The 53825-nt window shown below is 45.5% G+C and carries 48 protein-coding genes, 1 pseudogene and 1 riboswitch; of the genes and pseudogenes, 35 read left to right on the top strand and 14 right to left on the bottom strand.

The features are described from left to right. Positions 1-207 precede the first annotated feature (207 nt). The 31 genes and pseudogenes from ftsH to BUB28_RS15130 all read left to right on the top strand — a co-directional run bounded on the left by ftsH (position 208) and on the right by BUB28_RS15130 (position 29756). Complete coding sequence (ftsH, locus tag BUB28_RS15280; RefSeq protein WP_242940011.1) at positions 208-1650, top strand: ATP-dependent zinc metalloprotease FtsH; 1443 nt, start codon at positions 208-210, stop codon at positions 1648-1650. A gap of 40 nt (positions 1651-1690) precedes the next feature. Then, complete coding sequence (locus tag BUB28_RS15275) at positions 1691-2341, top strand: stage II sporulation protein R (protein ID WP_072952387.1); 651 nt, start codon at positions 1691-1693, stop codon at positions 2339-2341. Between the two features lie 238 nt (positions 2342-2579). Further along, positions 2580-3104, top strand: a complete 525-nt coding sequence (gene infC / locus BUB28_RS15270) for a translation initiation factor IF-3 (protein WP_028518730.1) — start codon at positions 2580-2582, stop codon at positions 3102-3104. Between the two features lie 13 nt (positions 3105-3117). Further along, positions 3118-3321 carry a 50S ribosomal protein L35 gene (gene rpmI, locus BUB28_RS15265; protein WP_019678115.1) on the top strand — a complete coding sequence of 68 codons (204 nt, stop codon included), beginning with the start codon at positions 3118-3120 and terminating at the stop codon, positions 3319-3321. A 70-nt stretch (positions 3322-3391) separates the two neighbouring features. Next, positions 3392-3745, top strand: coding sequence for a 50S ribosomal protein L20 (gene rplT, locus BUB28_RS15260; protein ID WP_072952386.1), 354 nt, complete (start codon positions 3392-3394; stop codon positions 3743-3745). Positions 3746-3884: 139 nt separating this feature from the next. Beyond that, positions 3885-4673 (top strand): TrmH family RNA methyltransferase, encoded by a 789-nt coding sequence (locus BUB28_RS15255; RefSeq protein WP_081373563.1) that lies wholly within the window; start codon positions 3885-3887, stop codon positions 4671-4673. A 46-nt stretch (positions 4674-4719) separates the two neighbouring features. Continuing rightward, positions 4720-5937, top strand: a complete 1218-nt coding sequence (gene dprA / locus BUB28_RS15250) for a DNA-processing protein DprA (protein WP_072952385.1) — start codon at positions 4720-4722, stop codon at positions 5935-5937. Positions 5938-5949: 12 nt separating this feature from the next. Beyond that, complete coding sequence (topA, locus tag BUB28_RS15245) at positions 5950-8031, top strand: type I DNA topoisomerase (RefSeq protein WP_072952384.1); 2082 nt, start codon at positions 5950-5952, stop codon at positions 8029-8031. Next, positions 8028-9356 (top strand): methylenetetrahydrofolate--tRNA-(uracil(54)-C(5))-methyltransferase (FADH(2)-oxidizing) TrmFO, encoded by a 1329-nt coding sequence (trmFO, locus tag BUB28_RS15240; RefSeq protein ID WP_072952383.1) that lies wholly within the window; start codon positions 8028-8030, stop codon positions 9354-9356. Before topA ends, trmFO begins: the two co-directional genes overlap by 4 nt. Beyond that, the gene (gene plsX, locus BUB28_RS15235) at positions 9334-10341 is read left to right on the top strand and encodes a phosphate acyltransferase PlsX (protein WP_072952382.1); all 1008 of its coding nucleotides are present in this window, start codon (positions 9334-9336) and stop codon (positions 10339-10341) included. Before trmFO ends, plsX begins: the two co-directional genes overlap by 23 nt. Before the next feature lie 4 nt (positions 10342-10345). After that, positions 10346-11035 carry a ribonuclease III gene (rnc, locus tag BUB28_RS15230; protein WP_072952381.1) on the top strand — a complete coding sequence of 230 codons (690 nt, stop codon included), beginning with the start codon at positions 10346-10348 and terminating at the stop codon, positions 11033-11035. After that, a complete protein-coding gene (locus BUB28_RS15225; RefSeq protein WP_072952380.1) occupies positions 11022-12005 on the top strand; it encodes an elongator complex protein 3 in 984 nt (327 codons plus the stop codon). The genes rnc and BUB28_RS15225 overlap by 14 nt, the downstream gene beginning before the upstream one ends. A gap of 4 nt (positions 12006-12009) precedes the next feature. After that, on the top strand, positions 12010-15582 hold the full coding sequence (gene smc, locus BUB28_RS15220) for a chromosome segregation protein SMC (RefSeq protein ID WP_072952379.1): 3573 nt from the start codon (positions 12010-12012) through the stop codon (positions 15580-15582). A 59-nt stretch (positions 15583-15641) separates the two neighbouring features. Continuing rightward, positions 15642-16541, top strand: a pseudogene (ftsY, locus tag BUB28_RS17470) (signal recognition particle-docking protein FtsY); the annotation flags it as partial. A gap of 490 nt (positions 16542-17031) precedes the next feature. Continuing rightward, the gene (gene rdgB, locus BUB28_RS15210) at positions 17032-17613 is read left to right on the top strand and encodes an RdgB/HAM1 family non-canonical purine NTP pyrophosphatase (RefSeq protein WP_072952378.1); all 582 of its coding nucleotides are present in this window, start codon (positions 17032-17034) and stop codon (positions 17611-17613) included. Further along, on the top strand, positions 17614-17916 hold the full coding sequence (gene yhbY, locus BUB28_RS15205) for a ribosome assembly RNA-binding protein YhbY (RefSeq protein ID WP_072952377.1): 303 nt from the start codon (positions 17614-17616) through the stop codon (positions 17914-17916). Between the two features lie 3 nt (positions 17917-17919). Then, positions 17920-18615, top strand: a complete 696-nt coding sequence (locus tag BUB28_RS15200; protein ID WP_072952376.1) for an NAD(P)H-dependent oxidoreductase — start codon at positions 17920-17922, stop codon at positions 18613-18615. Between the two features lie 27 nt (positions 18616-18642). After that, on the top strand, positions 18643-19863 hold the full coding sequence (locus BUB28_RS15195) for a nicotinate-nucleotide adenylyltransferase (RefSeq protein WP_072952375.1): 1221 nt from the start codon (positions 18643-18645) through the stop codon (positions 19861-19863). Then, positions 19860-21383 (top strand): LCP family protein, encoded by a 1524-nt coding sequence (locus BUB28_RS15190; RefSeq protein WP_072952374.1) that lies wholly within the window; start codon positions 19860-19862, stop codon positions 21381-21383. Before BUB28_RS15195 ends, BUB28_RS15190 begins: the two co-directional genes overlap by 4 nt. Beyond that, a complete protein-coding gene (gene rsfS, locus BUB28_RS15185) occupies positions 21376-21735 on the top strand; it encodes a ribosome silencing factor (RefSeq protein WP_072952373.1) in 360 nt (119 codons plus the stop codon). The genes BUB28_RS15190 and rsfS overlap by 8 nt, the downstream gene beginning before the upstream one ends. 4 nt (positions 21736-21739) lie before the next feature. After that, a complete protein-coding gene (locus BUB28_RS15180; protein ID WP_072952372.1) occupies positions 21740-22087 on the top strand; it encodes a hypothetical protein in 348 nt (115 codons plus the stop codon). A 19-nt stretch (positions 22088-22106) separates the two neighbouring features. Then, positions 22107-24539 (top strand): leucine--tRNA ligase, encoded by a 2433-nt coding sequence (gene leuS, locus BUB28_RS15175; RefSeq protein ID WP_072952371.1) that lies wholly within the window; start codon positions 22107-22109, stop codon positions 24537-24539. A gap of 195 nt (positions 24540-24734) precedes the next feature. Next, positions 24735-24908, top strand: a complete 174-nt coding sequence (gene rpsU, locus BUB28_RS15170; RefSeq protein ID WP_009984057.1) for a 30S ribosomal protein S21 — start codon at positions 24735-24737, stop codon at positions 24906-24908. A gap of 78 nt (positions 24909-24986) precedes the next feature. Continuing rightward, positions 24987-25514, top strand: coding sequence for a YqeG family HAD IIIA-type phosphatase (locus BUB28_RS15165; RefSeq protein WP_081373561.1), 528 nt, complete (start codon positions 24987-24989; stop codon positions 25512-25514). A 2-nt stretch (positions 25515-25516) separates the two neighbouring features. Next, positions 25517-25948, top strand: a complete 432-nt coding sequence (gene aroQ, locus BUB28_RS15160; protein WP_037272550.1) for a type II 3-dehydroquinate dehydratase — start codon at positions 25517-25519, stop codon at positions 25946-25948. 10 nt (positions 25949-25958) lie between these two features. Then, the gene (locus tag BUB28_RS15155) at positions 25959-27023 is read left to right on the top strand and encodes an aminopeptidase P family protein (protein ID WP_081373560.1); all 1065 of its coding nucleotides are present in this window, start codon (positions 25959-25961) and stop codon (positions 27021-27023) included. An 87-nt stretch (positions 27024-27110) separates the two neighbouring features. Next, the gene (gene efp / locus BUB28_RS15150) at positions 27111-27668 is read left to right on the top strand and encodes an elongation factor P (RefSeq protein WP_072952370.1); all 558 of its coding nucleotides are present in this window, start codon (positions 27111-27113) and stop codon (positions 27666-27668) included. Between the two features lie 45 nt (positions 27669-27713). Further along, positions 27714-28208, top strand: a complete 495-nt coding sequence (locus tag BUB28_RS15145; protein ID WP_072952369.1) for a CD1247 N-terminal domain-containing protein — start codon at positions 27714-27716, stop codon at positions 28206-28208. 129 nt (positions 28209-28337) lie between these two features. Further along, a complete protein-coding gene (locus BUB28_RS15140) occupies positions 28338-28826 on the top strand; it encodes an RNA polymerase sigma factor (protein WP_072952368.1) in 489 nt (162 codons plus the stop codon). Next, positions 28823-29473, top strand: a complete 651-nt coding sequence (locus tag BUB28_RS15135) for a zf-HC2 domain-containing protein (protein WP_072952367.1) — start codon at positions 28823-28825, stop codon at positions 29471-29473. The genes BUB28_RS15140 and BUB28_RS15135 overlap by 4 nt, the downstream gene beginning before the upstream one ends. Before the next feature lies 1 nt (position 29474). Further along, positions 29475-29756, top strand: a complete 282-nt coding sequence (locus tag BUB28_RS15130; RefSeq protein WP_072952366.1) for a hypothetical protein — start codon at positions 29475-29477, stop codon at positions 29754-29756. Positions 29757-29800: 44 nt separating this feature from the next. Here the strand turns inward: BUB28_RS15130 and BUB28_RS15125 are convergent, their stop codons facing one another. From BUB28_RS15125 to BUB28_RS15060, 14 genes are all read right to left on the bottom strand, one after another. Continuing rightward, a complete protein-coding gene (locus BUB28_RS15125) occupies positions 29801-30370 on the bottom strand; it encodes an ANTAR domain-containing response regulator (RefSeq protein WP_072952365.1) in 570 nt (189 codons plus the stop codon). An 8-nt stretch (positions 30371-30378) separates the two neighbouring features. Beyond that, positions 30379-31671, bottom strand: coding sequence for a glutamine synthetase family protein (locus BUB28_RS15120; RefSeq protein ID WP_072952364.1), 1293 nt, complete (start codon positions 31669-31671; stop codon positions 30379-30381). A gap of 383 nt (positions 31672-32054) precedes the next feature. After that, positions 32055-32480, bottom strand: a complete 426-nt coding sequence (locus tag BUB28_RS15115) for an SMI1/KNR4 family protein (RefSeq protein WP_072952363.1) — start codon at positions 32478-32480, stop codon at positions 32055-32057. 3 nt (positions 32481-32483) lie between these two features. Next, positions 32484-33578 (bottom strand): redox-regulated ATPase YchF, encoded by a 1095-nt coding sequence (gene ychF / locus BUB28_RS15110; RefSeq protein ID WP_072952362.1) that lies wholly within the window; start codon positions 33576-33578, stop codon positions 32484-32486. 61 nt (positions 33579-33639) lie between these two features. After that, complete coding sequence (locus BUB28_RS15105) at positions 33640-36429, bottom strand: bifunctional diguanylate cyclase/phosphodiesterase (RefSeq protein ID WP_081373559.1); 2790 nt, start codon at positions 36427-36429, stop codon at positions 33640-33642. A gap of 293 nt (positions 36430-36722) precedes the next feature. Beyond that, positions 36723-37802 (bottom strand): RNA polymerase sigma factor RpoD, encoded by a 1080-nt coding sequence (gene rpoD / locus BUB28_RS15100; protein ID WP_072952360.1) that lies wholly within the window; start codon positions 37800-37802, stop codon positions 36723-36725. 13 nt (positions 37803-37815) lie between these two features. Then, positions 37816-39567: a DNA primase gene (dnaG, locus tag BUB28_RS15095; RefSeq protein WP_242940010.1), complete on the bottom strand. Its 1752-nt coding sequence runs from the start codon at positions 39565-39567 to the stop codon at positions 37816-37818. Further along, positions 39564-40559 carry a deoxyguanosinetriphosphate triphosphohydrolase gene (locus BUB28_RS15090; RefSeq protein ID WP_072952358.1) on the bottom strand — a complete coding sequence of 332 codons (996 nt, stop codon included), beginning with the start codon at positions 40557-40559 and terminating at the stop codon, positions 39564-39566. Before BUB28_RS15090 ends, dnaG begins: the two co-directional genes overlap by 4 nt. A gap of 160 nt (positions 40560-40719) precedes the next feature. After that, the gene (locus BUB28_RS15085; RefSeq protein WP_072952357.1) at positions 40720-41358 is read right to left on the bottom strand and encodes a YigZ family protein; all 639 of its coding nucleotides are present in this window, start codon (positions 41356-41358) and stop codon (positions 40720-40722) included. 51 nt (positions 41359-41409) lie between these two features. After that, a complete protein-coding gene (gene rpmE, locus BUB28_RS15080) occupies positions 41410-41613 on the bottom strand; it encodes a 50S ribosomal protein L31 (RefSeq protein ID WP_019678077.1) in 204 nt (67 codons plus the stop codon). 136 nt (positions 41614-41749) lie between these two features. Beyond that, positions 41750-43414 carry a DUF6311 domain-containing protein gene (locus BUB28_RS15075; RefSeq protein WP_072952356.1) on the bottom strand — a complete coding sequence of 555 codons (1665 nt, stop codon included), beginning with the start codon at positions 43412-43414 and terminating at the stop codon, positions 41750-41752. A gap of 86 nt (positions 43415-43500) precedes the next feature. Then, complete coding sequence (locus tag BUB28_RS15070) at positions 43501-45216, bottom strand: phospho-sugar mutase (RefSeq protein ID WP_072952355.1); 1716 nt, start codon at positions 45214-45216, stop codon at positions 43501-43503. Positions 45217-45455: 239 nt separating this feature from the next. Then, positions 45456-46538: a 6-phosphofructokinase gene (locus tag BUB28_RS15065; protein ID WP_072952354.1), complete on the bottom strand. Its 1083-nt coding sequence runs from the start codon at positions 46536-46538 to the stop codon at positions 45456-45458. A gap of 62 nt (positions 46539-46600) precedes the next feature. Beyond that, positions 46601-48862: a putative bifunctional diguanylate cyclase/phosphodiesterase gene (locus BUB28_RS15060; protein WP_072952353.1), complete on the bottom strand. Its 2262-nt coding sequence runs from the start codon at positions 48860-48862 to the stop codon at positions 46601-46603. 236 nt (positions 48863-49098) lie between these two features. On the opposite strand from BUB28_RS15060, the gene BUB28_RS15055 reads away from it, so the two are divergent. The 4 genes from BUB28_RS15055 (at position 49099) to BUB28_RS15040 (ending at position 53503) form a co-directional block, all read left to right on the top strand. Then, a complete protein-coding gene (locus BUB28_RS15055; protein WP_072952352.1) occupies positions 49099-49776 on the top strand; it encodes a response regulator transcription factor in 678 nt (225 codons plus the stop codon). After that, positions 49763-51205 (top strand): sensor histidine kinase, encoded by a 1443-nt coding sequence (locus BUB28_RS15050; protein WP_242940009.1) that lies wholly within the window; start codon positions 49763-49765, stop codon positions 51203-51205. Before BUB28_RS15055 ends, BUB28_RS15050 begins: the two co-directional genes overlap by 14 nt. Before the next feature lie 500 nt (positions 51206-51705). Next, positions 51706-51810: riboswitch (SAM riboswitch) on the top strand. A gap of 65 nt (positions 51811-51875) precedes the next feature. Beyond that, entirely contained in the window at positions 51876-53060 is a 1185-nt protein-coding gene (metK, locus tag BUB28_RS15045; RefSeq protein WP_072952351.1) for a methionine adenosyltransferase, read from the top strand. A gap of 11 nt (positions 53061-53071) precedes the next feature. Next, the gene (locus BUB28_RS15040) at positions 53072-53503 is read left to right on the top strand and encodes a hypothetical protein (RefSeq protein WP_072952350.1); all 432 of its coding nucleotides are present in this window, start codon (positions 53072-53074) and stop codon (positions 53501-53503) included. Positions 53504-53825 lie beyond the last annotated feature (322 nt).

The following is a 53825-nucleotide window of genomic DNA, read 5'->3' as shown; positions in this document are numbered from 1 at the left end:
AACTGAAAGTTTTAGGGAGAGAGTTTGAGAGAAGCCCCTTTTTCAAAAGGGGTTCTCTCAATAAATACTACAAAACTGCTATATGGGTATCGAGGTTATGAGCCGCTTTTTGTCGTTATATAGGCATTTTTACAGAATTTACCTGTTGCTTTCCAAATGGCGGTGTGTTATAATTCTGTCAGAAATGATATTAGGAGATGAGCTTTCATGGGAAATAAAGGTTTCGGCTTGTTTGGCGGCTTCGGAAAGGCTATGTCCTTCGGCAGGAGCAGTGCAAAGGTCTATGTTAAGGCTCAGACAGGCAAGACCTTTGCTGATGTGGCAGGACAGGACGAGGCAAAGGAAGCACTTGCAGAGATAGTGGATTTTCTTCATTGTCCCGATAAATATGCTGAGATAGGCGCGAAGCTCCCAAAGGGCGCACTTCTTGTAGGGCCTCCGGGTACGGGTAAAACGCTGCTTGCAAAAGCTGTGGCAGGTGAGGCAGATGTGCCGTTCTTCTCGATATCGGGCGCGGAGTTTGTGGAAATGTTTGTTGGAGTCGGTGCGGCAAAGGTCAGGGACTTGTTCAGACAGGCGAATGAAAAAGCTCCCTGCATAGTTTTTATTGACGAGATCGACACCATAGGCAAGAAGCGTGACGGTCAGACAGGCGGCAGCGATGAGCGGGAGCAGACTCTTAATCAGCTCCTTACCGAAATGGACGGCTTTGACGGCAAAAAAGGTGTAGTGATACTGGGCGCGACCAACCGCCCTGAGTCTCTTGATCCTGCATTGCTTCGTCCCGGGCGCTTTGACAGGCGGATACCCGTTGAGCTACCCGATATTGCAGGCAGAGAAGCGGTGCTGCGTGTCCATGCTGAAAAGGTAAAACTTGCAGATGATATAGACCTCAATGCAGTTGCAAGAGCGACCGCAGGAGCTTCGGGAGCAGAGCTTGCAAATATAGTGAACGAAGCCGCATTGAGAGCAGTACGCAGCGGAAGAAAGGCAGTTTCACAGTCTGACCTTGAAGAGAGTGTAGAGGTTGTAATAGCAGGCTATCAGCGGAAAAATGCCGTGATATCACAGTCGGAAAAGGAGATAATAGCCTATCACGAAATAGGGCATGCCCTTGTTGCGGCTAAGCAGAAAAATTCCGCTCCCGTACATAAGATAACCATAATCCCGCGTACATCGGGTGCGCTGGGGTATACCATGCAGATAGACGAGAACGAGAAATTCCTGCTTTCAAAGGAGGAGGTGTTTTCGAGGATAGCGGTTCTGACAGGGGGACGTTCGGCAGAGGAGCTTGTTTTCGGTACCTTTACAACAGGAGCTTCAAACGATATCGAAAAGGCTACGAAGCTTGCAAGAACAATGGTGACGCGCTATGGAATGAGCAGCAGCTTCGATATGATGGCGCTTGAAACCACTGATAATAAGTACCTCGGAGGCAATACATCGCTGAATTGTTCGCCTGAAACTGCGGCTGAGATAGATAAGGAGGTCAATTCTGTAATCAAAAAAGCGCACGAAAAGGCTTTAAGTATACTGTCGGAAAATATGGGTAAGCTGAAGGAGCTTTCAGGCTTTTTGCTGGAAAAGGAAACAATAACGGGGGAAGAATTCATGCGGATACTTGACGATAATGCTGTTTCTGCTGTATAATTGATGTAATGGCAGTCAATGCTTTCTGTGAGGTGATCTTATGAAAAAGCCATCATGGAAGCTGATGTCGGCAGGACTTATACTTACTATACTTATCTCGAATGTCAGCATCTTTATAAGCGACGGACTAAGGCTTGAAAAGCTGCGCGGAAGTGTGTTGAGACTCCATATACTTGCGAATTCCGACAGCGAAAAGGATCAGCAGCTTAAGCTTATGGTGCGGGACGAGCTTCTCGTAAGCGGTATTTTCAACGCTGCAAGCGACATAGGTGAAGCCGAAAGGATCGCGGAGGGGAAAATGCCCGAGATAGTGCGGACTGCGGAGAGCGTGCTGCGAAGGTACGGCTGTACGGACAGAGTATCGGCGGAGCTTGAAAATGTGGATTTTGATGAAAGAGTTTACGGCGATATCACCATGCCTGCGGGACGGTACAGAGCGCTCCGTATTAAAATAGGCGAAGCCTGCGGACATAACTGGTGGTGCGTTATGTATCCGCCACTTTGCCTGCCTGCTGCCTGTGAAAAGACTGACGAAAAGGAAAAATCAGAAAGCGAAGATAACAGCGTTGCTGAGGATAAGGACGCGGAGCAGGAAAGCTTTGACGAAAAAGAGCTTGATATACTGAAAAAGCCTAAGAAATACAGAGTGAAATTTGCTGTATGGGATAAAATCAAGAGCATATTCGACTGAGACTTTGTGCAATGCTACAAAAAACAGACGACTGCTTGACATATCGGACGGTATGTTGTATAATATTTGAGTAAACAAAGCAGAACTATGCGTTCTCACCGTCGGGCTATGCTGAAACGGTCAATATATAACGGTAAAACAGACCGCGTAAAGAAGGTCTGGATTTTCAGTGTGTATTGGTGAGTGCGGATAATTTCTGCACTCATTTTTGTTTTTAAATTATATTGCTTGGAGGTGCTTGACTATTAGCAAACAGGAACTGCAGATCAACGAAGAGATAAGAGATAAAGAAGTTCTCGTAATCGACGCTGAAGGAAAAAAGCTCGGCGTTTTATCCGCCAAAGAAGCACAGCAGATGGCTTTCGACCAGGATCTTGATCTCGTAAAGATCGCTCCGCAGGCAACACCGCCCGTATGCCGTATCATGGATTACGGAAAGTATTGCTTCGAGCAGGCTAAGCGTGAGAAGGAAGCAAGAAAAAATCAGAAGGTTGTATCTATCAAGGAGATCAGAATGTTCTCGACAATAGACACCCATGACTTTGAAACGAAGGTAAATCAGGCTGTCAAATTTTTAGAGGGCGGCGACAAGCTCAAGGTATCAGTAAGATTCCGTAAGAGAGCTATTGCACATCCCGAACTTGGAAACGAACTGCTTGATCGTTTCAAGGAAGCAGTTTCTGCGGCAGGCACTGTGGATAAGCCGGCTAAAATGGAGGGACGCAGCATAGTAATGTTCGTTTCCCCAAAGGCCGCTAAGTAAGGAGGATCATATAATGGCAAAGGTAAAGGTTAAAACTCACTCGGGCGCAAAGAAGCGTTTTAAGATTACAGGAAGCGGTAAGGTAAAGTACCAGCACACAAACAAGAGACACAGACTTACTCAGAAGGATACTAAGCGCAAGAGAATCGCTCGTAACGCAGGTGTAGCTGATTGCACAAATGCACCTACAATCAAGAAGCTCGTTCCTTATATGTAATTGGAAGCGGATATCGTATCCGCATGGTACTGGGCTATTCCCGTAATTTTAATTTTGGAGGTAAAAGACTATGGCACGTATTAAAGGTGCAATGATGACTCGTAAGAGAAGAAACAAGACTTTAAAGCTTGCTAAGGGCTACTGGGGTTCAAAGAGCAAGCACTTCAAGATGGCTAAGCAGGCCGTAATGAAGTCAGGCAACTATGCATACATCGGAAGAAAGCAGAAGAAGAGACAGTTCAGACAGATCTGGATCACAAGAATTTCAGCTGCTGCTAAGCTCAACGGCATGAACTACTCTACATTCATGAACGGCTGCAAGAAGGCTGGTATCTCTCTCAACAGAAAGATGCTCTCTGAGATCGCTATCAACGATGCAGCAGGTTTCACAGCAATTGCTGACAAGGCAAAGGCTGCTCTTTAATTGATATAATAAACACGCTTCTTATTAATTTAAGAGCGTGTTTTTGTTAATTAAGAATTCATTCTACACTGTTCATGACGGCGGCTGAGTTCTGTTCGTCATGCAGTGTATATGTATTCTGTAAGGCGGTGTTGTACTATTGGAAAACATCATCACTTCAAAAGATAATCCTACTGTCAAGCTGTATCAGAAGCTTTCTTCTGCAAAAAAAGAAAGACTTCAGTACGGCTTATTCGTGTTAGAGGGACTAAGGATAGTTGAGGACGCTCTCAGAGAGGATAGCGGTATTACTCAACTGATACTTACTCAGAAGGCGTATGAACGCTTCGGCGAGGAGCTTTTACAGGCTGATTTGAGAAACACAAAGACAATTGTCATTTCAAATGAGCTTGGAAACAGGATAGCCTCTACTGACAGTACACAGGGTGTCTTTGCAATGTGCAGGATACCTGCTTCGCGCAGTGTCAGCAGTATTATAAAGGATAACGGGAAGCATCTCGTGCTCTTTGGATTGCAGGACCCCGGTAATGTTGGCATGATGATAAGAACAGCCGATGCTCTTGGTATTGACGGAGTTATCATGTCGGGCAGCTGCGATCTTTACAGTCCTAAGGTGATACGTTCTACTATGGGCTCTGTATTCAGAATGAGCATAGCCATAGAAAACGATGCAGATAAGCTTTTTGAGGAGCTCGACAGGGCATCTGTCACAACATCTGCTGCTGTAATAGACAAGGATGCCGTACCCGTTACCGACTGCACCTTTGAAGGCACACAGGCTGTATTCATAGGCAATGAGGGCAACGGACTTCCTTCTGATGTTGCACAGCGATGCAGCAGAAAAGTAATAATCCCTATGCACGGAAATATCAATTCGCTTAATGCTGCAATGGCAGCAGGCATACTTATGTGGGAGCTCAGCAAATAAGCGAAGAGCTCCGACTGATTCGTATAATACTAAAGGGGGCATGACTGTGGACGATAGAAAATACTGGCTCTGGCTCAATATGGTATTCGGTACGGGCAATCACCGTATATGGGAGGTCATCAGCTTTTTCGGTACGGCTGAAAAAGCGTATGCAGCTCTCACTTCTGATGAGCCCACTGTCAGCCTTAACGAAAAGGAACAAAAAAATGCAGCGGAGATACCTATTTCAAATGCCGAGAGCTTTCTTGCAAACTGCAATAAGCGCGGAATAGGCGTTGCAGCATTTACAAGCCCCGAATATCCGCATATTCTGGAGCATATTTATAATCCTCCGTCTGTACTTTATTATAAGGGTAATATATCATGTTTGCAGAGTGAACTGACAGTTACGGCTGTCGGAACCCGAAAGGCTTCAGCTTACAGTCTTAAAGCGGCAAAGGATATATGCTCTGAGCTTTCTGCACGCGGCGCAGTTATAGTTAGCGGCTTTGCAATGGGTGTAGACCTTGCGTGCAGTATGGCTGCGGCTGAGATAGGCAGACCTACTGCCTGTGTAATGGGCTGCGGTGTTGATGTGGATTATCCTAAGCAGAATTTTGCGTACCGCGATCCCATACTTGCGGCAGGCGGCGTATTCATATCTGAATTTCCACCCGGAACTCCTCCGTATTCGCCGAATTTTCCCAAGAGAAACAGGATACTTTCGGCTCTCGGAAGAGCGGTAATAGTTTTTGAAGCAAATCCAAGGAGCGGTGCGCTGATAACTGCAAATCTTGCGGCAGGACAGGGCAGAGAAGTGCTTTGTCTGCCTCCTGCTGATATATTCAGTGAATCATTCGCGGGAAATATAAAGCTCCTGCGTGACGGCGCGATACCTATGTACAGTGCTTCTGATGTTATCGACTGCATAACGTTCAGAAAAAGAACGGGCGATGCTGCGGTATTACCTAAAAAAGCTGCGGAGCTCGTTAAGGAAAAGGCTGCTTCGGAGACTGATATGAAAGAGATGCTGAAAGCTCTTAACGGTATTTCAGATGAACAGCCCGGAAGAAAACAGGAGCATAGCAATATTGAACTGCCCAGCGATCTTTCGGAGCAGCAGACGAGAATTGCCGAAGCCCTTAAAAACGGACCGCTCCATGCGGACGAACTGGCTTCGTTACTTGAAATAGATACAGGTGAGCTGATGACTGAGCTTACAGAACTGGAAATATTCGGAACAGTGCGTTCACTTCCGGGGAAAATGTATGAACTTATAAGATAAGGGGAAAGATCAATGTCAGATTTAGTCATAGTTGAGTCGCCAGCCAAGGCGAAAACCATTCAGAAATATCTCGGACCGGGCTATGAGGTCATTGCCTCAATGGGTCATGTCCGCGACCTTCCAAAGTCCAAAATGGGTGTTGACAAGGATAACGATTTCAAGCCTCAGTACACCGATATGAAGGGCAAGGAGGACGTTATCAAGGAGCTTAAAAAGCGTGCGAAGAAGTGCGACAAAGTATATCTCGCTACCGACCCTGATCGTGAGGGAGAAGCTATATCATGGCATATCGCACAGATGCTCAAGCTTGATATGAACGCCGACAACCGCGTGGCTTTCAATGAGATCACCAAGACAGGCGTTAAGAACGGTATGAGCAATCCGCATAAAATAGACGTAGACCTTGTTAATGCTCAGCAGGCAAGACGTATCCTTGACCGTCTTGTGGGCTATGAGCTTAGTCCTTTCCTTTGGAAAAAGGTCAAGAGAGGACTTTCGGCAGGTCGTGTCCAGTCCGTAGCAGTACGTCTTGTTGTAGACCGTGAAAACGAGATAAGAGCATTCGTACCAAAGGAATATTGGTCTATTGACGCGAAATTCACCGCACCTTCTTCAAGAAAGGTGTTTGATGCTGCTTTAGTAGCTGTTGACGGTGAAAAGCTTGAGATACCAAATCAGGCAGAGGCAGACAACCTTCTTGCAAGACTTGAAAACGCTGAATATACAGTAAAAAGCGTAAAGAAGCGCGTTACCAAGAAGCAGCCTGCACCGCCTTTCATTACTTCAACACTCCAGCAGGAGGCTTCACGTAAGCTCAGCTTCAGTGCAAAGCGTACCATGAAGGCTGCACAGGAGCTTTACGAAGGTGTCGATGTACAGGGCGTTGGTGCAGTAGGTCTTATTACTTACATGAGAACCGACAGTCTGCGTATATCCGATGAGGCAAAGGCAGCTGCTGCCGAGTATATCGGCGTAGTTTACGGTAAGGACTACCTGCCGCCCGAGCCGAGAAATTTCAAGACAAAAAACAACGCTCAGGACGCTCATGAAGCTATACGTCCTTCAACTCCCGAGCTTACTCCCGAAAGAGTCAAGAGCAGTCTCAGCTCAGACCAGTATAAGCTCTACAAGCTCATATGGGAGCGTTTTATCGCAAGCCAGATGGCGAATGCTCTCCTTGATACGGTTTCTGCCGATATCGAGGCTAACGGCTGTACCTTCAGGGCATCGGGCTATTCCGTAAAATTTGACGGATTTATGGTGCTTTATGTAGAGTCAAACGACTCCGAGGAGGGCAGCAAGAAGATGCTTCCCGAGCTGAAATCAGAGGATAAGCTGAAGCTGAGATCCATAGCAGGAAATCAGCATTTCACACAGCCGCCTCCGCGCTTTACGGAAGCTTCCCTTATCAAGGCTCTCGAAGAAAACGGCATAGGCAGACCAAGTACCTATGCTCCTACCATAACGACAATAACCTCACGCCGCTATGTTGAGCATGAGGGCAAGGCTCTGAAACCCACAAATTTAGGCGAGGTCATCACAGAGCTTATGAAGGATCACTTCAAGAAGATAGTTGATGCTAAATTTACGGCGGAAATGGAAAATAATCTCGATGAAGTCGAGCACGGTGAAAAGAACTGGGTAAGCACTCTCCATGAGTTCTACGATGACTTCTCAAAGACGCTGAAAAAAGCTGAGGAGGCTATGGACGGCAAGCGCGTCAAGGTGCCTGATGAGGAGACAGATGTTGTCTGTGAGCTTTGCGGCAGGAACATGGTAATAAAGTACAGCAAGTACGGAAAGTTCCTTGCCTGTCCCGGATTCCCCGAGTGCAAGAACACAAAGAAGATAGTAACAGAGGCTGACGGAAGCTGTCCGAGATGCGGAAAGAAGATGCTGCTGAAAAAGTCAAAGAAGGGCAGAAGCTTCTACGGCTGTGAGGGCTTCCCTGATTGCAGCTTTATGACATGGAACGTTCCCACTAAGGAGGAGTGTCCTCAGTGCGGCAAGACTCTGTTTATGAAGGGCGGCAAATCGGGCAAGCTCGTATGCGAGAATGACGGCTGCGGCTATGAAAGAGAGCTGAAAAAATGAACGATATCGTAAACGTTATAGGTGCAGGACTTGCAGGCTGTGAGGCGGCATGGGCTGTTGCGGAGGCAGGTATAAGGGTTCGTCTTTACGAGATGAAGCCCGAGAAGTATTCTCCTGCTCATAAGTACAGCGGCTTTGCTGAGCTGGTATGCTCAAATTCGCTGAAGGCTGCAAGGCTTGAATCGGCTGCGGGACTGCTCAAATACGAAATGGAGCTTCTCGGCTCGCTGACAGTGCCCTGCGCAAAGGAAAATTCCGTAGAGGCAGGCGGCGCACTGGCTGTAGACCGTGAGAGGTTCTCGGACGCAGTTACGGCGAAAATAAAAAGTCACCCTCTTATAGAAGTCATCGGCGGCGAGGTAACAGAGCTGCCCGAGGGTACGACTATAATCGCCACAGGACCTCTTACACAGGGAGCTATGGCTGATATTATCCGCGGACTCTGCGGCGAGGGACTGAGCTTTTACGATGCGGCAGCACCTATCGTTACGGCTGAAAGCATAGATACGGATAAGGCGTTCTGCGCTTCACGCTATGACAGAGGCGACGCGGATTATGTAAACTGTCCCATGAACAAGGAGGAATACCTTGCTTTCCACGAAGCTCTTATAAATGCGGAAAAGGTACAGCTAAAGGACTTCGAGACTCACCCATTCAGCGTATACGAGGGCTGTATGCCTATCGAGGAGCTTGCTTCACGAGGAGTTGACACCATGCGCTTCGGACCTATGAAGCCTGTGGGAATTGATGATCCGCGCACGGGCAGACGACCATATGCTGTTGTACAGCTGAGAAAGGAGAATCGCGAGGGCACACTTTTCAATCTTGTGGGCTTTCAGACCAATCTCAAATTCGGCGAGCAGAAGAGAGTCTTTTCGATGATACCGGGACTCGAAAATGCTGAATTCATGCGTTATGGTGTAATGCACAGAAATACCTTTATAAACAGTCCAGAGCTTCTTGACTCAGATTTTTCAATGAGGAGCCGTCCCGAAATATATTTTGCAGGACAGATAACAGGAGTAGAGGGCTATATGGAAAGTGCGGCAAGCGGACTTATTGCAGGTATCGCTGCTGCAAGAAAGCTTAAAGGGCTTGAACCGATAAGGCTTCCGCTTGATACAATGACAGGAGCACTTTCGCACTATGTCAGCGATAAGTTCAACAGCGGGAATTTCCAGCCAATGGGAGCTAATATGGGGATACTTCCCGATATAGGCGTAAGGATAAAGGACAAAAAGGAACGCTACGGTGCATATGCACAGCGTGCCGTAAATTCGCTGAGAGGAGAGCTTGAAAGAATTGGCGGTAAATGTAATAGTTGATGCTTTCGGAGGAGACAATGCTCCTCTTGAAGTTATAAAGGGCTGCGAAAGAGCAGTGCGCGAGCTTGGAGTAAAAATAACACTTACAGGACGCGAGTCTGAGATAAAGGCTTGTGCCGAGAAAAACGGCATAAGTCTCAGCGGCATAGAAATAGTTCATACCGATGATGTTTTTGATATACATGAAGAACCGAAGGAGATAATCAAGTCAGGAAAGAATTCCTCCATGGCAGTTGGTCTCGGACTTCTTGCAGAGGGTAAAGGCGATGCCTTTGTATCCGCAGGAAGCACGGGAGCACTCGTAATGGGCGCTACCTTCATCGTCAAGCGTATCAAAGGCATTAAGCGGATAGCACCTTCACCTGTACTTCCAGGAGATAAGGGCAGTTTCCTGCTCATAGACGCAGGAGCAAATACCGAATGTCGCCCGGAAATGCTGGTGCAGTTTGCGGTAATGGGAAGTGCTTACATGGAAAAGGTAATGGGAGTAAAGAACCCGAAGGTAGGACTTCTCAACATAGGCTCTGAGGAGACAAAGGGCAGAGACCTTGAAATAGAAGCGTATAAGCTCCTTCAAAAAAGCGGTCTCAACTTTGCGGGAAATATCGAGGCAAGAGAGATGCCAAAGGGCGAGGTGAAGGTCGTAGTAACTGACGGCTTTACGGGAAATATCGCACTGAAGCTTTATGAGGGCATGGGAAGCTTCTTTGCTAAGAAGATGAAATGGATATTCTCGGGCGCAGGAAAGCTTGGAGCTATATTCTCTATCGGTAAGCTGAAGACCTTCCGCAAGCAGATGGATTATAAGGAAGTAGGCGGCTCTGCACTTTTAGGTGTGAAGAAGCCCGTAATAAAGGCACACGGAAGCTCCGACGGCACAGCGTTCTTCAATGCGGTAAGGCAGGCAAAGCGTTGTGTTGAGGGCGATGTCGCAGGAGTCATAGAGAGCTATGTAGCTCGCACAGCTTCTGCGGACAAGGAGTGATATCATGGAAAACTTGGAAAGATTTGAGGAAATAATAGGATATAAATTCAAAAACATACAGCTGCTGAAGCAGGCGCTTTCTCACTCATCATACGCAAATGAAAAGAAGATGCCCAGCGGCAGCAACGAGAGACTGGAATTTCTCGGTGACAGCGTACTTTCTATCGTTGTATCGGATTTTCTCTATAAAAACCTTAACGTGGCTGAGGGCGAGCTCACTAAAATGCGAGCATCACTTGTATGTGAAAAGTCCCTCCATATCTTTGCACAGCAGATAAGCCTCGGAGATTTTCTCCGTCTCGGCAAGGGCGAGGAGAATACAGGCGGCAGAGAACGTCCTTCGATACTTGCAGACGCATTTGAAGCAGTAATAGCTGCAATTTACCTTGACGGCGGAATGGAGCCTGCTGCAAAGCACATTCTCCGCTTCATGCCAAAGGATATAAAACACGCAAAGAAGCCTGTTTTCAACGATTTCAAGACTGTTTTACAGGAAATAGTTCAGAAAAATCCAGAGGAAAAAGTAGAGTATGTACTTATCGGCGAGGAAGGTCCCGACCACAACAAGCGTTTTGTTGTTGAGGTATGCCTGAACGATCAGGTAATAGGCAAAGGCAAGGGCAAGAGCAAGAAGGAAGCCGAGCAGCTTGCTGCAAAGGAAGCGCTTGAACTTATGGGCTATGAAGCACAGTAACATTTCCGTATTCATACCCCATATCGGCTGCCTTCATCAGTGCAGCTTCTGCGATCAGCGCACCATAAGCGGCGCACAGCACGCTCCCGACGGCAATGAGGTCAGGGAGATATGTGCAAGGGCGCTGAGTGAGATAAAAGAGCCGCAGAATACGGAGATAGCCTTTTTCGGTGGTAGCTTTACTGCTGTCCCGAGGGATTATATGACCGAGCTGCTTTCAGCTGCATCTGAGTTCGTAGGCGATGGAAAATTCAGTGGCATACGCTGTTCCACACGTCCCGACTGTATAAGTGCAGAGGTGTTGGATATACTGAAAAGCTACGGTGTCACAGCTATAGAGCTTGGGGCGCAGTCAATGGACGATGCTGTTCTTGAAGCAAACGAGCGCGGACACAGCGCCTGTGACGTTGTGAACGCAGGCAGACTCATAAAGGAGTACGGCTTCGAGCTTGGCTTGCAGATGATGACGGGACTGTACAAAAGCTCACGGGAAAGTGATATTGCCACAGCCGATGCGCTGATAGATATTGCTCCCGATACTGTAAGGATATATCCCGTAGTAGTCCTCAACGGCACTAAGCTTGCGGAGTATTACCGCAGAGGCGAATACAGAATGATGCCATTTGATGATATGGTAAGCCTCTGTGCGGAGCTTCTTGAAAAATTCGGGAAAAAGGGCATAAGAGTGATAAAATGCGGACTCCATGCAAGCGAATTCGTTGAGCACGACATGGTTGCAGGCTATTATCACCCTGCTTTCCGCGAACTGTGCGAGAGCAGGATATATCTTAAAAGAATAGAAGAATACGCAAATGATTGCGGATATATAAGGATTGCCGTGCCTGCAAGGGATATAAGCAAGGCAGTCGGACATAAAAAGAGCAACATAGAATATATGAAGTCAAAGGGCGTGGAGGTGCAGATAGTACCCTCAGCCTCAGACAAAACAGAAATTATCGAACGGCGGTGAATGAATGTACCTGAAATCACTTGAAATACAGGGCTTTAAGTCCTTTCCTGACAAGATAAGCCTTACCTTTGACAAGGGACTTACCGCAGTTGTCGGACCTAACGGAAGCGGCAAGAGCAATATCGGTGACTCTGTACGCTGGGTACTTGGTGAACAGTCTACAAAGACACTCCGCGGAAACAAAATGGAGGACGTAATCTTTTCGGGTACTGTTGCGAGAAAGCCTATGGGATTTGCCGCAGTAACACTGAATATAGACAATTCAGACAATACTCTTCCCGATATCGGTGATGAGGTCGCTGTAACACGTAAGCTTTACAGAAGCGGTGAGAGCGAGTACCTTATCAACGGAAAGCCCTGTCGTTTAAAGGACATAAACGAGCTTTTCATGGATACAGGTCTGGGACGTGACGGCTATTCTATCATAGGACAGGGACGTATCGCCGAGATAGTCGGTGCAAAAAGCTCTGAACGCCGTGATATTTTTGAAGAGGCGGCAGGTATCTCGAAGTTCAGATACAAAAAGCTTGAAGCTGAGCGAAAGCTCACAGCGGCACAGGAAAACCTCCTGCGACTGACAGATATACTCACCGAGCTTGAAGGCAGAGTAGAGCCCCTGCGAATACAGTCACAGAAGGCGGAGAAGTTCATAAAGCTTGCCGAGGATCGCAAAAAGCTGGAAATATCCGTCTGGGTCACAAAGCTGGACGAGATGAAGGTGAAGCTGGACGAGCTTGAAAGCAAGATACTTGTCAGCAAGAATGAATACGAAAACGTTGAAAACGATATTCAGCGAGAGGAGCAGAAGATAGCAGACGGCATCAGAAAGATGCAGGAAAGCACCATGCGTGCTGATGAGCTCCGCCGCAGAATGTTGGAGGAGGAGCAGACGGCTTCGGAAATGAAGTCGGGGATAGCTGTCCTCGAAAATGATATAAAGCACTGCAAGGAAGCAGTTGAAGCTGCGCAGAAAAATATCGACAATGCCGAGGAAGCAAAGAAGGCTCTTGAAAACGAGCGCAAGGCGGCTGCGGATAAGCTTGCAGAGCTTGAAGCCAAGAAGAAAGCTCTCGAAGATGAAATAAAGGAAGCCGAGGAAAGCTTCCGCAAGGCTGAGAGCGAAAGCTCAAAGCTGGGCGACTCTGTCGATAAGGCAGGCAGCGAGATAAACGGACTTTATATCAAGCAAAGCGAATACCGTTTCGCAATAGAGTCCTCAAAGCAGACTATTGCCGAGCAGACCGAAAGACTTGCAGAGCTTCGTGAAAGCAGCGGCGATATCGGTCAGAAGCTGAGGGAATATCAGGCTCAGGCTGAAAGCGTAAAGGCAGAAGCCGAAAAGAACTCGGCAAGAGCCGAGGAGATACGCAATAAGCTCAGCGGACTGGAAAGACTTTTCAAATCAAGACGCGAGGGCTTTGAGCAGGCGAAAAACTACTTTGAACGAGCTCTCTATGAGTTGAAAGACAAACAGCAGCGCCGAAAGATACTCACCGACCTTGAAAACAACATGGAAGGTTTTGCAGGCAGCGTAAAGCAGGTGCTGAAAGCCTCAAAGCAGGGACGTATCGGCGGTATCTTCGGAACTGTGGCACAGAATATAAGCGTTGAGCCCGAGTACGCAGTAGCAGTTGAAACCGCTCTCGGAGGTGCTATGCAGAATATCATCGTTGAAAACGAAGATATCGCAAAGCGCTGTATCCGCTTCCTGAAAGAGCAGAAGGGCGGACGTGCAACATTCCTGCCCATAACCTCTGTAAAGGGCTATGAGCTGAAGGAGCAGGGACTTGAAAACTGCGAGGGCTTTGTTGCAAATGCAAGCAGGATAGTTAAATACGACTCCAAGTTCAGCGGCATTATAGCTTCACTTCTCGGCAGGATAGTCATTGCCGAGGATATCGACACAGCTACACTTATTGCCAAGAAGTACGGCTACAAGTTCAGGATAGTTACTCTTGACGGACAGGTCATCAACGCAGGCGGTTCATTCACAGGTGGTTCTGCGCAGCGTTCAGGCGGTATCATTACCCGTAAGAACGAGATAGACACACTTGATGCAGAGATAGAAAGGCTCTCTGCCGAGCGTGATGTACTGCGCGAAAAAGCAGAGAAGCTCCGTGCGGAATCGGAAAAGCTTAGATTTGATACCGAGGCTGCAAAGGAGGAGCAGAACAAGTGCGAGGCTGACAGAGTACGCATAGGAGCAGAGCTCAACAGTCTTGCTTCGCTGGAGGAGCAGTTCCGCGCACAGTCTGAAAACTCCGAGAAGCTTGCAGCCGAGACAGAGCAGAGGATAGAAGCTGCAAAGCAGAATATCACAGACTCCGAAAAGGCTCTTGCCGATACTGACGAGGAGATACGCATTGCAGAGGAAAAGCTTGCTCAGGGACAGGATATCCGTGAAAAGCTGAGGCTCGAAAGAGCAGAGCTTTCCGAAAAGCTATCACAGCTCAAAATAAAGGGCATGGAGCTTGCAAAGGATATACAGGCTCAGGAGCTTGAGATGACACGTATCGACAGACGCGGCGAGGAGCTTAAATACGGCACTCACCAGTTTGAAGAGGAGATATTCAGACAGCAGGAGCTTATAGGACAGAAGAATTCCGAGATAGACGAGCTGAAACAGAAGCTTGCTGATTTCAAGGACAACACTTCTGCATATAATGAAGAGATAGCACGCTGTCATGCAACTCATACCGAGCAGAACAGACTTGTAAACGAGATGCAGAACGGTCTGAAAGCCATAAACGACTCTAAGGAAAAGCTTTCTGCGGAGGTCACAAGGCTTGAAGAACGCCGCGAGACAGTATGCCGTGATACAGATAATATCATAAGACAGCTCATGGAGGTCTACGAGCTCACACGTTCGGAAGCCGTTGCAATGGCTGAAAAGATAGATGATATGATAGCCGCACAGGCAGAGCTCACCACTATCAAGAACAAGATACGTGCTCTCGGAAGTGTAAACGTAGACGCTATCGAGGAGTATAAGGAAGTATCCGAGCGTTACCGCTTTATGTCTGAGCAGATAGCAGATGTTCAGAAGTCCAAGACAGAGCTTGAAAAGATCATTACCGACCTCACATCCGAGATGTGCAGGATATTCTCTGAAAGCTTTGCAGTGATAAATTCAAACTTCAAGAGCATATTCGTTGAGCTTTTCGGCGGCGGAAAGGCAGAGCTCATACTTACCGACCCTGAAAATGTACTTGAATCGGGTATCGAGATAAGCGTTGCGCCTCCCGGTAAGGTAATAAAGAATCTTATTTCCCTTTCGGGTGGAGAGCAGTCCTTTGTTGCCATCGCAATATATTTTGCAATATTAAAGCTGAGACCTGCACCTTTCTGTATACTTGACGAGATAGATGCGGCTCTTGACGAAGTAAACGTAAGGAAATACGCACAGTATCTGAAAAAATTCACGGATACAACACAGTTCGTACTCGTTACTCACAGAAGAAGCGCTATGGAGGAGGCAAATGTTCTCTACGGTGTTACCATGCAGGAGGACGGTATATCGAAGCTTCTTAAAATGGAACAGGTGGATTTCCAGGAAGACGTTGCTGATATTCAGTAAAGTGTCACATTTTGCCATTTTGATATGTTATATAATATAGACCACGTTTGGAGGATATAATGGGACTTTTTTCTAAAATTGCCAGCGGTCTGAGAAAGACCAAGGATTTTCTTTTCGGCGGTATCCAGAGAGTACTCAACTCATTTACCGTAATTGACGAGGATCTCTTCGACCAGCTCGAGGAACAGATGATAATGAGCGATATCGGAGTTGAGACCTCTGAGGAGATATGTGACAGGCTCCGCAAGAAGATAAAGGAACGCGGTATCACAGACCCTAAGGAGATAATGGGACTTATCCACGAGGTCATTGCCGAGATAATGGGTGATGATACAGGACTTGACCTTTCTGTATCTCCTGCTGTTATCATGGTAATAGGCGTAAACGGAGCAGGCAAGACCACAACTATCGGCAAGCTCTGTCACCAGTTCAAGCAGGAGGGCAAGAAAGTCCTTGTTGCTGCTGCCGATACCTTTCGTGCAGCTGCCATAGACCAGCTTGAGGTATGGACTCAGAGAGCAGGCGTTGACATCGTAAAGCACGCAGAGGGCTCTGACCCGGGAGCTGTTGTATATGACGCTCTTGAAGCTGCAAAGGCAAGAGAATGTGATGTAGTTGTTATCGACACCGCAGGACGACTTCACAATAAGAAGAACCTTATGGAGGAGCTTAAAAAGATAAACCGTATTATCGACAATAAGGCAGGAGAGTGCTCACGCGAGATACTTCTTGTACTTGATGCCACAACAGGACAGAATGCGGTAAATCAGGCAAAGCTTTTCAGCGAGACTGCACCTATCACAGGTATCGTACTCACGAAGCTTGACGGTACAGCAAAGGGCGGTATCGTTATCTCCATAAAGAACGAGCTTGGCATACCCGTAAAGCTCATAGGCGTAGGTGAAAAGATAGACGACTTGCAGCCGTTTGACAGCAATATGTTCGTTGACGCTCTCTTTGCATCTCCCGAGCAGCTTGAAGAGCTGGCAGAGGCAGAAGAAGCAGAGGAAGAGGCTTCTGAAGCTTACGGCGAAGATGCTTATGAAGAAGAGGAAGATGACGATAACACTGCTGAGGTTGACGGCGTAAAGGGCTACTACAACGAGTACGGCGCATTTATTCCTTATGACGAGGACGAAGAAGAGGAAGAATACGAAGAAGAGTCCTTTGATGAGGAAGAAGCCGAGGAAACTGAAACAGATGAATATGAGGAAGAGGAAACAGAGGAATACGAAGAAGCAGATGAGTTTGAGGACGATACTGCTGATTATACAGAAGAAGCAGATGACAGTCAGCTGACAGACGAAGAAGAGTCCGATGAGGACGAGGCTGAGACTGAGGAAGAAGAAACAGAGGAAGCAGAAGAGGAAGAAGAGACAGAAGCTGCTCCCGAGCCTGAAAAGAAGAAAAAGCGCGGCTTCTTCAGCAGACTGTTCGGAGGTAAGGATAATGATTAAGCAGCTTGTAATGGCTACTAACAACGCAAATAAGCTCCGTGAGGCAAGAGAGATACTTGCACCTCTTGGTATAGAGGTGCTCTCTCAGCGCGAAGCTGGCGCGAACTGCGCCCCTGAGGAAAACGGTGCAACCTTTGCGGAAAATGCCCTGATAAAGGCAAAAGCAGTATATGAAGCTGTAAAGCTCCCGACTATTGCTGATGACAGCGGACTCTGTGTAGACGCAATGGGCGGCAGACCCGGAGTATACTCCGCAAGATATGCTCCCGAGGGACAGCACTGTGCAAAGCTTCTTGAAGAAATGAAGGACGTTCCCGAGAACGAGCGCGGAGCTGCTTTCAGATGCACTATAGCTTACATTGACGAAAACGGCTCTGATACAATGTCAGGTGACTGCAAGGGTGCTATAGGCTATGAGCAGAGAGGCACGAACGGTTTCGGATACGACCCTGTGTTCATGGTGGGCGACAGGACTATGGCAGAGCTTACTGCCGACGAAAAAAACAAGATAAGCCACAGAGGTGCAGCTCTCAGAGAGCTGTACAGCTTCCTCAAAGAAAGATATGGTGATTGAATGTTAACAAGCAAGCAAAGAGCATACCTTCGCGGTATCGCTTCAACATATGAGACTATCTATCAGGTAGGCAAGGGCGGAGTCACAGAGGCTATGTGTAAGGATATCGCAGAAGCACTCCGCAAGAGAGAGCTTATAAAGCTGAGAGTTCTTGATAACTCAGGCTGGACTGCAAGGGAAGCCGCTGACGCTATCGCAGAACAGACAGATTCCGAGGTCGTACAGGTCATCGGCAGCAAATTCGTGCTCTTCAAGCGCAACGAAAAAGACCCTGTTATCGAAAATATCCCAAAGGCTAAGTAAGCAATGAGGGTACTGATAATAAGCGGTACGAACCATAAGGGCTCGACCTACAATATTGGTCGTATTATGGCTGAAAAGCTGACTCCTGCCGAAAAGATCGGCGAAGTATTTCTTCCGCGGGATTTTGACGAATTCTGCTGCGGCTGCACAAACTGCTTTACAAAAGGGGCTGAGAAATGTCCCCACTATGCAAAGCTTGCACCAATAACCGAGCTTATTGATGCGGCAGATGTTATCATACTAACATCGCCTGTGTATGTTTATCACTGCACGGGACAGATGAAGTCTCTACTTGATCATTACGGCTGGCGTTGGATGGCGCATCGTCCCGAAGAGAAGATGTTCAGCAAGCAGGCTGTAGTAGTTGCAACAGCAGCGGGAGCAGGTGTGAAATCAACCATGAAGGATATGGCTGACAGCTGCTTCTTCTGGGGAATACCCCAGACCTACAAGCTGGGCAGAGCAGTTGCGGCAGTTGACTGGAAGAGCGTAAAGCCGAAGATAAAGGACAGTATCAACAAAAAAGCCGACAGTATCGCAAAAAAGATACGGAAAAGACAGGGAAAAGTGCCTGTTCCATTAAAAACAAAGGGATTTTTCAAGATAATGAGCCTTATTCAGCGTAACGGCTGGAATGAAGCTGATATGAACTACTGGAAGGAAAAGGGCTGGACAGGCAGCAAGCGTCCCTGGAAATAAGTATAAGTACAGCATAGGAGGTGCAGAATGAAGATAGGAATATACGGAGGAAGCTTCAATCCCGTACATAACGGGCATATACATCTTGCAGAGACTGCCGTCACGGAATTCGGACTGGACAGGCTGTATCTTCTTCCGTCTAAGAAGTCTCCTCATCGTTCAAGTGCTGAATATGCTCCTGATGAGGACAGGCTTGAAATGCTGAGACTTGCCTGCAAGGGCAATGAGCATCTGTTCGTCAGTGATTTCGAGATGCAGACCGACCGTGTAAGTTATACGATATACACTGTAGAGCATTTCCGCGAGGAATTTCCCGACGATGAGCTTTTCCTGTTAGTGGGAAGCGATATGCTGCTTAGCTTTGATACGTGGTATCGTTTTGAGGAGATACTCGCAAATGTAACACTTTGTGTAGTTTCAAGGGAAAGCGGTGATATCCCCGAACTCAGAAAAAAAGCTGAGGAACTCAGTAAATTCGGCAAAATACTGGTATCTGAGGCTTCTCCCACAGTGATATCCAGTACTGAGGTCAGAAAAAAAATTGCAAAAAACAAGGATTTCACTTGCTATCTTGACGAAAATGTAGTACAATATATAAGATTGAAGGGATTGTATTCGGTAAGAGGTGAAAAGAAATTGCTGTATAACCCCGATGACAAAAAGAAGTATCTTAAATCGCAGCTTTCTGCCAAGCGTTTTAATCATTCGCTGAATGTGGCTGAGGAATGCAGAAAGCTTGCCGAAAAATACGGTGAAGACCCGGATAAAGCCTATTTTGCGGGACTTCTCCACGATATATGCAAGGAAATGCCCGATAATGTGCAGAAGGAGCTTGTTCTCAACAGCGGTTATACCGTTTGTCGTGAGGAGCTTGAGACACGTTCTCTGTGGCATGGCATAGCAGGGGCATATTTCATAAAAAAAGAATTCGGTGTTGAGGATATAGATATACTCAATTCCATAAGATTTCATACAGTTGGCAGAGCGGGTATGTCGCGCCTTGAAGAGATAGTTTATATGGGCGACCTGATATCTGCCGAGAGAGACTATAAAGATGTAGACAAGATGCGAAAGCTGGCTTACACTGACCTTAATGCAGCTATGATGGAGGCATTCGCATTTTCAATGAAGTCTGTGATAAAAAAAGGCGGAGTAATACCGATATGTACCGCAGAGGGATATAATTTTTACACAAGACTTCTGAAAGAAGAGAAAAATGATAGCAATTTGAAAAGAGGACTTAAATGAACCGAGAAGAACTTAATGAGGAGTTTAATAGAAACGCAAGGAACGCTTCAGGACAGCCAAAGCCATTAAGGAAGCTTAAAAGGATAGATAATTCAAGACCGAGCCAGCCTGTTTATCACGGACTGCATGAGGCTCCGTCCATAGATATAGCCATTGAAGAGGAAAAGCCCAGAAGACGCGCTCCCGAACCGATACAGACTTATCATGGACTCCACGAAAAAGGCAGAGCAGGTGATATAGTCGAGGGTGCAGACTTTGATGATTTTGACGACTTTGATGACGGCTACAGCAATGAAAAAGGCAGAAAAAAGAGCAAAAAGGACGCTATAATCAAAACAGCTGCCATTCTTCTGAGTTTAGTTACAATAATCGTGCTTTTCCTTAATATGCCTATTCTTTGGTATAAAAAGAAGGGACAGCCCGACCAGAAGGTGTCTATAATCAAGTATTTCAAGCTGTGGCAGCCTCTTGTTGATCTTGAAGGCGAGCTTGAAAAGCCCCAGACCAATCTTAATGTGGATTCCGATATCGTAACCGATGATTTTACTGACGGTCTTGATCTTCCGCAGCTTGTCGAGGGACAGTATACTGTACTTTTCCTCGGATTTGATGAGGATCTTGAGCTTACGGACGTTATCTGGATATGCCAGTTCGATATCGCAGCTGCAAAGCTCCATATCTTGCAGGTACCCCGTGACTGTGCCGTGCCGAACTATACAAGCAACCCTACCACAAAGATCAACAGTGTCTACTATGAGGGTTACGATCAGGATGTAAGCAAGATACAGCGTGTCGTAAACTGCATACAGGACAACTTCGGTATCCCGATAGATGCTTATATCACAACAGCCTGCTATGATATCCGTGATATCGTTGACCTTGTAGGCGGCGTTACAATGGATATCGACAATGAGATCATATACGAAGCTGACAAGAGAATACCTGCCGGTAAGAATGTCAAGCTCAGCGGTGAACAGGCAGAGTGGTTTGTCCGTTTCCGTCACGAGTGGTTACAGGGCGATATCGGACGTGTACAGAACCAGCGCCGCTTTATGGCTGCTGCAATGAAGAAGATACTCAGCATCGTAAAGGACGAAGGCAAGATGAAGCTTTACAGCTATCTTAAAACTATTTATCAGAAGAAGTGGATAGCTACGAATATGAGCGTCGATGATCTGAGTAAGCTTGCTGATTTCGGTTCCACACTCAAAATGGAGAATGTCAGTGTAAACATGGTGCCCGGTGAGGACGCTATGTACTATGCAGCTGACGGAGTAGAATACAGCATTTACTCTATACACAAGAAAGCAACTATAGATATGCTCAATGAGAACTTCAGACCATATCAGCTCCCGCTGCTTCCTTCTGAAAGCAATATCATTGAGTATGTAGATGAATACAATTACCAGTACGATCTTTACGATGATACAGGTGCAACCTTCGAGGAACTGCAATATGCTACCGAGCCGCTCAGAGACCCTGAAAAGGCACCATGGTGGAAGGAGTATGAAAATGACTGAACAGGAAAAACTTGAACTTATCATAAAAACTCTCGACAGCAAGAGAGGCGAGGATATACAGGCTATAAAGATATCCGACCTCACGATCCTTGCAGATTACTTTGTAATAGTTAACGGTACAAGTAATACTCACGCAAGAACGCTTGCTGACGAAGTAGAATTCGTGCTTTCACAGAAGGGCATAGAGCCTGAAAGACGTGAAGCTGATACGGGAAATACCTGGATAATCCTTGATTATGCCGATATCATCGTTCATGTATTCTACAAGGATACAAGAAATTTCTACAAGCTTGAAGGCTTATGGGCTGACGGCGAGCAGATAGATATAAGCGGACTTCTTGTCAAGGAGTGAGTAAATGAGTACCAATAATGAAAAAGGGCGTATGCTCTGTATCATAATAGGAGCTTACCTTATCGGAAAGGCAGTTCTGAATATGATAATAGGCGGCGGATTCAGTCTCACCGATACCATTATCGCTGTTGGACTTACCTGTGCAATGCTCACAGGCATTAAATTCGTCAATTATGCAGTTGCAGCAGTACTTGTGCTGATAGCTGTCATACATCTCCCTGCAAATATATCCAATATCGGTTCAAACTGGCTGTACCTCATAGAGGGCATAATTGATATTGGCTGCGGAGTGCTTCTTTGCATACACAGTGACATAAAAGAACACTTTACGAATACGATAAATAATAATTAAATAAAGGAATGATATTACAATGAGCAGATATGATTTCACATCTGTTGAAGCCAAATGGCAGAAATACTGGGAAGAACACGAGACCTTCAAGACTGACGTATGGGATTTCAGCAAGCCTAAGTTCTATGCACTGGATATGTTCCCATATCCGTCGGGAGTAGGCCTCCACGCAGGTCACCCCGAGGGCTATACCGCTACAGATATAGTTTCGCGTATGAAGCGTATGCAGGGCTATAATGTCCTTCACCCTATGGGATACGACTCATTCGGACTTCCTGCCGAGCAGTATGCGGTAAATACAGGTAATCACCCCAATGGCTTTACTCAGGAAAATATCAAGACCTTTTCAAAGCAGCTCAAAGAGCTTGGATTTGATTACGACTGGTCGAAAATGGTAGCTACATCTGATCCCGAGTTCTACAAGTGGACTCAGTGGATATTCAAGCAGCTCTACCTTGACGGCTATGCAAAGTACATAGATATGCCCGTAAACTGGTGTGAAGAGCTGGGAACAGTTCTTTCCAACGATGAAGTTATCGACGGCAAGTCAGAGCGCGGCGGCTTCCCTGTAGTTCGTAAGAACATGAAGCAGTGGGTCATCGACCAGCCTGCATTTGCAGAAAAGCTTCTTGAAGGACTTGACGAGATAGACTGGCCTGAGTCTACAAAGGCTATGCAGCGCAACTGGATAGGCAAGTCAACAGGTGTTGAGGTAGAATTTGACATCGTAGGCGGCGGAAAGTTCTCTATCTTCACAACCTGTATAGAGACTATCTACGGTATCACATTCATGGTACTTGCTCCCGATGGAGCTATCACAGAGAGTCTCCTCGACCGTGTTCAGAACAGGGAAGAGGTCGAGGCTTATATAGCAGAGACAAAGAAGAAAAACGACATGGATCGTACAGAGCTGAACAAGACCAAGTCTGGCTGCGAACTCAAGGGCGTTACTTGTATCAACCCTGTAAACGGCAAGGAAGTACGTATGTTCATTGGCGACTTCGTACTTGCAAGCTATGGTACAGGTGCAGTTATGGCTGTACCGAGCCACGACCAGCGTGACTTCGAGTATGCTATTGCTCATAATATAGACATGATACAGGTAATCGACGGCAAGGACGGTCACATCGACGTTTCCGAAGCCGCAATGGAGAAGACAGAGTATCTCGGCAAGGGCTACAAGCTCATCAATTCCGAAGAATTCACAGGTCTTACAGTTGAGGAAGCAAAGGAAGCTATTACACAGAAGCTTGAAAAAATGGGCAGAGCTAAGCGCACTGTAAACTATCACTTCCGTGAGTGGATATTCGCCCGTCAGCGTTACTGGGGCGAGCCTGTGCCTGTAGTTCACGGTGAGGACGGTCAGATACACGTTCTCGAAGATGAAGAGCTCCCGCTTGTACTCCCTGAGCTTGACGACTACAAGGGCAAGAACGGAAAAGCTCCTCTCGAAAATGCAACAGAGTGGAAAAAGTACGACAAGAACGGCATAAAGGGTACTCGTGAGACTTCCACAATGCCCGGAAGTGCAGGTTCAAGCTGGTACTACTTCAGATATATCGACCCACATAACGATAAGGAATTCGCAAATCAGGAGCTCCTCAAGCACTGGATGCCTGTTGACCTTTACATTGGCGGTCCCGAGCACGCTGTAGGACACCTTATGTATTCTCGTATCTGGAACAGATACCTCTACGACAAGGGCCTTGCACCTACAAAGGAGCCATTCAAGAAGCTTGTTCATCAGGGCATGATACTTGGTGAGAACGGTATCAAAATGGGTAAGCGTTTCCCTGAGTTCGTAGTAAATCCTTCCGATATCGTAAGAGACTACGGTGCAGATACACTCCGTCTTTACGAGATGTTCATGGGACCTCTCGAAGTCAGCAAGCCGTGGAGCAAGAGCGGTGTTGAGGGTGCAAAGAGATTTGTACAGAGAGTATGGAACTTCTTCACAGAAGCCGAGAACCTCACTGATGACAATGACGGCGCACTCACAAAGGTATATCACCAGACAGTAAAGAAGGTCACAGACGACTTTGAGAAGCTTGCTTTCAATACAGCTATCAGCCAGATGATGATCTTTGTAAATGCTGTATACAAGAACGGCAAGTGCCCGAGAGAGTATGCAGAAGGACTTATCAAAATGCTGTCCTGTATCACACCTCATATGGGTGAAGAGATATGGAGCATAATGGGTCATAATGATACTATCGCTTACGAGAGCTGGCCTGTATACGATGAAGAACTCTGCAAGGAGGACACTATCGAGATCGTTGTACAGGTAAACGGAAAGCTCAAAGCCAAGCTCAATATTGAAGTTGACGCTGACAAGGATTCTGTAATGGAAATGGCTATGTCAGACGAGAAGGTAAAGGAAGCTGTTGACGGTAAGAATATACTTAAACAGATATATGTACCAAATAAACTTGTTAATATTGTAGCAAAATAACGAATTTTTAAGACAAACAAAAAATGCTTGACAACGAGCAGAAAATGTGGTAAACTATTAATATATTCTTTATAACTATTTATATGTAATCTGCTATATAGTGGGGGACGCGATGACTAACACTCTTTAGGGTGGTTAGCATAGATGTTTCGGAGCAATGCTCCGTGCAACCTCTGAACAAGGGAGGGAAATTTAGTGGCAGAAGTTCGTGTTGGCAAAAACGAGTCTTTAGACACAGCTCTTAAGAGATTTAAGAGATCTTGTGCAAAGGATGGCGTAATTGCTGAGGTTCGTAAGAGAGAACACTACGAAAAGCCTTCAGTTAAGCGTAAGAAGAAGTCTGAGGCAGCTCGTAAGCGTAAGTATTGATCTTGCGAAATTATTAATGTTGATAAAAGCGGGCTGCGGCTCGCTTTTTCATTTGTTTGAACGGAGTTGACAAATAGCTTGGGTTTAAAACATAAGATCACAAAAACCGACGTGGATTTTGCTTTCAGAAGGACAGTGGACATTACGCCTGAATTCCTGAAAAAGCACAGCATCAGGGGACTTATCCTCGATGTTGACAATACACTTACTACACATGATAATCCCGTTCCTGCCGAGGGCATAGTGAACTGGCTTGACTGTATGAAGAAAAACGGGATAAAGCTTATAATAGTATCTAATAATCATGCCGAGCGAGTAAGAAAATTTGCAGATCCGCTGGGACTTGATTTTGTGAGCGACGGCGGAAAGCCTTTGAAAAGGGGATATACAGCCGCTATGAAGAAAATGGGACTTTCGGCTTCCGAGACCGCGGCTGTGGGCGACCAGCTTTTCACAGATGTATGGGGAGCTAATTTCGCAAAGGTAAAAATGCTTTATGTTGAACCTATGGAGCTTGAACCCAGGTCGAAAAGGTTTATCAGGTTTAAAAGAGTCCTTGAAAAGCCTTTTCTTCCGAAAAAATTTGTCGATGATATAAAGGAGTAAATATGATAAAGAAAATACTTGTTATACACGGTCCGAATCTTAATCTTTTAGGTGAGCGCGAACCAGGTGTTTACGGAAATTCGAGCATTGACACCCTTAACAGTAATATAATCGACCGTGCCAAGGAACAGGGACTTGAATGTGAGATATTCCAGTCAAATCATGAGGGAGCTATCATAGATAAGCTCCACGCCGCAAGAACTGCCTTTGACGGCGTTATACTCAATGCAGGAGCTTATACACACTACAGCTATGCGATCCGCGATGCCATCGCAGCAATAAAGATACCTGTTATCGAAGTACATATCAGCAATGTTTTTGCCCGTGATGAGTTCCGTTCAAATTCAGTTATCGCACCCGTATGCAAGGGAAGTATAAGCGGCTTCGGCTTCGGAAGCTATTATCTTGCAGTACAGGCACTTGCTGAGCTCTGAGAGGTGCATAATGTCGAGATTTGACAGACTTTTTGAGGAGTTTGAGGGAGCAGACTGCGCCCTTATAACCTCAGATATAAACAGAAGATATTTTACAGGTATGAAGTCATCGGCAGGAGTCGTCCTTGCGTTTCCCGATAAGGCGTATCTTCTCATAGATTTCCGCTACATCGAAAAGGCAAGAGCTACTGTAAAGGATGCGGAAGTTATCGAAGCCAAGAAGCTTTATCCTCAGATAATGGAGCTTCTGAAAAAGCACGAAGCAAAGTCAATGGCGATAGAGTCCGAGACCATGACTGTCAAGGAACTCAATGCCTATGAGCATTTTTATACCACTATTGACATCATACATAACGATTCACTCAGCAATGCGATCTCCAACCTGAGAATGGTCAAGGACGAAGGCGAGATAGAGTGCATAAGAAAGGCTCAGGAGATAGCCGAGAAGGCTCTCGAGGAGCTCAAAGGCTTCATAAAGGTCGGAGTGACAGAGCGAGAGATAGCACTTGAACTTAACCGCCTCATGTTTGCCTACGGTGCAGAGGACTTATCCTTCGATACTATCGTACTTTCGGGAGCAAACACCTCTATGCCGCACGGAGTTCCTTCCGATAAAAAAGTCGAGAACGGCGAATTCGTGCTTATCGACTTCGGTGCGGTATATAACGGCTATCACAGTGATATGACCCGTACTCTCTGCGTAGGAGAGCCCAGCGACGAGATGAAGAAGGTCTACAATATTGTCCTTGAAGCACAGCTTGCAGGCATAGAAGCTGCAAAGGCAGGTATAATGGGCAGTGACCTTGACAAGGTTTCACGCGATATAATCGAGCAGGCAGGCTACGGCAGCTGCTTCGGTCATTCGCTTGGTCACGGAGTGGGTATGGAGATACACGAAAAGCCCAATGCATCGCCAAATTACAAGCTCCCACTGAATAAGGGCGCGGTAGTTACGGTAGAGCCGGGTATCTATATTGCAGGCAAATTCGGAGTTCGTATAGAGGATTTTGTCATTTTGACTGAAAATGGCTGCGTAAACTTGACAAAAAGTGCAAAAAATCTCATATCTTTATAATAATATCACTTTAGGTATTGCAAAAATTCCTGAAATGTGATAAAATAAAGTATCATGTTAATTTGAAAAATACGGAGGTTATTAATAATGATTTCAGCAGGAGATTTCAGAAACGGCGTTACTTTTGAGCTTGACGGACAGGTAGTTCAGGTTATTGAATTCCAGCACGTTAAGCCTGGTAAGGGTGCCGCTTTTGTAAGAACTAAATACAAGAACGTAATCACAGGCTCAGTTGTTGAAACTTCTTTCAACCCAACAGCTAAGTTCCCTACAGCATTCGTTGAGAGAAAGGATATGCAGTACAGCTACAACGACGGCGAGCTTTACTACTTCATGGACCTTGAGACATATGAGCAGGTTCCGATCAGTGCATCAACACTTGGCGACAACTTCAAGTTCGTTAAGGAAGAGATGATCTGTAAAATCCTTTCATACAAGGGCAACGTTTTCGGTGTTGAGCCACCTAACTTCGTTGAGCTCAAGGTTACACAGACAGATCCTGGTTTCAAGGGCGATACAGCTACAAATGCTACAAAGCCTGCTACACTTGAGACAGGTGCAGAGATCAAGGTTCCGCTCTTCATCGACGAAGGCGAGATCATTCAGGTCGACACAAGAACAGGCGAGTATATGTCAAGAGCATAAGCTCACTGATTTATAAAGACTTTATTTTGAGAGGAGGAGCTTGTTATGAAGCTTACCGAAAAAATGTCATATTTACAGGGACTTATCGACGGTCTTGAGATCGACACTTCCACTAAGGAGGGAAAGGCTCTCATACAGATGTCAGAGGTAATGTCTGAAATGGTAATGTATGTTGAGGACCTTCAGTCACAGGTCGATGAGCTCACAGAGCTCTGTGATATCCTTGATGAGGATCTCGGCGCTATCGAAGATGATTTCTATGATGATCTTGACTGTGATGATTGCGATGGCGACTGCGACAATTGTGATGATGAAGATTGGGACGACGATGATGATGACGAGTTTGAATTCGATGATGACGATGATGAGCTTTACGAGATTACTTGTCCTACCTGCGGAGATACTATCCTTCTTGATGAGGGGATGATCGAAGAGGGTTCAATAAACTGTCCTAATTGTGATGAGCTCCTTGAGTTTGATTACGATGATCTCACTATTGAAGATTTCGAGGACAAGGCTGAAGAGCCTGAAAAGAAGTAATCATACTTATAAAAAACAGGCTGCGGATAGAGATATCTTTCCGCAGCTTTTATTTTTTTCAGAAATTTTTGAATTTTTCTGTAACGAAAGTTCTGAAGCGTAGTCTTATAGTTGAAGGCGGTGAGAAGTATGGGTCAGGTCGAAGAGCTCTACAAAGACTATTTCCATGATGTATTCCTTTATATACGGTCGCTTTCAGCGGACGAGCATCTTGCGGAGGATATTACGCAGGAGACCTTTTTCAAGGCAATGAAATCGGTTGACAGCTTCCGCGGGGACTGTGATATAAGAGTATGGCTGTGTCAGATTGCCAAAAATCTGCTGTATACCCACAACAAGAAGCAAAAGCGTTATACGGGCGAGGAGATTCCCGAAACAGTCCCCGATACTTCCGTAACTATGGAGGAGCTTCTTGAAAACGGTCAGCAGTCGATGAATATACATCGTGTGCTTCATACTCTTGTTGAGCCTTATAAGGAGGTATTCACCCTGAGAGTATTCGGCGAGCTTAGCTTCCGACAAATAGGTGATATCTTTGGCAAGACTGAAAGCTGGGCGCGAGTGACATTCCACCGTGCAAAGCTGAAGATAATAGAAGAACTGGAGGTACAGAAATGAGTAAGAACTGTGATATGATAAAAGACCTGCTTCCGCTGTATGCCGATGATATATGCAGTGAGGAGAGCAGAAAAGCAGTTGAGGAACATATAAAGAGCTGTCCCGACTGTAAAGTAGAGCTTGAAAAGCTTGGTAAAAATGTTGTTGTAAGCCCTCAGAAGGACGCAAATGTGCTTAAACGTATAAAGAAGCGTCTGCGCATTGAAAAGATAGTTGTGAGTATTATAAGCATTATGGCGGTATGTGGTATTCTGCTTTACGGACTTGTATATTTTATAAACGAATACGAGTCAATGGATATGGAGAAGTACAAGATACTTGAAAATGTAAGCGTAAGCGAGCATGATAATGCTGTATGGCTCGATATAAAAGGGTATGCTGCATCATTTGATATAGACGTACTGACTTTAAGCGATACAAACGGTAAACATCTTGGAATAGACGATGATTTTGACAGCGAAAAGAAAAACGGATATGGTATTACTCTCAAACAGCGTAAAATAGATGATTTTACGTTTAATCCTATAGGAAGTCTGAAAAGCTTTGAAATGAAGATCTTCGACCTTGATGAAAAGAAGGATATGATGAAGGTATTTTATTACGATGATATAAACAATAAAGAGTATATTTTGTGGGAGCGTGATTAAGGTGAATGAGAAAAGGTTTAGTATACTGCTTATACTGCTTGCAGTAGTATCATTTGGAATTGGATTTTTTGGATTTGCAGTGGAAAGCATAATATTTGCTGTGGGAGTTATAATAGTTTCTATGAAACTTCGTGAGAAGTATCTTATAAAGATACCCACAGCCATATGCATCGTATCTATCATTTTTTCGGCTGCGTTCCTTGCATTCATGATATATACAGGCATAAAGGGCACTTACAACGATTACTGGCTTATGAAACTTATATTCGGAGCTCATAAATAAAATTATTGCCCCCTCGGCGAAAGCCGAGGGGGCAATGCTATATATTATTCATACTGTGCAAGAATTTTCTGAGCCGTTTCAAGACGGGTCTGACGGTTGTTCATAGCCTGTTTTTCGATATATTTATGAGCCTGAGGCTCTGTGAATTTTAGATACTTCATAAGCGTAGTCTTGGCGCGGTTGATGGTGCGCATTTCCTCGATACGGCTCATAATATCCGAGCTTTCCCTTTTTACGCCTGCCATGCGGACTCTTGCAGCGATAACGAGCCTGATAGTACGCTGAAGCTCTTCCCGCGCCACAGGTCTTGAAAGCACATTAACTCCGCTGTCCGATACTCTGTCGGCTATTTCTTCAGAAACATCGCCGCCGCATATGAGGATAATTCCTGCGGATGTAGACTCCGCTATCATTTCCGCAAGCTCCTGACCGAACTCATCGGGAAGGGGCGTATTTATTATAACCAGCTCAGGTTCGGCTTCATTTTTCACAAGTCTGCGTGCTTCGCTGCCGCTGACAGCAACAGCAGTTCTGCCGCAGCCCTCGATACGAAGGAGCTGCTCGCAAAGCTCCGAGATCTCATTGTTTGAGGATACGATAATTGCTCTGTCCATATTTTACCTCACACGAACTTGAAATAGGACTCTTCCTCGAATTTATCCTTGTCGGAAGCGAGGGAGTAGTCATGTATCTGCTTGTCAAGCTGTGCGAAGATGTTTTTGCGAATTTCATTAGACAGTGTATTTTTTACGAAATAGCTTTCCTTAGCAATAGCAGCAGCTTCATCAAGAGAAGAGGGGAGCTGCTGAAGAAGAGATTTATCTGAACTGTTATGTACAGCACTTTCAAAGAGAGAGCAGTCCTGAGACTGTATACCCTCTATACCTGCCGCAAGAATGAGCTTGAAGGTAATATAAGGGTTGCAGCAAGCGTCTGCGGAGCGTATCTCAATACGCGGAGTTATACCCACTGGCTTAGGCACTCTTATGAGCTGAGCGCAGTTTTCGGAGGACCAGTTGACGTATTTGGGAGCATAGCCTATACCGAAACGCTTGTATGAGTTTGTAGTGCTGTTTAGAAAAGCGGTTATCTCCCGCATTTTACTGAGAACTCCCGATATAAAGCATTTTCCCTCAAAGCTCATACCGTTCTGGGTATCAAAGATATTTTCTCCGCCCTTTTTCAGGCTAATGGAAATGCTCAGCGCACTTCCGTGCTCATCAGGGAGAGGCTTAGGCATAAATGAAGCAAAAAGACCGTTCTGAGCGGCAATGGATTTAACAACAGTTTTGTAGTGCACCATATTATCCGCAGCGGTAATAGGCTCACTTTCGCGGAACTCAATCTCATTCTGCGCAGGACCGTGCTTATGACATGAGCTTTTTGGACTCATGCCCATTTCTTCGAGAGAGAGACATATCTCACGTCTTGCGTTTTCGCACTTATCCAGCGGAGCAACATCGAGGTATCCGCCCTTGTCGTGAGGTATTTTAGTGGGCTCACCGCGCTCGTCGAGCTCAAAGAGATAGAATTCGCATTTTGTACCCATTTCGCAGGAATAGCCGTCCAGACGGAGCTGATTGATATAGTTTGTCAGCTCGCTGCGCATATCGCCAACGTAGTCGGTTCCGTCCATGTTTTTGAGAGCGCAGAAGAAACGGACAACTCGTCCCGATTTAGGTCTCCACGGTAGAACGGAGAGTGTGGAAATATCGGGCACAAGAAGCAGATCAGAGCAGCCCTCTGCGATACATGAAGCATCGAAGGGTATGCCGTACTCAAATGCTCTTGGCAGTTCATTAGGCATTATAGCCACATTTTTGAGATTGCCGAACATATCGCAGAAAGTAAGTCTTATAAATTTTACGTCGTTCTCTTCAACGAATTTCAGTATCTCTTTAGGAGAAAAGCTCATTGAAAGACCTCCATTTTATATTTGTAGGGGACGGCGTCCTCGACGTCCCGCAAATTCTTTGTTTATAGAACTAAGAACAAAGAACTAAGAATGGGCGAGTGACCCACGCACGTGTATAATTTGCCAAATAAGAATAAAATTGTAGGGGCGGCGTTTCGCCGCCCGCTGTTACAAACAAGCTGTAACATTGCATGAAAAAAGCCACAAGGCTGTGTACAAAAAGTAGAATTGAAAATTTATTTTTTCAATAATCAATGGTTTTCCATTGAATTTTATGTGTTTTCAGCCCTATTATAGAAAGGCTCTTTTATGAACATCGCCGTTTGAGTTTTAGCTTTAAGAAATATGTATAGGCGGCATTTCTCTGCCGGCTGAAAAATAATTCAGTTTTCAGCAATGTCGATAATATAATCCATTACCTCATAAAAATCCGAAAACATAAGACATTCCTCACTAATATCATTATAATCTTCATATTCATAGAAAATAAAGGACTCATATCTTTTGTCAAAGCATATATGTTGTGAATTATAAAAGCCGAGGATCAGCAATTCTTCAGGAACGCTGCCTTCTGAAAAATCATAGTTTATTCTGAATTTGTCGTTCATATCGACGCTGTACAATTGGCAGTCTCCACCCGACAATTCGGCTCCGTTTGAGAGCCTTAAAAAATCCTTATAGGAATTCGGGATAGATATTCCCGTATTTTCCTCGAATTCAGCTATCTGGGTTTCAGTTGCAGGCGGATTGAATTCCGAACTTTGCCAATCGTCCTGTATAGATTTTAAGCGTTCAATACGTTCTTTCATATATTACACATTGAAACGGAACAAAACTATATCTCCGTCCTGCATAACGTATTCCTTACCCTCAAGGCGTACAAGCCCCTTTTCCTTAGCAGCAGCCATGCTTCCGCAAGCCATAAGGTCATCATAGGAGATAACCTCAGCACGGATAAAGCCCTTCTCGAAGTCGGTGTGTATCTTACCGGCTGCCTGAGGAGCCTTAGTGCCCTTTGTGATAGTCCATGCACGTACCTCCTGCTTGCCTGCTGTAAGGTAGGAAATAAGACCGAGGAGAGAATAGCCCTCCTTGATGATACGGTTGAGACCTGATACCTCAAGACCAAGCTCACTGAGGAACATAGCCTTGTCCTCGTCGCCCATATCCGATATCTCAGCCTCAATCTGAGCACAGATAGGAAGTACAGCAGAGTGCTCCTCAGCTGCGAGAGCGCATACAGCCTTGTAATTTTCGTTAGTCTCGATATTATTTGTGAAGTCCTCCTCGCTGAGGTTAGCCGCATAGATAACAGGCTTAGCCGAAAGCAGTGGAGTAGACTTGATTATTTCGCGTTCTTCGTCAGTGAAATCGAAGCCTCTTGCAGACTTTCCGTTTTCAAGGTGAGCCTTTAATCTTTCGAGGAACTCAGCCTCTGAAAGGTATTTCTTATCGCCCTTAGCAGCCTTCTTAGCGCGGTCGATACGTCTATCCACCATTTCGATATCTGAGAAGATAAGCTCTAAGTTTATAGTTTCGATATCACGGAGTGGATTGATACTTCCGTCAACGTGAATGATATTTGGGTCCTCAAAGCATCTTACAACGTGAACGATAGCGTCTACCTCACGGATATCGGCAAGGAACTTGTTTCCGAGACCCTCGCCCTTTGAAGCACCCTTAACGAGACCTGCTATATCAACGAATTCGAGTGTAGCGGGAGTGAACTTATCAGGCTCATACATCTCAGCAAGCTTGTCCAGTCTTTCATCTGGGACAGAAACGATACCAACGTTCTTTTCGATAGTACAGAACGGGTAGTTTGCTGACTCAGCTCCTGCATTAGTAAGTGCGTTGAAAAGTGTGCTTTTGCCTACATTAGGCAGACCAACCATACCAAGTTTCATATTTATTTCTTACCTTTCTTATCATATGTTTCCCCGCCATTAAGGCGGGGAACAAAAAAACTTAATTATTTGCGTAAGTAGTGCGCTTGTTGTTGACAAGCGAGCTTACATTTGAATTCTGTATCTGTACGTCGCCGCTTTCAGTACCTATATCCTTAGGATTTCCAGCGTTGACGACCATTGATACCTGTGAATCTATGATAGTAACATTGCCTGTACCGAGAGCGTCACCGATACCTGTTACCTCATCGCCTTCGGAGTCGATAGTGATGTCGGCATTCTTTATCTTAGTATTGACGCTGCCCTTGATAGCACCGATACATGAGTTTTTGCCTGAACGCATCTTCATATTTATCTTTCCATTCTTGATGTAGATGCTGCCCTCGCCGTCCTCAAGAACGCCTATTCCCACAGCCTGAGCACCGGTGCAGGACATATTTATATCGGCAGAGGAGCTGATAGTTGCGATACCCTTGCAGCTTCCTATACCTGCTATCTTGATTCCCGACATATTCATATCGAGAGAGCAGTTCTCACCGATGTCGATATTAGCGTCACCGTTGAAGCTTCCGATGCCGAGGCCGTTATGCGAATACATAAACAGTCTTACCTTGCCCGAAACCAGCTTTATATCAGAGTCGTCATCGTTATAGCCGCCGCCGATACAAAGGGACTCAACGCTGTTTGAGATTATTTCGAGAGTACCGCCGAAGTCGATAGTGATATCGCCGTAGCCGTGATCGTAGTCGTTTCCGATACCGATGCCCTCAGAAGCATAGCAGTCTATAGAAAGGTTGCCCTTGCCATTCAGCTCGAACTGCGAGCCCATAGGCACGTAAATACCCGAGTAGCTGAGCTTGTTGTTCTTGACAACAGTGAGCACAAGTCTTGCGTACTCGCCAACGGTTATAGTAGGCTTGCTGTTGCCGCTTATCATATTGACATTTTTAAGCGTGAGCTCACAGCTGTGATTATCCATAACGGATATATTCATTTTTACAGGCTTATCGGGATCGCCCACGATAGTGAGCTTACTCTGATAAACGTGTATATCGGTATATTTTTCCAGAGCCAGTTTAAGAAGATCGATTTCTGTGTCGTTCTGAGCAGCATATATCTTCTTAACGCCGTCAGGACGGCTTTCAAGATTGGTCTTGATGATTTCGTCCTTGATATCCGAGGATATGCTGTTAAGGAAGAGAGGCTTGGGCTTGGAAGTGTAATAGCCCTGAATGAGGTCAACGCCGAGACGAATGACTGTTTTCAGCTCCTGAACCGTCTCAACACCCTCTGCCAGAGATTTGAGCTGATTTTCGTGACAGAACTCGATTACAGAGGTAACGAGCTGCTGCTTTTTGAGATCATTGTGGATATCGCTTATGAGTGAGCGGTCGATCTTGATATAATCAGGGGAGTAATGCAGCAGATTTGAGGAATTGGAATAGCCTGTTCCGTAGTCATCTATGGCAAGCATAGCATGAGCAAATCCGCAGCGTTTTTTCAGAGTCTCTATGCCCTTAGCGGTAGCAGCAGACTCCTCAACTATCTCGATAACGGTTTTTTCAAGGAGCTCGCCGTAGGTCAGGTAAAGCTCGTTGAAGTCCTCGTCTGTGAGCAGATGATTTGGCAGACAGTTGATAAACAGCTTGCGTTTTTCAAATATCTGCTGGTTATCGCTGAGAAGCTTCATTGTATTGAAGAAGGTGAGCTTTTCGATAGCGTAGAGATTATTCTGCGCCTCACCTATTTTCAGTATCTGCTTTGGAGCCATTTTTATATCGCCGACAGTACGCATAAGAGCTTCATAGGCGACTATCTCACCTGTCTGAGTTTCAACGATAGGCTGTAGGTAGTAGGTGAGGAGATTTTCCTGCACGATACGCGAATATGTCTGCGCATTGCGGTAAGAGTCCTTTTCGCGGACGTAATTCTCCTCCGAGAACCAGTTGATAACTGCACGTTTGTCAGTTCTTGCCTCAAATAGGGCGAACTCTGAATAGTTCACCAGCATATTGAAATCGGAGGCTTCCTCTGGATAGGAGGCACAGCCGATAGAAAGGCTTATATGGCTCTTGTCGGAAATATCTATTATCTCGCCGAAATCATCGGTGAGTATGCAGTTCTGCACAGCCTCGTCCATACTGTTCAGGATATTGTATATGCTCATCTTGTCGCACTCGCGGAAGAATACGCATATCTCATAATTGGACTTGGAGCCTATTATGAGCATATCGCTTGCAAAGCTTTTGAGAGCTTCGGCAACAGAGGTTATACAGCTGTTGGTATTGTCAACAGTAAGGTAAGAACCCAGCTTGTCTATGCCGTTGATATATATAGTAGCAAGACAGGCGTGCTGAACATCGGGCAATATCTTCTTTATCTTCTGTGAGAAGGAAGGATAAGAAGGAAGCCTTGTTATTGGATCATACTCTACGAAAGCCTGTCTGTCGTTGTATTCCGATATCTGGCGGGTGAAGTCCTGAACGAAGCCAAGCCACTCGTCACTGCTTTCGTAAATATTCATTTTTATGTATCGTGTCACATTTCCGTCGGTGTATTTATAGATATGTTTCTGTCCTTCAACAGGATTTTTTGAGATCATTTCAAGGAGATTGAAGAATTCAAACTCATTTATCTTCTCACTCGGGCAGCCAAGCATATGACATGCAGCCGAATCAAGGTAAGCAGCTTTTTCCTTGGCGATATAAGTAAAAGCACCTATATTGCCCACAAATTGCTGGAATACCTTCCAGTCACGGCTCAGCGCGGGAGGAGTTTTAGTAAAATCAAAAATACCCATAGTTACTCCGTATACCGCATGACGGGCGCAGAACAGCCTATTGCGCCTCATGTTGGCACCTGCATTTTACGGTCAGCAGGTGACCGTGATTACGTACTATTTATACTATTTTATTATATCACATTTATTTGAAAATAGCAATACTCGCGGCGAAAACAATAATGTAAATTTTCTGAACTTAGAGCCGTCAGCCGTTGGCAATTCTGAATTCGGAATGCGGAAATAATAGTACAGGCTTCGCCGATGAATTTAAAAATTTTTTATTTATCGCCGTAATGCGATACAACAATTCCTAATTAAATAAGCCGCCATTTCTGGCGGCTTGGGAAATAACTATGTAGGCATCAGTCAAGGAAATCCTTGACCTTCTTGCTTCTGCTCGGGTGACGGAGCTTTCTGAGTGCCTTAGCCTCGATCTGGCGTATACGCTCACGGGTAACGTCGAAACGCTGACCAACCTCCTCGAGAGTACGTGACTTGCCGTCCTCGAGACCGAAACGGAGCTTCAGAACCTTAGCTTCACGGTCTGTAAGTGTGGAAAGAACCTCGTTAAGCTGTTCTTTAAGGAGAGTATGTGAAGCTGCTTCAGCAGGTGCAGGAGCGTCATCATCAGGGATAAAGTCGCCGAGGTGGCTGTCCTCCTCCTCACCGATTGGAGTTTCGAGGGATACGGGATCCTGAGCAACACGCATGATCTCACGAACCTTGTCCACAGGCATATTGAGCTTTTCTGCTATCTCCTCAGGGCTTGGATCGTGACCGTTCTCGTGGAGAAGCTGGCTTGATACCTTCTTAACCTTGGTGATAGTTTCAACCATATGAACAGGTATACGGATAGTTCTTGCCTGATCTGCAATAGCACGGGTAATAGCCTGACGTATCCACCATGTAGCGTATGTGGAGAACTTGAAGCCCTTAGTGTAATCGAACTTTTCAACAGCCTTGATAAGACCGAGATTGCCTTCCTGTATAAGGTCGAGGAACTGCATACCTCTTCCTACATACTTCTTGGCGATAGAAACTACAAGACGAAGGTTAGCCTCGGAAAGTCTCTTTTTGGCATAGGGATCGCCCTTAGCCATTCTCTGTGCAAGTTCGATCTCCTCCTCGGTAGTAAGAAGTGGAACTCGTCCTATTTCCTTGAGGTAGATCTTAACAGGGTCATCAATAGCGATACCCTCTGTGGAAAGAGCCATTTCAAGGTCGTCTGTCATATTTGAGTCGAGACCGATCTTCAGGTCAGCATCAAGGTTCATATCCTCGACGATCTCGATATTGAGGTTTTCACAATTGTCATAGAAGGTATTGATCTGATCAACGTCGAAATCAAGCTCCTCCAAAGCGTCAGTGATCTCCTTTGTAGTGAGCTTACCGTTGGTCTTGCCCTGTTCCATCAAGGCTTCGATGGTATTTTTCTTTTCCATTTTAATATTCCTCCTATTTATTCTTTGAACGGAAGAGCTCCAGCAAATCATCATTGCTGAGGTCTCCGTTTGCAGCGGGTCTTGTATTTTTCAGCACCTGAGCGCAGTCTGCCACAACGTCACGGGTAATGTCCACATTACGCTTTTTGGCTGCCATTCCGCTTATTCTTCCCATTTCGTCCGTAGAAAATTCATCGGACAGCAGTGAAATTGAAAATTTATCGGAATTTTTCAGCCTTTCCAGCAGTGCAGTGTAAACTTTCTTGTTGAAAGCGGTAACAAATGACTGCGGCGGAGCAAGCTTCTCTATGTCCTCATATTCCTGAGGGCGGTTGAGCAGGTAGCTGATTATAGTCTCCTCGGCGCGGGCTTCCTTTTTATTGGATACCGCATCGGGGTTGATATCGTCACGTATGTATGAAGTTTTAGCCTTTATATTGCGCCATTCAGTCTTTTGGGCATTTCGGCTGTTCTTTTGCAGCATGGAGTCGATATGAGCTTTGAGCACCTGCACGGGTATGTCACACTTCTTAGACGTGCGAGATATGTAAACCTCTCGCTCTAAAGGAGATTCTATACCTGCAAGTACCTTTGCGGTGCGTTTCAGCAGCTCAACTCGTCCGATCTCTGTTGAAAGATCAAGACCTGTCTCACACTTGTCCAGCATAAAGTCGTTGGCATCGTTTGAGCCGTCAAGCAGCATTCTGAAGCGGTCACGGCCGAATTTTTTGATGAATTCGTCGGGATCCTTCGCACCCTCCATGTGTATTATCTTAGTCCGCAGACCAACGTCCGCGAAATGGTTGATAGCTTTCTGAGTAGCCTTCTGACCTGCGCCGTCACTGTCGTAGGCGACTACTACCTCCTCGGCATAATGGCTTATGAGCCTTGCCTGATCGGGAGTAATAGCAGTTCCGAGGGTGGCGACCACGTTCTCGAAGCCTGCCTGATTTACGGCGATAACGTCCATATATCCCTCGCAGAGTATCAGACGCTTGGCGTTTGAATTCTTTGCGAAGTTCATGGAAAACAGGTTGGAACCTTTGTCGAATACGGGAGTTTTTCCTGTATTCAGGTATTTCGGCTGGGAGTCGTCAAGGACTCGTCCGCCGAAGCCGATAATGTTTCCGCGAAGATCAATTATAGGGAACATGACTCTTTTGCGGAACATATCAAAGGTACGGCCGTTTTTCATGCCTGCAAGCCACGCATCAGCCATTTCATCATCGGAATAGCCCTTGGACCTGAGTACATCGGTAAGAGCGTTCCACGAATCGGAGGCATAGCCGAGACCGTATTTCTTTATGGTCTGCGGAGTGAGCTTGCGGTTTGCAAAATATTGCAGACCTGTCTTGTCCGGGCCTTTAATAAGGTTGGTATAGAAGTAATTGGCTGCGATACGGTTCATCTCATAGATACGGGTCTTGCGTTTTGCGTAGCCGCTGTCATTATTACTGCCGAAGGCAGGGACCTCCATTCCGCAGCGCTGAGCAAGGAGCTTAACAGCTTCGGAGAAGGTGAGGTTTTCGATCTTCATGGTGAAGGTTATGACATCGCCGCCTGCGCCGCAGCCGAAGCAGTAGAAGTTCTGCGTGTCGGTGAATATAGTGCATGAGGGAGTCTTCTCCGAATGGAAGGGACAGGAGCAGACGTAATTGCGTCCTCGTCTTATGAGATTTACGTAGCTGCCCATGACTGTTTCGATAGGGTTAGCATTTCGCAGGTTGTAGAGAAATTCATCGTTTACAGGCATTTTTTTCCTCACTTCCAGAATTTCGGTACGAACAGCTCGGTATAGAGATCGACGGCATATTCGTCGCTCATACCTGAAATGTAATCGCATACAGCACGGTCTGCATCGGATTTTTTCATTATATTTTTATACTCATCGGGCAGCTTATCGCTGTGCTCGATGAAGTAGGAATATAGCTTCTGCACAAGGAGTACAGCCTTGCTTTCCTCCTGCTTTGCGGCAGGATTGGTGTACACCTTATCAAACATGAATTTTTTCAGCTCGTCATGAGCCTTGCGTATATCGGGAGCAAAATCTATATCAACTGCTCCGTGCTCGATGACTGAAGCGATAAGAGTGGTTATACGCTGAGTTTTTGTTTTTCCGAGAACTCTTACACAATCGCGGGGCAGATCGTTCTGATCCAGTATGCCTGCGCGGATAGAGTCCTCGATATCATGGTTTATGTAAGCGATAGTATCGGCAAGGCGGACTATATTGCCCTCCTTGGTGTCAGCGACCATATTGGTGTGGCAGAGTATGCCGTTTCTGACAGCGTAAGTAAGATTGAGTCCCTTGCCCTTCTTTTCGAGGACATCTACGACTCTTACGCTTTGTTCATAGTGCTTGAAGCCGTGAGGACATATCTCGTTGAGAGTTTTTTCACCGCAGTGACCAAAAGGGGAGTGCCCTAAATCGTGACCGAGAGCGATAGCCTCGGTGAGATCCTCGTTCAGCCTCATGCCGCGGGAAATAGTTCTTGCTATCTGCGATACCTCGAGAGTATGAGTCAGGCGAGTCCTGTAATGGTCTCCCACAGGGGACAGAAAGACCTGAGTCTTACGCTTTAATCTGCGGAAGGAGTTACAGTGGAGTATGCGGTCGCGGTCGCGCTGGAATTCGGTACGGTATGGGCATTTGTCCTCATAGCGTTCACGCTTCGTTCCGACCTCGTCGATGCTTGCGCAGGCGTATTTGCTGAGTATGCCTGCTTCGCTTATTTCGATCTGTTCGCGTACTGTCATTTGTATCTCCCCCTGACTTAGTGGAATGGTAAAAGGCTTTACAGAGCCAAATACAGCCAAAAAAATGCGCACAGTATAAAGCTGCGCACAGCACAAATTTACTTTATAATTTCGCTTCTATATACTTATACTATTTTGAAACAAAAAACCCTTTATTTTTTTACGGATTTTTTCGCACAGACGAAAAATCTTCAAAAAGCTCCTCGCAGTCCTCGATATTTACCGAACCGTTGGTGACCTCTGTAAGGTCTTTTTTCAGAGCTTCAAGCTTTTCCGAGAGTACCAGTATCTCAAGAGTAACATCGCTGCCAAAATCGGAATTGACCGTTATGGTATCATAATTCGGCAGAAGATAGGATATCTTGCCGTACATACCATAATCCGCGGTTATTTTCAGGCGGTGACACATACACATATCCATGATATGAGCAGCATCGCAGGCAAGTGAAGCAGCATGAGAATATGCTCTTACGAGACCGCCTCCGCCCAGGAGTATGCCGCCGAAATAACGGGTCACTACCACGCAAACGTCCGTAAGTCCGCGCTTTTGAAGCACATCGAGGACAGGTACGCCTGCTGTGCCCTGAGGTTCGCCGTCGTCTGAATATCGGGAAATATTATCCTCGCGGAGTATATAGGCATATACATTATGCTTTGCCTTTCGATGCTCTGCCTTTATTGAATTGATAAAAGCTACAGCCTCGTCGTTAGTCCTGACTGGAGCGATATAACCGATGAATTCAGAGCGCTTTTCTATAAAAGAAGCCTTTGCGTTGGCAGAAATAGTGAAATAGTTCATAATAAATTAACCTTATTGACGAAAAGCCCCGTCAATGACGGGGCTTGTGACTTACTTGTCCATATTGAAACGCTTCTTGAATCTGTCAACGCGTCCGCCTGTATCAACAAGCTTCTGCTTACCAGTATAGAACGGATGGCACTTTGAGCAGATTTCAACCTTGATGTTTTCCTTTGTAGACATAGTCTCGATCACATTACCGCAGTGGCAAGTAATTGTGGTCTTTTTGAACTCAGGATGGATTCCCTCTTTCACGATTGTCACCTCTTTCGATTTATTTTTGTAAATCGAGCAGCCCATCAGTTCCGTTAGACAGTAGTGCCGAATATACATTACAGTTATATATTATATCACACAGTGCCGTGTGTGTCAAGCAGTTTTTGATATAATTTTATTTTTTAACTCGTGCAACTGTATAACCGTCTATCTCCTTTACATCGAGTCCCTTTACATTTACAGGAATATCTTCATTATTGAAGAAAACATAGAGGTACTTGCTGCTGCCGTTCCCGCTTTTAAGTTCGGTGTACTTTTTATCGGCGTAGGCTTTTAGTATGCTGTTATCTGTACGTGCAAGGTAGAAGGAACTGAGCTTCATATGCTTATTACAGGCAAGCTCTGCGAAGTCGAAATACAGCTTCATATAGGATTTATAGTTGTCGGGCAGGGGAAGGAATACTATCTCCTCCGCACCGTTTGCAGCTTCTTCCCATTCCGCACCGCTGAGAGCAGTGATGTAAGCGTCGTTTCTGTGTGCAGCTGCGTGTGTATCGGTGTAATAATTCTGCATATCGCCGAACTGAACAGCTATACACAATGTCAGGGCAGTAAAAAGAGTGCTTTTGTTAAGCTTTGCGCATATCCATAGTACGCTTGTCATGGTCATAAGGCAGGGGAGCCATATAAATCTTCCCGATGAACGGAATATGCCGAGCTTTCCGAGTATAAATTCGGGAAGTGGAATTGTCATTATAACGCTCCTGTTTATTGTAAGCTTGTTGCTTGCTGCCCAGAAGAAGCCTGCCGCGAATATGACGCAGAAAGCGATTATCTCTGTTTTTCGGGATTTAACGGCTGCTGAGACGTTTTTGAGGAAGCCGCCTTCCTTTGTGCTCAGCTTGTTGACGATAACAAGTACCGACAGGAAGCAGAGTATGAGCATACCTAAGCCGAGATAGCCGAAGCCCTCGTATTGTCCGTCGAGGATATCGAGCTGGCGCATATATTTTGCCTGTCCCTTGCTGTTGAAGAAGGTATTGAAGTTGGCGGAGTATATTCCGAAGCCGCCGTCAGTATAGCTTCCGCTGCCGTAAAATCCGCCTATTATCCACAGGAAAAGGACTGAAAAAAAAGTGGACGAAGCAAAGACTGCTATAGCCTGTACGCGTTTTTTGTCCTTGAAGAACAAAAGTATCATATATCCAAGCATTACGCAGTATATCATTGGAATGAAGTAAAGATGTATGAGCGATGCAAGGATACAGGTAACTGTCCAGAGTATCACAGGTGTGAAGCTGTGCTTGTACTTGCGGTCGTGGTCGATTGTGAGTATGAGCGGTATTATTACAAGCCATATGGCACCGAGAGAGTTGTGGTGCATTATTCGCAGCAGGGTAGGCCAGAATGCTGAGTAAAACAGTGAGCCGACCGAGGTGAAGAAAAGGTTTTTCTTTATGCGGGTGAGAAGCAATGCGCCGAAACCACCGTTGAGCATATAGCAAATAATTCCCCATATGCCGAAATACTGAAAATTATCCGGCAGAATAGGTGATAGCAGCTTGAATACTATGGCAAAAAGAGGTATGGAGTCGGTGTACATACAGGATACCTTTTCGTCAGCGGAAATGCCTTCGATAAGTCCAAATGGGAAGTCCCACGGGCTCCTGCGGAAAAATTCCCAGCCCACATGATGCTGTGTAACATCGTCGTGCTGTGCGAATATCCATTTCGTATTTACAGGGGAGATAATATCAACGCCGAAAAAAAGTATAAAAACTGCAGCGCCGAGTATGGCTCCCGCTAAGAAATATATATATTTATTTGTCTTTTTTATCATTTACTGTTGTCTCCTGTGATCGAATGATGTTAAAACATAGGATAAACCTGTAAAGGGGCAGACAAACTGCCTGCCCCTTTTGATTATTATTTCATGCTCTGTGTAAAATCAGAATATATCTTCTGCTCGATAACCTCTGCCTCTGCACGGGTAGGAGCCTTGGCTGTGATATATGTTTTTATCTTTGGTTCTGTACCTGATGGACGTACTATAGCCTTGCAGCCGCCTTCAAGATAAAATGCGAGAACATTTGACTTTGGAAGTGTAAGCTCCTTGACCTCGCCTGTAGCGATGTTCTTTGAGGTGCTTGCCTTGTAGTCCTCAAATCTCTCAACCTTGAGACCGCCGATAGCAGTCGGGTGATTATTTCTGAGGTCTGTCATTATCTCTTCCATGTGCTTCATACCGCTTGCGCCTTCAAACTCAAAGCTGTAGAGAGTCTGGAGGAACATACCGTACTTCTTGTACATATTTTCACGGGCCTGCATAAGTGTGATGCCCTGTGTACGGTAGTAAGCAGCCATTTCGCAGATGAGCATTGAAGCGTCTACAGCGTCCTTGTCTCTTACATAGCCGCCTGAAAGATAACCGTAGCTCTCCTCAAAGCCGAAGATGTAACGCTTTTCCTCGCCCTTTGCTTCAAGGAAGCCTATCTGCTCACCAATGAACTTGAAGCCTGTGAGAACGTCGATTATCTCAACACCGTACTCTTTACCGATGAGGTTTACGATATCAGTTGTAACGATAGTCTTTACTGCGATAGGATTTTCAGGCATTGTGCCCTTTCTTATACGCTGCTGGCAGATGTATTCGAGAAGCATAGCGCCGACTTCGTTTCCTGAGAAGAGTGCGTAGCCGCCCTTTCCGTCGGGAACTGCGATACCTACACGGTCACAGTCAGGGTCGGTAGCAAGGAGAAGATCAGGCTTTACCTTGTCGCAGTAGATGAGACCTACCTGAAGTGCTTCGCGTATCTCAGGGTTAGGATAAGGACAGGTAGAGAAATTGCCGTCAGGAGCTTCCTGTTCCTTAACTATAGTAACATCTGTGATGCCGATGCGCTTGAGTATCTCACGTACAGGCTTATTGCCGGTGCCGTTGAGAGGAGTGTATACGACTTTAAGTCCGCTGCTTGTGCAAAGGTCAGTATTGATGCCCTCTGCAAGAACGTGCTTGTAAAAGTCCTCGATAACGTCATTTCCGATGTAGGAGATATTTCCCTTAGCTAATTCAGCTTCAAAATCAGATGACTTTACATCGTTGAATATATCAAGTGAATTGATCTTTTCGAGAATGATCTCTGCGCCTCTGAGAGTTATCTGGCAGCCGTCATCGCCGTAAACCTTGTAGCCGTTGTACTTGGCAGGGTTGTGGCTGGCTGTTATCATGATACCGCCCTGGCATTTAAGAGCACGTACTGCCCATGAAAGGCATGGTGTAGGCATAAGCTCTGAGTATATATGTACCTTGATACCGTTTGCTGCAAGTACCTCGGCAGCAGCCTTTGAGAAAACATCGCTCTTTATACGGCTGTCGAACGAGATAGCAACGCTCGGGTTCTTGTATTCCTGGTTGAGATAATCTGCGAAGCCCTGTGTAGCACGTCTTACGGTGTATATGTTCATGCGGTTTGTACCTGCACCGATAACACCTCTGAGACCGCCTGTGCCGAATTCAAGGTCACGGTAAAATCTATCGATTATTGCGTCATTATTGCCCTTGACCTCAGCAAGCTCTGCCTGAAGATCGGGATCCTCTGTGGCATTTTCACACCAAAGGCTGTAAAGTTCCATTTCTGACATTTCTAATACCTCCTGAACAGATATATAATTATTATACCACATATTGCTGATTTTGGGAATAGGTTTTTTCATTTTTTGCTATATTTATCCCATTTAATCAGTTAAATATGTGATGCAGCATACATTTTTAGCTGAAATTACCATTATGTAATGTTTTTTATAGCCGTGTACGGATTTTTGTGCTCCGTTTGGACGAAAGTCCGCATAAAAAGGGCAGACATCAAGTCTGCCCTATAGGATCAGTCGCCGAAGGATACACCGATATCACGGGCTGCGATGACAAGATGATTGTCTGTATCGACGAATTTTGTCTTGCCTGCGATATCTTCCAGTTTATTTGAAGTTATTTTATTTCCTATCTTGGCAACGGTTCTGCCGTAGCGTTCCTTGGCTATGAGGTATGCAGCATGAACGCCGAACTGTGTGGAAAGTACTCTGTCGTATGCGCTTGGAGCACCGCCTCTGAGCATATGTCCAGGTACGCATACTCTTGCTTCGAGTCCTGTGTTTGATTGTATCTGTGCGGCAATACGGCTTGTAGCGGTAAGTATGCCTGCCTCTGCACGCTTCTTTGCACGTTCCTTCTTTTTCATCTTGGCTTCGTTCACATCGAAAGCTCCCTCAGCAACAGCAACTATGGAGAAGGTCTTGCCTGAAGCACTTCTTGCCATTACTGCGTCGCATATCTTGTCGATATCATAAGGTATCTCAGGAATAATGATAACATCTGCACCGCCTGCGATACCTGCATTGAGGGTGAGCCAGCCTGCTTTATTTCCCATTATCTCGCAGAGGAGTACGCGGGAATGGCTTGCGGCTGTTGTATGAAGTCTGTCAAGAACATCTGTGGCGATATCTACTGCGGTATGAAAACCGAAGGTGACATCAGTGCCGTAGATATCGTTGTCGATAGTCTTTGGGAGTCCGATAATGTTCAATCCCTCATCGGAAAGCAGCTTGGAGGTCTTGTGAGTGCCGTTTCCGCCGAGAGTGAGGAGACAGTCAAGCTTCTGCTTCTTGTATGTCTCCTTCATATTTTTAACCTTGTCAACGTTGTCCTCACCGATGACCTGCATCATCTTGAAGGGCTGACGCTTTGTACCGAATATAGTTCCGCCCTGTGTAAGTATGCCTGAGAATGAGGAAGGTGACATCTCCTTGCACAGGTTGTTGATAAGTCCGTAGTATCCGTTGGATATGCCTATGATCTCAACATTATCTTCGCCAAATCTCTCGTAGCAAGCCTTTGCTACTCCGCGGATAGTTGCGTTAAGACCCGGACAGTCGCCCCCGCTTGTCAGAATACCTATTCGTCTTTTCATAATTTAAGACCTCCGTTTGTTGTAGTTTGTTTGATACAGCCTTCTGTATCCCCTTAAAGCTGTTATTTCTTCTTGCCGCCGTGGCTGCGTTTTTCGTTGAATTCGCGGCATTTCTTTTCGTTTGTTTCAAAGAATTCCTGTATCTTCTCAGGCGGCATGGGTTTGCCGTAGAGATAGCCCTGTGCGTAGTCACAGCCTGCCATTCTGAGGATAGACTCCTGTACGGTGTCCTCGATGCCCTCTGCGATAGTTTCTATTTTCTTTGATTTTGCGATACGTATTACCGCGGAAACTATCTCGTATGCGATATTATCATGCTCGATATCGGTTATGAACGAGCGGTCAAGCTTCAGAAGGGTGATTGGGAGTATCTGTAGATAGCTCAGTGAAGAGTAGCCTGTTCCGAAGTCGTCCATTGCCAGTTTTACGCCAAGATCGCGCAGCTTGTTCATCTGGTTCACGGCGAAGTCTATATCGCTGAGGGCGAGGGTCTCGGTAAGCTCGACTTCAAGCCACTGAGGATCAAGTCCCGATCGTGCAAGGGCTTCAAATACCTTTTCGCGGAGATCGGTCTGATAGAAGTCCGAGGAAGCGAAGTTTATTGACATAACGATGTTTGGATAGCCCATTTTCTGCCACAGCTTGTTCTGGCGGCAGCCCTCGTTAAGTACGAATTCGCTTATCTTGCTTATAAGGTGAGAGCTTTCTGCAATCGGTACGAAGGAATCGGGAGTGATTATCGTACCGTCGGGCTTTATCCAGCGTATAAGAGCTTCAACGCCCATGATCCTGCCTGATGAAAGGTCGATCTTAGGCTGATAGAAAAGCTGGAGCTCGTTGTTGTCGATAGCAAGAGCAAGAGATTTTTCAAGCTCGGTGTTGCCGATGATGGAATCATGCATACTTGGCTCATAGCCGCATATGCTGCCCTGAGTTCCGTCGTTGGACTTGAGGGCGAACTCGGCGTGTTCCATAACATCGAGGAAGGAACTGCCGTCCTCTGGCATCTTTGAATAGCCTGCCGAGCAGGTAAGGCTTATGGAAGCAAGCTCGTCAACGGCAAGCTTTGCAAATTCCTCCTGTATGGATTTGACTGTACGTGTTGGCATTTCGTCGTCGCCGTAGTCTCTCAGCAGGAGAGCGAAGTTATCGCCGCTTATTCGGGCTGCAAGACCGCCGGGAGTAACGAATTTATAAAGTATATGCGCGAAATTTTTCAGTACATAATTTCCGTTTGAATAACCGATAGTATCGTTGATGATGTGAAATCTGTCGATATCAAGTACTATCATCCAGAAGGAGTAGTTCAGTATCTTACATGAGTCGTATATTTCCTGTCCCATGCTCACAAGTCTGTTTCGGTTGGCGATCTCAGTTACTTCATCAATGTACGCAAGACGTTCGATGAGCATATCCTTTTCGTGTTCCTGAGTTACGTCGATGACAGCTCCTCCGAACAGAGGCAGGGTATTGCCTGTGCCGGGGATAGACTTGAAGCGGTATGAGTACCAGCGGTAAGAACCGTCGGCACTTCTCAGACGTATCTCGATATTTTTTATTTCCGACATATCCCTGTTGCGGATAGCACCGTCGAACTGTATCCTGTCGTTGGGGTGGACGAGTGCGCGGAATTCGTTTACATTTATGGTGCTGTTGCGCAGACCAAGCATACGTACAAGCTCAGGCGATGCGCGGTATATCTTCCTGTCGGTACTCATTATAAGACCGATCTCGGCAAGCTCCATTGAGGAATTGAAGAAGTCGTTGGCACTTGCGAGGTTTACACGCATCTTTTTCAGCTCGGTAAGGTTGAAGCCTGTACTGAGGTGTACCCACTGTTTCTTGAATTTCTTTACGGGAGAGGTGCTCCATGCGATAGAGACAAGGTTGCCCTGGGGATTTCTGAAGCTGGATTCGTAGGAATAGCTTCCTGCTATCTTTCCGAGAGCGCTTGCATCGGGTGTGTTTATTCCGAAAGCAGTCCATACTGCTTCTTTCTTGTCGGATTTTTCCGAGCTTATGCCCAGAAGGTCACGGAGCTTTTTATTTATATAGACGTAGGAGAAGTTGTCCGACCAGATTATCATTTCTGTATTGAGATTTTCGATGACCTTGGTTATCTCCTTTTCGTCTATTGAAGTTTTCTTGTTTTTATATATCCAGCCTGATATTGCGAGAATAAGCGTAGCGCAGACCATTGTGCAGACGTAGATTATGAGCGTATCCTTCGCATATTCAGGGTTAAAAATGCAGTATCCTATAACAAGAGCACTTGCTGCAACTATTATTACCGATGCTGCCAGCGGATTGAAAGTTCTTCTCATAGATACCGCCTCCCTTCATACACAAATATCCAAATACATTATAGCAAAAATTACTGAAAAAGTCAATCAAAAATTTAAACTGGTCTACTATTTTTGATAAAATTGACGGAAATGTACAAGAAAATTTCACTGAATATACACTTTTATCTGATATAATGCTATAATATAAATAAAGTATGGCAGAGTCTGTGCTTTATTAAGAAGGACAAGAAATCCTGTTTAAACGGAGGTAAAATATGGCACATATCCTTATTGTTGACGATGAAATGAATATAAGAAAGGTCGTGCGTGAGTACGCGGAGTTTGAAGGCTATGATGTAACAGAAGCTGAAAACGGCATGGAGGCTGTGAACCTCTGCCATGACAATGACTATGATCTTATCATAATGGACGTTATGATGCCCCGTCTTGACGGCTATTCTGCCTGTAAGGAGATACACAAGACAAAGAATATCCCTGTTATAATGCTTTCTGCAAGAGGCGAGGAGTACGATAAGCTCTTCGGCTTTGAGATAGGCGTTGACGATTACGTAGTAAAGCCGTTTTCACCTAAGGAGCTCATGGCGAGAGTTAAGGTGGTATTGAAGCGCAATACACGTCAGGAGGAAGCAGTTACTCCCGATAAGTTCGCCTTTGAAGGTCTTGAAGTGGATATAGCGGGCAGAGAGGTATACGTAAACGGTGAAAAGGCTTCTATGACTCCTAAGGAGTATGATCTGCTGTTTTACCTTGTTAAAAACAAGAATATCGCTCTTTCACGAGACAAGCTCCTTGAAGAAGTGTGGGGCTATGACTTCTTTGGTGATGACAGAACAGTTGATACTCATATAAAAATGCTCAGAAACAGTCTTGGTGAGTATCGCAAATTCATAGTTACACTGAGAGGAATGGGATACAAGTTTGAAGCAGATTAAGTTTTTTAAGCACGCAGGCTCGCGCATACCTCTTAAATTTAAGGTGTGGCTTTATTTTGTCCTGTTTACTATAATAGTATTCGCTCTGCTGTGGGTGTTCCAGATATTCCTGCTGGAGCATTTCTACGAGCGTATGAGGATAAGTGCGGCTTCAAAAAGTATGCAGGCTATAGCTGATGCATATAACCGCGGTGATGAAGAGGAATTCTATAAGAAGATAAACACCATGTCGGTGGATAACGACTTCTGCGTTGAAACTCTCGACAGATACGGCAGACCCGATATGAAAAGACACGTTATCGGCGATTGCATTATCCATGACAGATTCAGCAGCTTGTATGATTATAAGATAAAAATTGATGAATCGGAAAAACACGTTTTGAAACTGAGAGTTAAAAATCCGCGAAGTGGATATGATATGCTGCTTTATGGCTGTATGCTGGGAAATGAGGAGGAGTGTGACGGCTATCTCCTTATAAATGCTGTGCTTGCTCCTGTGGGTGCTGCCGTAAGCATTATCAAGAGCCAGCTCATGCTGATAACAGCTGTGCTCATACTCTTTGCCTTTGTTATATCGCTGTATCTTTCAAAAAGGATAGCCGATCCTATAGACAGGATAACAAAATCGGCAGAACAGCTCGCAAAGGGCGATTTCAACACGAAATTCGACGGAAGAGGATATCTTGAAGCTAAAAAGCTTGCCGATACACTTACATATGCGGAGAAAGAGCTTTCAAAGGTCGATACCATGCAGAGAGACCTTATTGCAAATGTTTCTCACGATCTGAGGACTCCGCTTACAATGCTTAAAGCCTATGCAGAGATGATACGCGATCTTTCGGGCGATAATCCTGTAAAGAGAAATGAGCATCTTGAGATAATCATAAGCGAAACAGACCGCCTTGCCCTTCTTGTAAATGATATGCTTGATCTTTCAAAGCTTGAAAGCGGCAAGCAGAAGCTTTCTCCTTCCGAATTCGGCATAAGAGGCAAGCTGAATGAGATAATCGACCGTTTCAGCGGTCTTTCCGAGAAGAATGGCTATCAGATACATTTCGCTCCCGATGAGGAGAAAACAGTATGCTGCGACTCTGTAAAGATAGAGCAGGTAATATATAATCTTATAAACAATGCTATCAACTACACGGGCAAGGACAAGCAGGTATTTGTAAGGCAGATAAATCAGCCTGACGGCGTTCTTGTGGAGGTCGAGGACACAGGTGACGGTATCGAAGAAGACAAGATAAAGCTTATCTTTGATAAGTATTATCGTTCCGAGAACCACAAGCGTGAGGTAGTGGGAACAGGTCTTGGACTTTCGATCGTAAAGGCTGTGCTGAAGATGCATAACTACGATTACGGTGTTCGCAGTACTATTGGTAAAGGCTCAACATTCTGGTTCAAGATAAACGATGTGAAGGAAAAATGATAAAAGCTGTCTGGCTGAACCGCAGCGGCAGGGAAGTACCTGAGGGTGTGAACTCAGTATCCGTTCTTACAGATATTTTTATGTTCCTTTGAACTTTTAAGGCGGTTTTTTAAACAAAAAATAACCGATTACAGGCTATAATACGTTACTTGATTTTTACATAAGGTATATTACGACATGGCGAAAATGCATTGATTTGTTATAAATCGACATAAAGCAGTCCGAAATGTTGAATATATTGTGTGCTGCTCATTCGCTTTTTTCACAGAAAATACATAATCCTGTGTTATAATATATTTGCTGAGGGAGAAATCCCGAGGCTGATTTTCATGGTAGTTTAATGTTTACCCCAACATTAAATTATTAAATCCCCAATAATCCCTATATCATGGCAGATGAGCTTCCTAATACGGAAGCTCGTTTGTTTTGTTATAGTTTTTTGTTATATGGGGGTAACAGCTATTGACAAATGTCGTATCATGGTGTATAATATACCAGTAACCTTATCAAGAGCGACGGAGGTAACAGGACCTGTGAAGTCGCAGCAACCCGAACGTAATGAGTCGAAGGTGCTAATTCCTGCGGTTTTATCCGAAAGATGAGGGCATAGTATTGAACTATGACTTCTCTTTTCGGAAAGAGAAGTTTTTTATTTTTCAGGAGGTTTTTTATGAGCAAATGTTTTTTCACTTCGGAATCCGTAACTGAAGGACATCCGGATAAGATCTGTGACCAGATCTCTGACGCAGTTCTCGATGCTATCCTTGAACAGGATAAAACAGGTCGTGTTGCCTGCGAGACTTGTGTTACAACAGGTATGGTGCTTTGCATGGGCGAGATCACTACATCTGCTGATGTTGATATTCCGAAGATCGCGCGTCAGGTCATCATTGATATCGGTTATGACAGAGCTAAATACGGTTTCGATGGTCATACCTGCGCTGTTCTTACATCTATTGACGAGCAGTCGCCTGATATCGCTATGGGCGTAAATGAAGCTTTTGAATACAGAGAAGAAAACAACGAGTCTGACGGACTTTCAAACGGTGCCGGAGATCAGGGTATCATGTTCGGTTACGCTTGTAACGAAACTCCTGAGCTTATGCCGCTTCCTATATCTCTTGCACACAAGCTCTCACTCAGACTTACAGAGGTACGTAAGGACGGTACTCTTCGTTATCTCCGTCCCGACGGTAAGTCTCAGGTAACAGTTGAGTACGATAACGGCAAGCCTGTAAGAGTTGACGCAGTTGTTGTTTCATCACAGCATTCTGCTGACGTATCACTCAAGCAGCTCCGCAAGGATATTGAGGAATACGTTATCAAGGCAGTTATCCCTGCTGAGCTCATGGACAAGAATACAAAGCTTTTCATCAATCCTACAGGTCGTTTCGTTGTAGGCGGTCCTCAGGGTGACAGCGGTCTTACAGGACGTAAGATAATCGTTGATACATACGGCGGATATTCACGTCACGGCGGCGGAGCTTTCAGCGGTAAGGATCCGACGAAGGTTGACAGAAGTGCTGCTTATGCTGCAAGATATATCGCTAAGAACATCGTTGCAGCAGGTCTTGCTGACAAGTGTGAGGTCCAGCTTTCATACGCTATCGGTGTTGCACAGCCTATTTCCATACTTGTTGATACATTCGGTACAGGCAAGGTTGACGAGGAGAAGCTTTCAGCTGCTGTTTCAAAGGTATTTGATCTTCGTCCTACAGCTATCATCAAGATGCTCGATCTCAGAAAGCCACAGTACAGACAGCTTGCGGCTTACGGTCATATGGGTCGTGAGGACCTTGGCGTAGCATGGGAAAAGACAGACAGAGTTGACGCTCTCAAGGCTGCTCTCTCATAAGGAGTGATATTATGGCAGAGCTTGAAAATTATGCTGAGCTGAAATTCACAAATGCGGTCCTCATTGATATTTTCAGCAGATATGCCGATAATTCCGAAATGGCTGAATTTGTTGCGGCTGACGGTTCTATAGATATGAAGTTCAAAATGGTGAACGGAGTCATGGAAACGCCTAAATGCTGTGAGCAGGTGCTTAGTCTTATGTATGCACTGTTTGAGTGTAATCCGCAATCTACCGTTGGACGTATTTATCATGCTCATCAGGTTGATATCCTGCGCGAGACTGTTTACAGGCTGGCAATGGTGCTCGACAGCTTCAGCGATGTAAAGCTCACCATACACGCAACAACTGCGGATAAAAATGACCCAGGTAAGAAGGTCTCGACACATACCGAGTTTACGCTCAAAAAGTCGAAAACTACCGAAACTAAAGTCATTGAATAAGAAAAAGCTCCCATAACCGTAGTACTCATATAGAAGCTTATACTATTTATCGGGGGAAACCTTTCTGAAGAAAGGCTTTCCCCCGAACCCCTTTCCAAAGACTTTTTTAGCTGATTTTTTCTCAGATAGGGCACACCGAAAATAAAAAAGCCCCGCAAGTAATGCAGGGTGTGCCCTATCTGAGAAAAAATAAAACTGAAAGTTTTAGGGAGAGAGTTTGAGAGAAGCCCCTTTTTCAAAAGGGGTTCTCTCAATAAATACTACAAAACTGCTATATGGGTATCGAGGTTAAGGGAGCTTTTTTATTTGCATATATAGCCTT

This window comes from Ruminococcus flavefaciens (genome assembly GCF_900143025.1).
In the GTDB taxonomy this organism is placed as follows: domain Bacteria; phylum Bacillota; class Clostridia; order Oscillospirales; family Ruminococcaceae; genus Ruminococcus; species Ruminococcus flavefaciens_I.
Note: the sequence above shows the minus strand (reverse complement) of the source record. Positions and strands in the feature narration are given on the sequence as shown.

Bases quoted from the DNA above. Each gene is read 5' to 3' on its own strand.
- BUB28_RS15275 (WP_072952387.1), top strand. From the start codon at position 1,691: ATGAAAAAGCCATCATGGAAGCTGATGTCGGCAGGACTTATACTTACT.
- BUB28_RS15055 (WP_072952352.1), top strand. From the start codon at position 49,099: ATGGCACATATCCTTATTGTTGACGATGAAATGAATATAAGAAAGGTC.
- BUB28_RS15115 (WP_072952363.1), bottom strand. From the start codon at position 32,480: ATGAAAGAACGTATTGAACGCTTAAAATCTATACAGGACGATTGGCAA.
- yhbY (WP_072952377.1), top strand. From the start codon at position 17,614: ATGTTAACAAGCAAGCAAAGAGCATACCTTCGCGGTATCGCTTCAACA.
- BUB28_RS15105 (WP_081373559.1), bottom strand. From the start codon at position 36,429: ATGAGGCGCAATAGGCTGTTCTGCGCCCGTCATGCGGTATACGGAGTA.
- BUB28_RS15085 (WP_072952357.1), bottom strand. From the start codon at position 41,358: ATGAACTATTTCACTATTTCTGCCAACGCAAAGGCTTCTTTTATAGAA.
- trmFO (WP_072952383.1), top strand. From the start codon at position 8,028: ATGAACGATATCGTAAACGTTATAGGTGCAGGACTTGCAGGCTGTGAG.
- rpoD (WP_072952360.1), bottom strand. From the start codon at position 37,802: ATGGAAAAGAAAAATACCATCGAAGCCTTGATGGAACAGGGCAAGACC.
- leuS (WP_072952371.1), top strand. From the start codon at position 22,107: ATGAGCAGATATGATTTCACATCTGTTGAAGCCAAATGGCAGAAATAC.
- rpmI (WP_019678115.1), top strand. From the start codon at position 3,118: ATGGCAAAGGTAAAGGTTAAAACTCACTCGGGCGCAAAGAAGCGTTTT.
- BUB28_RS15200 (WP_072952376.1), top strand. From the start codon at position 17,920: ATGAGGGTACTGATAATAAGCGGTACGAACCATAAGGGCTCGACCTAC.
- BUB28_RS15125 (WP_072952365.1), bottom strand. From the start codon at position 30,370: ATGGACAGAGCAATTATCGTATCCTCAAACAATGAGATCTCGGAGCTT.
- topA (WP_072952384.1), top strand. From the start codon at position 5,950: ATGTCAGATTTAGTCATAGTTGAGTCGCCAGCCAAGGCGAAAACCATT.
- BUB28_RS15075 (WP_072952356.1), bottom strand. From the start codon at position 43,414: ATGATAAAAAAGACAAATAAATATATATATTTCTTAGCGGGAGCCATA.
- rsfS (WP_072952373.1), top strand. From the start codon at position 21,376: ATGACTGAACAGGAAAAACTTGAACTTATCATAAAAACTCTCGACAGC.
- BUB28_RS15190 (WP_072952374.1), top strand. From the start codon at position 19,860: ATGAACCGAGAAGAACTTAATGAGGAGTTTAATAGAAACGCAAGGAAC.
- ychF (WP_072952362.1), bottom strand. From the start codon at position 33,578: ATGAAACTTGGTATGGTTGGTCTGCCTAATGTAGGCAAAAGCACACTT.
- BUB28_RS15135 (WP_072952367.1), top strand. From the start codon at position 28,823: ATGAGTAAGAACTGTGATATGATAAAAGACCTGCTTCCGCTGTATGCC.
- BUB28_RS15040 (WP_072952350.1), top strand. From the start codon at position 53,072: ATGGCAGAGCTTGAAAATTATGCTGAGCTGAAATTCACAAATGCGGTC.
- BUB28_RS15195 (WP_072952375.1), top strand. From the start codon at position 18,643: ATGAAGATAGGAATATACGGAGGAAGCTTCAATCCCGTACATAACGGG.
- BUB28_RS15155 (WP_081373560.1), top strand. From the start codon at position 25,959: ATGTCGAGATTTGACAGACTTTTTGAGGAGTTTGAGGGAGCAGACTGC.
- rdgB (WP_072952378.1), top strand. From the start codon at position 17,032: ATGATTAAGCAGCTTGTAATGGCTACTAACAACGCAAATAAGCTCCGT.
- metK (WP_072952351.1), top strand. From the start codon at position 51,876: ATGAGCAAATGTTTTTTCACTTCGGAATCCGTAACTGAAGGACATCCG.
- ftsH (WP_242940011.1), top strand. From the start codon at position 208: ATGGGAAATAAAGGTTTCGGCTTGTTTGGCGGCTTCGGAAAGGCTATG.
- rplT (WP_072952386.1), top strand. From the start codon at position 3,392: ATGGCACGTATTAAAGGTGCAATGATGACTCGTAAGAGAAGAAACAAG.
- BUB28_RS15140 (WP_072952368.1), top strand. From the start codon at position 28,338: ATGGGTCAGGTCGAAGAGCTCTACAAAGACTATTTCCATGATGTATTC.
- BUB28_RS15065 (WP_072952354.1), bottom strand. From the start codon at position 46,538: ATGAAAAGACGAATAGGTATTCTGACAAGCGGGGGCGACTGTCCGGGT.
- efp (WP_072952370.1), top strand. From the start codon at position 27,111: ATGATTTCAGCAGGAGATTTCAGAAACGGCGTTACTTTTGAGCTTGAC.
- BUB28_RS15120 (WP_072952364.1), bottom strand. From the start codon at position 31,671: ATGAGCTTTTCTCCTAAAGAGATACTGAAATTCGTTGAAGAGAACGAC.
- smc (WP_072952379.1), top strand. From the start codon at position 12,010: ATGTACCTGAAATCACTTGAAATACAGGGCTTTAAGTCCTTTCCTGAC.
- BUB28_RS15090 (WP_072952358.1), bottom strand. From the start codon at position 40,559: ATGACAGTACGCGAACAGATCGAAATAAGCGAAGCAGGCATACTCAGC.
- BUB28_RS15145 (WP_072952369.1), top strand. From the start codon at position 27,714: ATGAAGCTTACCGAAAAAATGTCATATTTACAGGGACTTATCGACGGT.
- BUB28_RS15060 (WP_072952353.1), bottom strand. From the start codon at position 48,862: ATGAGAAGAACTTTCAATCCGCTGGCAGCATCGGTAATAATAGTTGCA.
- BUB28_RS15225 (WP_072952380.1), top strand. From the start codon at position 11,022: ATGAAGCACAGTAACATTTCCGTATTCATACCCCATATCGGCTGCCTT.
- BUB28_RS15180 (WP_072952372.1), top strand. From the start codon at position 21,740: ATGAGTACCAATAATGAAAAAGGGCGTATGCTCTGTATCATAATAGGA.
- BUB28_RS15070 (WP_072952355.1), bottom strand. From the start codon at position 45,216: ATGTCAGAAATGGAACTTTACAGCCTTTGGTGTGAAAATGCCACAGAG.
- rnc (WP_072952381.1), top strand. From the start codon at position 10,346: ATGGAAAACTTGGAAAGATTTGAGGAAATAATAGGATATAAATTCAAA.
- aroQ (WP_037272550.1), top strand. From the start codon at position 25,517: ATGATAAAGAAAATACTTGTTATACACGGTCCGAATCTTAATCTTTTA.